The sequence below is a fragment of the Pseudomonas putida genome (genome assembly GCF_003228315.1).
Lineage (GTDB): Bacteria > Pseudomonadota > Gammaproteobacteria > Pseudomonadales > Pseudomonadaceae > Aquipseudomonas > Aquipseudomonas putida_S.
Map to the genome: position 1 here is coordinate 1,950,020 of NZ_CP029693.1, position 56,866 is coordinate 2,006,885.

General features: G+C 60.7%; 52 protein-coding genes (1 of these 52 only partly in view). 23 read left to right on the forward strand and 29 right to left on the reverse strand.

Annotated elements, in window-relative coordinates; translation table 11 throughout:
- Positions 1-86 precede the first annotated feature (86 nt).
- The 3 genes from DKY63_RS08865 (at position 87) to DKY63_RS08875 (ending at position 2,678) form a co-directional block, all read left to right on the forward strand.
- Positions 87-1,016 (forward strand): LysR family transcriptional regulator, encoded by a 930-nt coding sequence (locus DKY63_RS08865; RefSeq protein WP_110963768.1) that lies wholly within the window; start codon positions 87-89, stop codon positions 1,014-1,016.
- Between the two features lie 203 nt (positions 1,017-1,219).
- The gene (locus DKY63_RS08870; protein WP_110963769.1) at positions 1,220-1,621 is read left to right on the forward strand and encodes a MerR family transcriptional regulator; all 402 of its coding nucleotides are present in this window, start codon (positions 1,220-1,222) and stop codon (positions 1,619-1,621) included.
- Positions 1,622-1,778: 157 nt separating this feature from the next.
- On the forward strand, positions 1,779-2,678 hold the full coding sequence (locus DKY63_RS08875; RefSeq protein ID WP_110963770.1) for a hydroxymethylglutaryl-CoA lyase: 900 nt from the start codon (positions 1,779-1,781) through the stop codon (positions 2,676-2,678).
- Between the two features lie 255 nt (positions 2,679-2,933).
- Here DKY63_RS08875 and DKY63_RS32650 read toward each other — a convergent pair whose 3' ends face one another.
- Positions 2,934-3,323: a hypothetical protein gene (locus DKY63_RS32650; RefSeq protein ID WP_239499388.1), complete on the reverse strand. Its 390-nt coding sequence runs from the start codon at positions 3,321-3,323 to the stop codon at positions 2,934-2,936.
- 39 nt (positions 3,324-3,362) lie between these two features.
- Entirely contained in the window at positions 3,363-5,060 is a 1,698-nt protein-coding gene (locus DKY63_RS08885) for an AMP-binding protein (RefSeq protein WP_110963771.1), read from the reverse strand.
- Positions 5,061-5,265: 205 nt separating this feature from the next.
- Between DKY63_RS08885 and DKY63_RS08890 the strand changes: the two genes are divergently transcribed.
- The 4 genes from DKY63_RS08890 (at position 5,266) to DKY63_RS08905 (ending at position 10,956) form a co-directional block, all read left to right on the forward strand.
- Positions 5,266-6,429: an isovaleryl-CoA dehydrogenase gene (locus DKY63_RS08890; protein WP_110963772.1), complete on the forward strand. Its 1,164-nt coding sequence runs from the start codon at positions 5,266-5,268 to the stop codon at positions 6,427-6,429.
- Positions 6,430-6,441: 12 nt separating this feature from the next.
- Positions 6,442-8,049: a carboxyl transferase domain-containing protein gene (locus DKY63_RS08895; protein WP_110963773.1), complete on the forward strand. Its 1,608-nt coding sequence runs from the start codon at positions 6,442-6,444 to the stop codon at positions 8,047-8,049.
- Between the two features lie 136 nt (positions 8,050-8,185).
- Positions 8,186-9,001 (forward strand): gamma-carboxygeranoyl-CoA hydratase, encoded by an 816-nt coding sequence (locus DKY63_RS08900; RefSeq protein ID WP_110963774.1) that lies wholly within the window; start codon positions 8,186-8,188, stop codon positions 8,999-9,001.
- The gene (locus tag DKY63_RS08905; RefSeq protein ID WP_110963775.1) at positions 9,001-10,956 is read left to right on the forward strand and encodes an acetyl/propionyl/methylcrotonyl-CoA carboxylase subunit alpha; all 1,956 of its coding nucleotides are present in this window, start codon (positions 9,001-9,003) and stop codon (positions 10,954-10,956) included. Before DKY63_RS08900 ends, DKY63_RS08905 begins: the two co-directional genes overlap by 1 nt.
- Positions 10,957-10,995: 39 nt before the next feature.
- On the opposite strand, the gene DKY63_RS08910 is transcribed toward DKY63_RS08905, so the two are convergent.
- A complete protein-coding gene (locus DKY63_RS08910) occupies positions 10,996-11,634 on the reverse strand; it encodes a LexA family protein (RefSeq protein ID WP_110963776.1) in 639 nt (212 codons plus the stop codon).
- 129 nt (positions 11,635-11,763) lie between these two features.
- Here DKY63_RS08910 and DKY63_RS08915 point away from each other — a divergent pair, with 129 nt between their 5' ends.
- Positions 11,764-12,105, forward strand: a complete 342-nt coding sequence (locus DKY63_RS08915) for a DUF6124 family protein (RefSeq protein WP_110963777.1) — start codon at positions 11,764-11,766, stop codon at positions 12,103-12,105.
- Positions 12,106-12,605: 500 nt separating this feature from the next.
- On the opposite strand, the gene DKY63_RS08925 is transcribed toward DKY63_RS08915, so the two are convergent.
- The 5 genes from DKY63_RS08925 to DKY63_RS08945 all read right to left on the reverse strand — a co-directional run bounded on the left by DKY63_RS08925 (position 12,606) and on the right by DKY63_RS08945 (position 17,344).
- Entirely contained in the window at positions 12,606-14,216 is a 1,611-nt protein-coding gene (locus tag DKY63_RS08925) for a gamma-glutamyltransferase family protein (RefSeq protein ID WP_110963779.1), read from the reverse strand.
- A gap of 31 nt (positions 14,217-14,247) precedes the next feature.
- Positions 14,248-15,027, reverse strand: a complete 780-nt coding sequence (locus tag DKY63_RS08930) for an amino acid ABC transporter ATP-binding protein (protein WP_110963780.1) — start codon at positions 15,025-15,027, stop codon at positions 14,248-14,250.
- Between the two features lies 1 nt (position 15,028).
- Entirely contained in the window at positions 15,029-15,796 is a 768-nt protein-coding gene (locus DKY63_RS08935) for an amino acid ABC transporter permease (protein WP_110963781.1), read from the reverse strand.
- A gap of 11 nt (positions 15,797-15,807) precedes the next feature.
- On the reverse strand, positions 15,808-16,614 hold the full coding sequence (locus tag DKY63_RS08940) for an ABC transporter substrate-binding protein (RefSeq protein WP_110963782.1): 807 nt from the start codon (positions 16,612-16,614) through the stop codon (positions 15,808-15,810).
- A 61-nt stretch (positions 16,615-16,675) separates the two neighbouring features.
- Positions 16,676-17,344 (reverse strand): GntR family transcriptional regulator, encoded by a 669-nt coding sequence (locus DKY63_RS08945; protein ID WP_110963783.1) that lies wholly within the window; start codon positions 17,342-17,344, stop codon positions 16,676-16,678.
- Positions 17,345-17,700: 356 nt separating this feature from the next.
- On the opposite strand from DKY63_RS08945, the gene DKY63_RS08950 reads away from it, so the two are divergent.
- Positions 17,701-18,846 carry a M14 family metallopeptidase gene (locus DKY63_RS08950; protein ID WP_204354314.1) on the forward strand — a complete coding sequence of 382 codons (1,146 nt, stop codon included), beginning with the start codon at positions 17,701-17,703 and terminating at the stop codon, positions 18,844-18,846.
- Positions 18,847-18,935: 89 nt separating this feature from the next.
- On the opposite strand, the gene DKY63_RS08955 is transcribed toward DKY63_RS08950, so the two are convergent.
- The 3 genes from DKY63_RS08955 to DKY63_RS08965 all read right to left on the reverse strand — a co-directional run bounded on the left by DKY63_RS08955 (position 18,936) and on the right by DKY63_RS08965 (position 22,030).
- Positions 18,936-20,282 carry a hypothetical protein gene (locus DKY63_RS08955; RefSeq protein WP_110963784.1) on the reverse strand — a complete coding sequence of 449 codons (1,347 nt, stop codon included), beginning with the start codon at positions 20,280-20,282 and terminating at the stop codon, positions 18,936-18,938.
- A 129-nt stretch (positions 20,283-20,411) separates the two neighbouring features.
- A complete protein-coding gene (locus DKY63_RS08960; RefSeq protein ID WP_110963785.1) occupies positions 20,412-20,957 on the reverse strand; it encodes a cytochrome b in 546 nt (181 codons plus the stop codon).
- Positions 20,954-22,030: a catalase family peroxidase gene (locus tag DKY63_RS08965; RefSeq protein ID WP_110963786.1), complete on the reverse strand. Its 1,077-nt coding sequence runs from the start codon at positions 22,028-22,030 to the stop codon at positions 20,954-20,956. Before DKY63_RS08965 ends, DKY63_RS08960 begins: the two co-directional genes overlap by 4 nt.
- A 158-nt stretch (positions 22,031-22,188) precedes the next feature.
- Between DKY63_RS08965 and DKY63_RS08970 the strand changes: the two genes are divergently transcribed.
- Positions 22,189-22,695 carry a sigma-70 family RNA polymerase sigma factor gene (locus DKY63_RS08970; RefSeq protein ID WP_110963787.1) on the forward strand — a complete coding sequence of 169 codons (507 nt, stop codon included), beginning with the start codon at positions 22,189-22,191 and terminating at the stop codon, positions 22,693-22,695.
- Entirely contained in the window at positions 22,692-23,444 is a 753-nt protein-coding gene (locus tag DKY63_RS08975) for an anti-sigma factor family protein (protein WP_110963788.1), read from the forward strand. The genes DKY63_RS08970 and DKY63_RS08975 overlap by 4 nt, the downstream gene beginning before the upstream one ends.
- Before the next feature lie 146 nt (positions 23,445-23,590).
- On the opposite strand, the gene DKY63_RS08980 is transcribed toward DKY63_RS08975, so the two are convergent.
- The 7 genes from DKY63_RS08980 to DKY63_RS09010 form a co-directional block, all read right to left on the reverse strand.
- Positions 23,591-24,565: a Csu type fimbrial protein gene (locus DKY63_RS08980; RefSeq protein WP_110963789.1), complete on the reverse strand. Its 975-nt coding sequence runs from the start codon at positions 24,563-24,565 to the stop codon at positions 23,591-23,593.
- Positions 24,562-26,931, reverse strand: a complete 2,370-nt coding sequence (locus tag DKY63_RS08985; RefSeq protein ID WP_110963790.1) for a fimbria/pilus outer membrane usher protein — start codon at positions 26,929-26,931, stop codon at positions 24,562-24,564. Before DKY63_RS08985 ends, DKY63_RS08980 begins: the two co-directional genes overlap by 4 nt.
- Positions 26,932-27,108: 177 nt before the next feature.
- Positions 27,109-27,897, reverse strand: coding sequence for a fimbrial biogenesis chaperone (locus DKY63_RS08990; protein WP_110963791.1), 789 nt, complete (start codon positions 27,895-27,897; stop codon positions 27,109-27,111).
- Between the two features lie 30 nt (positions 27,898-27,927).
- Positions 27,928-28,428: a Csu type fimbrial protein gene (locus DKY63_RS08995; protein ID WP_110963792.1), complete on the reverse strand. Its 501-nt coding sequence runs from the start codon at positions 28,426-28,428 to the stop codon at positions 27,928-27,930.
- A gap of 4 nt (positions 28,429-28,432) precedes the next feature.
- Entirely contained in the window at positions 28,433-28,969 is a 537-nt protein-coding gene (locus DKY63_RS09000) for a Csu type fimbrial protein (protein WP_110963793.1), read from the reverse strand.
- 20 nt (positions 28,970-28,989) lie between these two features.
- Positions 28,990-29,523, reverse strand: coding sequence for a Csu type fimbrial protein (locus DKY63_RS09005; RefSeq protein WP_110963794.1), 534 nt, complete (start codon positions 29,521-29,523; stop codon positions 28,990-28,992).
- A gap of 103 nt (positions 29,524-29,626) precedes the next feature.
- Positions 29,627-30,124 carry a Csu type fimbrial protein gene (locus DKY63_RS09010; protein WP_110963795.1) on the reverse strand — a complete coding sequence of 166 codons (498 nt, stop codon included), beginning with the start codon at positions 30,122-30,124 and terminating at the stop codon, positions 29,627-29,629.
- Between the two features lie 338 nt (positions 30,125-30,462).
- On the opposite strand from DKY63_RS09010, the gene zapE reads away from it, so the two are divergent.
- Positions 30,463-31,593, forward strand: a complete 1,131-nt coding sequence (gene zapE, locus DKY63_RS09015) for a cell division protein ZapE (protein ID WP_110963796.1) — start codon at positions 30,463-30,465, stop codon at positions 31,591-31,593.
- 184 nt (positions 31,594-31,777) lie between these two features.
- On the forward strand, positions 31,778-33,082 hold the full coding sequence (locus DKY63_RS09020; RefSeq protein ID WP_110963797.1) for a leucine-rich repeat-containing protein kinase family protein: 1,305 nt from the start codon (positions 31,778-31,780) through the stop codon (positions 33,080-33,082).
- Between the two features lie 127 nt (positions 33,083-33,209).
- Here the strand turns inward: DKY63_RS09020 and DKY63_RS09025 are convergent, their stop codons facing one another.
- Positions 33,210-33,914, reverse strand: coding sequence for a YebC/PmpR family DNA-binding transcriptional regulator (locus tag DKY63_RS09025; protein ID WP_110963798.1), 705 nt, complete (start codon positions 33,912-33,914; stop codon positions 33,210-33,212).
- Between the two features lie 215 nt (positions 33,915-34,129).
- Here DKY63_RS09025 and DKY63_RS09030 point away from each other — a divergent pair, with 215 nt between their 5' ends.
- Positions 34,130-35,542: a type VI secretion system Vgr family protein gene (locus DKY63_RS09030; RefSeq protein WP_110963799.1), complete on the forward strand. Its 1,413-nt coding sequence runs from the start codon at positions 34,130-34,132 to the stop codon at positions 35,540-35,542.
- Between the two features lie 21 nt (positions 35,543-35,563).
- Here DKY63_RS09030 and DKY63_RS09035 read toward each other — a convergent pair whose 3' ends face one another.
- Both DKY63_RS09035 and DKY63_RS09040 read right to left on the reverse strand, forming a co-directional pair.
- A complete protein-coding gene (locus tag DKY63_RS09035) occupies positions 35,564-36,955 on the reverse strand; it encodes an FAD-dependent oxidoreductase (protein ID WP_110963800.1) in 1,392 nt (463 codons plus the stop codon).
- 69 nt (positions 36,956-37,024) lie between these two features.
- Complete coding sequence (locus DKY63_RS09040; RefSeq protein ID WP_110963801.1) at positions 37,025-38,350, reverse strand: MFS transporter; 1,326 nt, start codon at positions 38,348-38,350, stop codon at positions 37,025-37,027.
- A 268-nt stretch (positions 38,351-38,618) separates the two neighbouring features.
- On the opposite strand from DKY63_RS09040, the gene DKY63_RS09045 reads away from it, so the two are divergent.
- Positions 38,619-39,491 carry a LysR family transcriptional regulator gene (locus DKY63_RS09045; protein ID WP_110963802.1) on the forward strand — a complete coding sequence of 291 codons (873 nt, stop codon included), beginning with the start codon at positions 38,619-38,621 and terminating at the stop codon, positions 39,489-39,491.
- Positions 39,492-39,611: 120 nt separating this feature from the next.
- Here DKY63_RS09045 and DKY63_RS09050 read toward each other — a convergent pair whose 3' ends face one another.
- Complete coding sequence (locus DKY63_RS09050; RefSeq protein WP_110963803.1) at positions 39,612-40,475, reverse strand: LysR substrate-binding domain-containing protein; 864 nt, start codon at positions 40,473-40,475, stop codon at positions 39,612-39,614.
- Positions 40,476-40,584: 109 nt separating this feature from the next.
- Here DKY63_RS09050 and DKY63_RS09055 point away from each other — a divergent pair, with 109 nt between their 5' ends.
- From DKY63_RS09055 to DKY63_RS09065, 3 genes are all read left to right on the forward strand, one after another.
- The gene (locus DKY63_RS09055; protein WP_110963804.1) at positions 40,585-41,694 is read left to right on the forward strand and encodes a 2-aminoethylphosphonate--pyruvate transaminase; all 1,110 of its coding nucleotides are present in this window, start codon (positions 40,585-40,587) and stop codon (positions 41,692-41,694) included.
- A 154-nt stretch (positions 41,695-41,848) separates the two neighbouring features.
- Positions 41,849-42,676, forward strand: coding sequence for a phosphonoacetaldehyde hydrolase (gene phnX / locus DKY63_RS09060; protein WP_110963805.1), 828 nt, complete (start codon positions 41,849-41,851; stop codon positions 42,674-42,676).
- 285 nt (positions 42,677-42,961) lie between these two features.
- Positions 42,962-43,522 carry a cytochrome b gene (locus DKY63_RS09065; protein WP_110963806.1) on the forward strand — a complete coding sequence of 187 codons (561 nt, stop codon included), beginning with the start codon at positions 42,962-42,964 and terminating at the stop codon, positions 43,520-43,522.
- A 100-nt stretch (positions 43,523-43,622) separates the two neighbouring features.
- Here the strand turns inward: DKY63_RS09065 and DKY63_RS09070 are convergent, their stop codons facing one another.
- The 4 genes from DKY63_RS09070 to DKY63_RS09085 form a co-directional block, all read right to left on the reverse strand.
- Positions 43,623-44,552: a 1-aminocyclopropane-1-carboxylate deaminase/D-cysteine desulfhydrase gene (locus DKY63_RS09070; protein ID WP_110963807.1), complete on the reverse strand. Its 930-nt coding sequence runs from the start codon at positions 44,550-44,552 to the stop codon at positions 43,623-43,625.
- A gap of 150 nt (positions 44,553-44,702) precedes the next feature.
- A complete protein-coding gene (locus DKY63_RS09075) occupies positions 44,703-46,742 on the reverse strand; it encodes an NADPH-dependent 2,4-dienoyl-CoA reductase (protein WP_110963808.1) in 2,040 nt (679 codons plus the stop codon).
- Positions 46,743-47,193: 451 nt separating this feature from the next.
- Positions 47,194-48,051: a pantoate--beta-alanine ligase gene (gene panC, locus DKY63_RS09080; protein ID WP_110963809.1), complete on the reverse strand. Its 858-nt coding sequence runs from the start codon at positions 48,049-48,051 to the stop codon at positions 47,194-47,196.
- A complete protein-coding gene (locus DKY63_RS09085; RefSeq protein WP_110963810.1) occupies positions 48,051-49,040 on the reverse strand; it encodes an NADPH:quinone oxidoreductase family protein in 990 nt (329 codons plus the stop codon). Before DKY63_RS09085 ends, panC begins: the two co-directional genes overlap by 1 nt.
- 85 nt (positions 49,041-49,125) lie before the next feature.
- On the opposite strand from DKY63_RS09085, the gene DKY63_RS09090 reads away from it, so the two are divergent.
- The 4 genes from DKY63_RS09090 to DKY63_RS09105 all read left to right on the forward strand — a co-directional run bounded on the left by DKY63_RS09090 (position 49,126) and on the right by DKY63_RS09105 (position 53,619).
- Complete coding sequence (locus DKY63_RS09090) at positions 49,126-49,902, forward strand: enoyl-CoA hydratase-related protein (protein WP_110963811.1); 777 nt, start codon at positions 49,126-49,128, stop codon at positions 49,900-49,902.
- A gap of 247 nt (positions 49,903-50,149) precedes the next feature.
- Positions 50,150-50,323, forward strand: a complete 174-nt coding sequence (locus DKY63_RS09095; RefSeq protein ID WP_430523145.1) for a rubredoxin — start codon at positions 50,150-50,152, stop codon at positions 50,321-50,323.
- Positions 50,324-50,433: 110 nt separating this feature from the next.
- Positions 50,434-52,083 carry a GMC family oxidoreductase gene (locus tag DKY63_RS09100; RefSeq protein ID WP_110963812.1) on the forward strand — a complete coding sequence of 550 codons (1,650 nt, stop codon included), beginning with the start codon at positions 50,434-50,436 and terminating at the stop codon, positions 52,081-52,083.
- Positions 52,084-52,128: 45 nt separating this feature from the next.
- Entirely contained in the window at positions 52,129-53,619 is a 1,491-nt protein-coding gene (locus tag DKY63_RS09105; RefSeq protein WP_110963813.1) for an aldehyde dehydrogenase family protein, read from the forward strand.
- A 65-nt stretch (positions 53,620-53,684) separates the two neighbouring features.
- Here DKY63_RS09105 and DKY63_RS09110 read toward each other — a convergent pair whose 3' ends face one another.
- The 3 genes from DKY63_RS09110 to DKY63_RS09120 form a co-directional block, all read right to left on the reverse strand.
- A complete protein-coding gene (locus DKY63_RS09110; protein WP_110963814.1) occupies positions 53,685-54,884 on the reverse strand; it encodes a CaiB/BaiF CoA transferase family protein in 1,200 nt (399 codons plus the stop codon).
- 72 nt (positions 54,885-54,956) lie between these two features.
- On the reverse strand, positions 54,957-55,649 hold the full coding sequence (locus DKY63_RS09115) for a TetR/AcrR family transcriptional regulator (RefSeq protein WP_110963815.1): 693 nt from the start codon (positions 55,647-55,649) through the stop codon (positions 54,957-54,959).
- 14 nt (positions 55,650-55,663) lie between these two features.
- On the reverse strand, positions 55,664-56,362 hold the full coding sequence (locus tag DKY63_RS09120; RefSeq protein ID WP_096511885.1) for an SDR family oxidoreductase: 699 nt from the start codon (positions 56,360-56,362) through the stop codon (positions 55,664-55,666).
- Between the two features lie 252 nt (positions 56,363-56,614).
- On the opposite strand from DKY63_RS09120, the gene DKY63_RS09125 reads away from it, so the two are divergent.
- Positions 56,615-56,866, forward strand: the 5' portion of a protein-coding gene (locus DKY63_RS09125; RefSeq protein ID WP_090469127.1) for a Zn-ribbon domain-containing OB-fold protein. The gene runs 156 nt beyond the window's last position; 252 of the gene's 408 nt are visible here — the first part of the coding sequence; it begins with the start codon at positions 56,615-56,617; the stop codon falls past the right edge of the window.

Sequence of the window (56,866 nt, forward strand, 5' to 3'; positions counted from 1 at the left end):
ATTAACATTCATCACCGATATATGATCGGCTGATTGCCAAGACCTCCGGGTCCGATCAAAAAGCCCTAATAACAAGAGTGCAGCGCATGAATCTGAGCAAGGTCGACCTCAACCTTTTCATCGTCTTCGACGCGATCTACACCGAAGCCAACCTGACTCGCGCCGGGCAGATCGTCGGCATCACCCAGCCCGCGGTATCCAACGCTCTGGCGCGCCTGCGCGAGACCTTCAACGATCCGCTGTTCGTGCGTACCGCCCAGGGCATGGTGCCCACGCCCATGGCCCAGAACATCATTGGCCCGGTGCGCAACGCGCTGTCGCTGCTGCGGGTATCGGTACAGGAAAGCCGCATCTTCAACCCGCAGCAGGCGGTCAAGACCTACCGCATCAGCATGACCGACCTCACCGAGGCGGTGATCCTGCCACCGCTGTTCCAGCGCCTGCGCCGCCTGGCGCCCACTGTGATCATCGAGAGCTTCCTGTCCAAACGCCGCGAGACCACCAAGGAACTGGCAGCCGGTCGCCTCGATTTCGCCGTGGATGCGCCGCTCAACACCGACCCGCAAGTGCGTCACGTCAAGTTGATGGAAGACCGCTACGTGTGCGCCATGCGCAAGGGCCATCCGCTGGCGGGCAAGGAAAAGCTGACCCTCGATGAATACCTGGGGCTGACCCACATCCATATTTCCAGTCGTCGCAGCGGCCTGGGTTATGTCGACCTCGCGCTGGGCAAGATGGGCATTCAGCGCAAGATCGCCCTGCGCTCCCAGCATTACCTGATGGCCTCCCAGGTGATGCAGCAGACCGACATGGTGATGACCGTGCCGGAGCGTTTCGCCCGCCGTAACGATCTGCACGCCTTCAACCTGCCGGTCAATGATGTACCGCCGGTCGAAACCCACCTTTACTGGCACGAAAGCACCGACCAGGACCCGGCCAACCGCTGGATGCGCGAGCAGATGATCGAGTTGTGCCAGCAGGTGACTGCGCATGAGAAGAAGCTGGAGAAGGTGTAAGGCTCTAGACCGCAGCGCCTTCATCGCGAGCAGGCTCGCTCATACAGGATTTGCTGTGAACACGAAATCTGTGTACTGCATAGATCCCCTGTAGGAGCGAGCCTGCTCGCGATGAGGCCAGCAAGTCCACCGAAAAACCTGCCCCTTGACGTAAACGTCAACCTGCCTTTAGCTTAGCGCCATGACCTTTCGTGAGCGCGTCCATGAGCAGCCAGACCTACAGCATTTCCGACCTCGCCCGCGAGCTCGACATCACCACCCGGGCCATTCGCTTCTATGAAGAGCAAGGCCTGCTCAGCCCCGAGCGCCGGGGCCAGGAACGCATCTATTCGCCCCGTGACAAGGTCAGCCTGAAACTGATCCTGCGGGGCAAGCGCATCGGTTTTTCCCTGGCCGAATGCCGTGAACTGATCGAGCTCTACGACCCGTCCAGCGGTAACACCAAGCAGCTGCACAGCATGCTGGCAAAAATCAGCGAGCGTCGGGCTCAGCTGGAACAGCAGTTGCTCGACATCGAACAGATGAAACTGGAGCTTGATACTGCTGAAGAGCGCTGCGTGCAGGCGCTGGAGCAGACGCTCAAGAGCCAGGAATCTATCCAGTAGCCCACACCGCCCCTTGTAGGAGCGAGCCTGCTCGCGATGGTCGATAACGATGACCTGCGCTGCCTGGATAAACGCGGTGTCTGGAAGTCCATCGCGAGCAGAGCTCGCTCCTACAGGGTTCATCGAACATCCAGACAACCCGCACAGGTCCAACCCCATGTCCCTCCCCACCCAAGTACGCCTTGTCGAAGTCGGCCCACGCGATGGCCTGCAAAACGAAGCCCAACCCATCAGCGTCGCCGACAAGGTGCAACTGGTCGATGCGCTCACGGCTGCGGGCCTTGGCTATATAGAAGTCGGCAGTTTCGTTTCGCCCAAATGGGTGCCACAGATGGCGGGTTCGGCCGACGTCTTCGCACAGATCCAGCGCAAACCCGGCGTGACCTACGGTGCACTCGCACCCAACCTGCGCGGTTTTGAAGACGCCCTCGCCTCCGGGGTCAAGGAAGTCGCGGTGTTCGCCGCAGCGTCCGAGGCGTTTTCCCAGCGCAACATCAATTGCTCGATCAGCGAAAGCCTGGAGCGCTTCGTGCCGATCATGGACGCGGCCAAACAGCACGGCGTAACCGTGCGCGGTTACGTGTCCTGCGTGCTGGGCTGCCCCTATGAAGGTCAGGTCGCCCCCGAGCAGGTTGCCAGGGTTGCACGCGAGCTTTATGCGATGGGCTGCTACGAAGTCTCGTTGGGCGACACCATCGGCACCGGTACCGCTGGCGCCACCCGCCGGATGTTCGAGGTGGTCTCGGCCGATGTACCGCGGGAAAAGCTCGCCGGGCATTTCCACGACACCTACGGCCAGGCCATGGCCAACATCTACGCCAGCCTGCTGGAAGGCATTTCGGTGTTCGACAGCTCCATCGCCGGGCTCGGCGGCTGCCCTTACGCCAAGGGCGCGAGCGGTAATGTGGCCACTGAAGACGTGGTGTACCTGCTCAACGGCCTGGGCATCGAGACCGGTATCGACCTGGACGCCCTGATTCGCGCCGGCCAGCAAATCAGCGCCGTACTGGGTCGCCCGAGTGGTTCCCGTGTCGCCAAGGCCCGTAGCGCACATTGAGTGCAACGACACCGCCGTGTGTTACCGCGACATCGGAAACGTGGGGAAAAGCGAGTAACACGGAAACAAATTGTCAGGGTTTACCTGAGAGAAAAATCCTATAAAATATTAAGTTATTGATTTTAAAGGATTTTTAAAAGTTGGCACGGCTCCTGCTATCTCTATGGCATAACAAGAATAAAAAAATGCGACACACCTAATAAAAACAAGACGTAACGACTCTGACATAACAAAAACAACACGGCAGAGACGCAGCTAACAGATTTTTTTGGAGAAGATGTGCTTTTCAGGGTGCTTTTCGGAGTGACCCGCAACCAGGCAGAGAACAATAAAACTACCTTCAGGTAGCTCCCGAACTGGTTGGATCGCCAAGCGAGAAAGTAGATCAGCGCTCAAAAAAATACGTTTGCTCTTGATCCCGGATGGGGATCGCCAAAAACAGCGGTAAAGGGCAACGGTTGCCAAAAACAACAACAGACCGACCCTCAATAATAAAAAAAGAGCACGCGCAACGACAAAATTAAAGGGGAGCTTCGGCTCCCCTTTGTGCTGTCTGGCGTTTGTATTTTTCACCACCGCCCACTTGTAGGAGCGAGCCTGCTCGCGATAGCGGTGGATCAGTCGACATCCTTGCTGGATGTTCAATCGCCATCGCGAGCAGGCTCGCTCCTACAGGGGAATGAGTCAGGCTTTGTTAATGCACAACTCCTCGACGCTGATCTCCCGCATGCGGAACTTCTGGATCTTGCCGGTCACGGTCATCGGGAACTCATCCACGAACTTGAAGTAACGCGGTGTCTTGAAGTGCGCGATGCGCTCCTTGCACCAGGCTTGCAGCTCCTGCTCGGTGGCGCTGTGGCCGGGGTGGAACTTGATCCAGGCGACGATCTCTTCGCCGTAACGCGAGCATGGAATACCGATCACCTGCACATCAGCCACGGCCGGATGGGTAAAGAAGAACTCTTCCAGCTCCCGCGGATAAATGTTCTCGCCGCCACGGATGATCATGTCCTTGTTGCGCCCGGCGATGCACACATACCCCTCATCGTTCATGCTCGCCAGGTCACCGGTGTGCATCCAGCCCGCCTGGTCGATCGCTTCGGCGGTGCCTTCGGGGTTGTTCCAGTAACCGAGCATCACGCTGTAGCCGCGGGTGCAAAGTTCGCCGATGGTGCCACGGGGCACCGGATTACCCGCCTCGTCGATGATCTTGCTTTCAAGCTGCGGCTGGGTGCGACCCACGGTGGTCACGCGCAATTCCAGATCGTCTGCCGGGCCGGTCTGCAGCGACACCGGGCTGGTTTCCGTCATGCCGTAGGCAATCTGCACTTCACTCATGTGCATTTCATTGATGACCCGGCGCATCACCTCGATCGGGCAGGTCGCGCCGGCCATGATCCCGGTGCGCAGGCTCGACAGGTCGAATTCGGCACGCTGCGGCTGATCGAGCATGGCGATGAACATGGTCGGTACGCCGTACAGCGCCGTGGCTTTTTCCTCGGCGACGGTGTTCAGGGTCAGCAGTGGATCGAAGGCATCGTTGGGGTAAATCATGGTGCTGCCGTGGGTGATGCAACCCAGGTTGCCCATGACCATGCCGAAGCAGTGGTACAGCGGCACCGGAATCACCAGGCGATCGGCGGCGGTCAAGCCCAGGCTTTCGCCGACCATGTAACCGTTGTTGAGAATGTTGTAGTGACTGAGGGTCGCGCCCTTGGGGAAACCGGTGGTGCCGGAGGTGTACTGGATGTTCACCGCCTGATCGAAATGCAGGCTGTCCTGACGCTCACGCAATTGCTCGACCGACACACTGCCGGCCAGATCAGCCAGTTGCGACCATGGCAGGAAACCGCTTGGAGGCTGTGCATCCAGACTGATGACACCCCGCAGGTCGGGCAGGCGCTCGCTCTGCAACTTACCAATGGCGTGCTCGACCAGTTCCGGCGCCAGGCCTTGCAGCATGGCGTGATAGTTGGAGGTCTTGAAGGCGCCGGCGCACACCAGCCACTGGCAGCCGGACTGTTTCAACACGTATTCCAGTTCGGAACTGCGGTAAGCCGGGTTGATGTTGACCAGGATCACGCCGATTTTCGCGGTGGCGATCTGGGTGATACACCATTGCGCGCAATTCGGCGCCCAGATGCCCAGGCGGTCACCGGTCTGCATGCCCAGAGCCAGCATTGCCCTGGCGTGCAGGTCCGCGGCCTCCGCCAGTTGCCGCCAGGTGTAGCGCAACTGTTGATGGCGCACGACCAGCGCCTCCCCGGTCGGGTACTGCGCGACCGTGTTATCGAACGCCTGGCCGATGGTCATCGCCAGCAAGGCTTTGTCCTGGGAACCACGGGTATAGCTGCGCTGCGGATTTGCACTGGGTTGATCCATGACGACCCCTATTGTCTTTATTTATGGGCTGCTCGCGGTGCCACAATGTGGGTCCGCGTTCTATCTTGAACTGCCCCTACTGTCGCTCAAGTTGACGTTAACGTAAAGGGTGATTGACAGCCATTCGTCACAGGCTTACGTTAACGTAAAGGTGAGAGCCGGATCACTGCCCTCCCCACCCTACAAAAAAGCCAAAAGGTGCCCCATGAACTACCCATCCCTGAATTTTGCCCTCGGTGAAACCATCGACATGTTGCGCGATCAGGTTAAGTCCTTCGTCGCCAAAGAGATCGCTCCCCGCGCCGCTCAGATCGACAGCGACAACCTGTTCCCGGCCGACCTGTGGCGCAAATTCGGCGACATGGGCCTGCTGGGCATCACCGTGCCGGAAGAGTACGGCGGCGCCGGCCTGGGTTACCTGGCCCACGTCGTGGCCATGGAAGAAATCAGCCGTGGCTCGGCTTCGGTGGCCCTGTCCTACGGCGCGCACTCCAACCTCTGCGTCAACCAGATCAACCGCAACGGCAACCACGAGCAGAAAACCAAGTACCTGCCGAAGCTGATCAGCGGCGAGCACATCGGCGCCCTGGCCATGAGCGAACCGAACGCCGGCTCCGACGTGGTGTCGATGAAATTGCGCGCCGACAAGCGCGGCGACAAGTACGTTCTGAACGGCAGCAAAACCTGGATCACCAACGGTCCGGACGCCAACACCTATGTGATCTACGCCAAGACCGACCTGGAAAAGGGCCCGCACGGCATCACCGCCTTCATCGTCGAGCGCGACTGGAAAGGCTTCAGCCGCAGCAACAAGTTCGACAAGCTGGGCATGCGCGGTTCGAACACCTGCGAGCTGTTCTTCGATGACGTCGAAGTACCGGAAGAAAACATCCTCGGCACGCTCAACGGCGGCGTGAAGGTGCTGATGAGCGGCCTGGACTATGAGCGTGTGGTGCTCTCCGGCGGCCCAACCGGGATCATGCAGGCCTGCATGGACCTGATCGTGCCGTACATCCACGACCGCAAACAGTTCGGCCAAAGCATCGGCGAATTCCAACTGATCCAGGGCAAGGTCGCCGACATGTATACCCAGCTCAACGCCAGCCGCGCCTACCTGTATGCCGTCGCGGCGGCCTGCGAGCGCGGCGAAACCACCCGCAAGGACGCCGCCGGTGTGATCCTCTACAGCGCCGAGCGCGCCACGCAAATGGCCCTTGATGCGATCCAGATTCTCGGCGGCAACGGCTACATCAACGAATTCCCGGCCGGTCGTCTGCTGCGTGACGCCAAGCTGTACGAAATCGGTGCCGGTACCAGTGAGATCCGTCGCATGCTGATCGGTCGCGAACTGTTCAACGAAACCCGCTAAACGGAGCTGCCCATGGCTACCCTGCATACCCAGCTCAACCCCCGTTCAGCGGAGTTCGCCGTCAACAGCGCGGCGATGCTCAAACAGGTCGACGCCCTGCACACCCTGCTCGCCCAGGTGCAGCAGGGTGGCGGACCAAAAGCACAGGAACGCCACACCTCGCGGGGCAAGTTGCTGCCCCGCGAGCGCATCAATCGCCTGCTCGATCCGGGTTCGCCGTTTCTGGAGATGAGCCAGCTGGCGGCCTACGAGGTGTACGGCGAAGACGTCCCCGCCGCCGGTGTCATTGCCGGGATCGGCCGCGTGGAAGGCATCGAATGCATGATCGTTGCCAACGATGCCACGGTAAAAGGTGGTTCGTACTACCCGCTGACCGTGAAAAAACACCTGCGCGCCCAGACCATCGCCCAGCAGAACCGCTTGCCGTGCATCTATCTGGTGGACTCCGGTGGCGCCAACCTGCCGCGTCAGGATGAAGTGTTTCCGGACCGCGAGCACTTTGGCCGGATCTTCTTCAACCAGGCCAACATGAGCGCCATGGGCATCCCGCAGATCGCCGTGGTCATGGGTTCCTGCACCGCCGGCGGCGCTTATGTGCCAGCGATGGCCGATGAAACCATCATGGTCCGCGAGCAAGCGACGATTTTCCTCGCCGGCCCGCCGCTGGTGAAAGCCGCGACCGGTGAAGTGGTCAGCGCCGAAGATCTGGGTGGCGCCGATGTGCACTGCAAGATTTCCGGGGTCGCCGACCACTATGCCGAGAGCGATGAACACGCCCTCGCCCTGGCCCGTCGCAGCGTCGCCAACCTCAATTGGCAGAAACTCGGCCAGGTACAGCAACGCACGCCCATCGCCCCGCTCTACAGCAGCGACGAGCTGTACGGCGTGGTGCCGGCCGATGCCAAGCAACCGTTCGACGTGCGCGAAGTGATCGCGCGACTGGTGGATGGTTCGGTGTTCGACGAGTTCAAGGCCTTGTTCGGCACCACCCTGGTGTGTGGCTTTGCGTACCTGCACGGCTACCCGATCGCGATCCTCGCCAACAACGGCATCCTCTTCGCCGAAGCTGCGCAGAAAGGCGCGCATTTCATCGAACTGGCCTGCCAGCGCGGCATCCCGTTGCTGTTCCTGCAAAACATCACCGGCTTCATGGTCGGTCAGAAGTACGAGGCCGGCGGCATCGCCAAGCACGGCGCGAAACTGGTGACCGCCGTGGCCTGCGCCAAGGTGCCTAAATTCACCGTGATCATCGGCGGCAGCTTCGGTGCCGGTAACTACGGGATGTGCGGCCGGGCCTACGATCCGCGCTTCCTGTGGATGTGGCCGAATGCGCGCATCGGCGTGATGGGGGCCGAACAGGCCGCCGGCGTGCTGGTACAGGTCAAGCGCGAGCAGGCCGAACGCAGCGGCCAGGGTTTCAGCGCCGAGCAGGAAGCCCAGATCAAGCAACCGATCCTCGACCAGTACGAAGAGCAGGGCCACCCCTACTATTCCAGCGCTCGCTTGTGGGACGACGGCGTCATTGACCCGGCGCAAACCCGCGATGTCCTGGGGCTGGCCTTGTCGGCGTCGCTGAACGCGCCAATCGAACCGAGCCGCTTCGGCGTGTTCCGGATGTGACCCGACCCTGTAGGAGCGAGCCTGCTCGCGATGGTCGTCAACGAAAACGCGGGGCATCTGGTAGCCAGCGTTGTTTGAGCGTCAATCGCGAGCAGGCTCGCTCCTACAGAAGAACAGAGTTGTGGAGACGGACAATATGAGCGACTTCAACACCCTCGAACTGCTGACCGACCCAAGGGGCTTTGCCACCTTGTGGCTCAGCCGCGAAGAAAAGAACAACGCGTTCAACGCCGAAATGATCCGTGAACTGATCCTGGCCCTGGACCAGGTCGCCAGCGATCCAAACCTGCGCTTTTTGCTGGTGCGCGGTCGCGGCAAGCATTTCAGTGCAGGCGCTGACCTGGCCTGGATGCAGCAATCGGCCGAACTCGATTACCAGACCAACCTCGACGACGCCCGGGAACTGGCCGAGTTGATGTACAACCTGGCCAAACTGAAGATCCCGACCCTGGCCGTGGTGCAAGGTGCGGCCTTCGGCGGCGCGGTGGGCCTGATCAGTTGCTGCGACATGGCCATCGGTGCCGATGACGCGCAATTGTGCCTGTCGGAAGTGCGCATCGGCCTGGCGCCGGCGGTGATCAGCCCGTTCGTGGTGCAAGCCATGGGCGAGCGCGCCACCCGCCGCTATGCCTTGACCGCCGAACGTTTCAGCGGGCAACGGGCCCGTGAACTGGGCCTGCTGTCGGAGAGCTATCCGCTGGCCGACCTGGAGCAGAAGGTCGAGCAATGGATCGACAATCTGCTGCTCAACAGCCCGGCGGCCATGCGCGTCAGCAAGGACTTGCTGCGTGAAGTCGGCGACGGCTCGTTGCTTCCAGCCCTGCGCCGTTACACCGAAAACGCCATCGCCCGGATCCGCGTCAGCCCCGAAGGTCAGGAAGGTCTGCGTGCCTTCCTGCAAAAACGTCCGCCAAGCTGGCAAGCCAACACCACCACCAAGGAGTCGCGTTGATGAGCGCCCCCGTCCTCACTACCCTGCTGGTGGCCAACCGCGGCGAAATCGCTTGCCGCGTGATGCGTACCGCCAAGTCCCTGGGCATGACCACCGTGGCCGTGCACAGTGCCACCGACCGTGATGCCCGCCACAGTCGCGAAGCCGACATCCGCGTTGACCTCGGCGGCAGCAAGGCGGCCGACAGCTATTTGCAGATCGATAAACTGATTGCCGCCGCCAAGGCCAGCGGCGCCCAGGCGATCCACCCCGGTTATGGCTTCCTTTCGGAAAACGCCGGCTTCGCCCGCGCAATCGAAGCCGCCGGTTTGATCTTCCTCGGCCCGCCTGCCTCGGCCATCGACGCCATGGGCAGCAAATCCGCGGCCAAGGCCCTGATGGAAACCGCTGGCGTGCCGCTGGTGCCCGGTTACCACGGCGAGGCTCAGGACCTCGACACCTTCCGAGACGCCTGTGAACGCATCGGTTACCCGGTGCTGCTCAAGGCCACCGCCGGTGGCGGCGGCAAAGGCATGAAAGTGGTCGAAGACGTCAGCCAGCTCGCCGAAGCCCTGGCCTCGGCCCAGCGTGAAGCCCTGTCGTCGTTCGGCGATTCGCGGATGCTGGTGGAGAAGTACCTGCTCAAGCCCCGCCACGTGGAAATCCAGGTGTTCGCCGACCAGCACGGCAACTGCCTGTATCTCAATGAACGCGACTGCTCGATTCAGCGCCGGCACCAGAAAGTCGTCGAAGAAGCACCCGCCCCCGGCCTGAGCCCGGAGCTGCGCCGGGCCATGGGCGAAGCCGCCGTGCGTTCGGCACAGGCCATCGGCTATGTCGGTGCCGGCACCGTGGAGTTCCTGCTGGACGCCCGAGGCGAGTTCTTCTTCATGGAGATGAACACCCGCCTGCAGGTCGAACACCCGGTCACCGAAGCCATCACCGGCCTCGACCTAGTGGCCTGGCAGATCCGCGTGGCCCGCGGCGAAGCGCTGCCGATGACCCAGGATCAGGTGCCGCTGGTTGGCCATGCCATCGAAGTACGGCTGTATGCCGAAGATCCGGGCAATGATTTCCTGCCGGCCACCGGTCGCCTGGAGTTGTATCGCGAATCCGCGCCGGGCGCCGGTCGCCGGGTGGACAGCGGTGTCGAGGAAGGCGACGAGATTTCACCGTTCTACGACCCGATGCTCGGCAAGCTGATTGCCTGGGGCGAGGATCGTGAACAGGCACGTCTGCGCCTGCTGAGCATGCTCGACGAATTTGCCATTGGCGGTCTGAAGACCAACATCAACTTCCTGCGCCGCATCATTGCGCACCCGGCGTTCGCCGCCGCCGAACTGGACACCGGTTTCATCCCGCGCTTCCAGGATCAGTTGCTGCCGGCTCCTGCCGCACTCAGCGACGAATTCTGGCAAGCCGCCGCCCAGGCTTTTGCCCAGAGCCAGCACAAGACGCCACGCCGCGATGACCAGAGCTCGCCGTGGGCGATCGGCAATGGTTTCCGCGCCGGCCTGCCCGCGCAAATCACCCTGCACTTGAGCTGTGAAGGCCAGGACCGCGCCTTGACCCTGGGCGCGCCTGCTGCCCACATCGGGCAACTCAAGGGCGAGCAGTTGCTGACCGAGCACGACGGCGTGCGCCGCCAGCACCGGGTGATTCGTCGCGGTGATTTCGTGTACCTGCAATGGGACGGTGAACTGCGCCGCATCGAGTCCTACGACCCGATCAGCGCCGTTGAAGCCAGTCACAGCCATCACGGCGGGCTGACCGCACCGATGAACGGCAGCATCGTGCGGGTGCTGGTTGAGGCCGGGCAATCGGTCGAAGCCGGGGCGCAACTGGTGGTGCTGGAAGCGATGAAGATGGAACACAGCATCCGCGCGCCCCAGGCCGGGGTGATCAAGGCGCTGTATTGCCAGGAAGGCGAGATGGTCAGCGAAGGCAGTGCGCTGGTCGAGTTTGAAGAGGCCTGAAAAGAAGATCGGTCCTACGCGCTGCGTGGACCGATCTGATCAGAATTTCGCAGTTGCCTGAACCACCACGCCGATGATTCGGCATTCCTCGGTGAACAGGGCTTTCGGATACGTCGGATTGAGCGGGAACAGGTAACGCTGCCCGCCCTCTTCGATCAACTTGCGAAACACTGCCTCGCTGCTATTCGGCCATTGGGCGATCACCAGTTTTCCAGGTTCGGCTTCAATATCCGGATCCACCAGGATCAACATGCCCTCGGCAATGCTGGGGCCGCTGGGTGCGGTCATGGCATCACCTGTGACCGTCAGCCAGAAGGCTGCGCCCCGGGCGTGATAGTCAGACAGCTCGTAACGGTACACCCCTCGCTCGCCATCACGCACTTCCCCGGTTTCCCGCCAGTCGCTGACCGGGTAGCGAAAGTACGGGTTGTACTTTTGCGTCAGGGAAATCCCGTCATCCGGCGCGCTCGAAGGTTCGCGAATCACCAGGGCCACTTCGAGAAAGTCCATGCCCAGGGCCTTCAACACCCGGTTCATGTCCTCCAGACCCGGCTCGCGGCGTTTATTGAGCCAGTGGCCGACGCCACCCTGGGACATCCCGAGGCGGTCAGCGAGTACTTCCTGAGTGATTTTGAGTTCACTCATCTTGGCCTTGACCAATTCAATCCATTTATCCATGCGCGGCACCATACGGGGTCGGCCCATGCCAACAAAACACAAAATGTAGTATTTCAAACATGGTCACAAATACATATCGTACTAATATGAGTTCACGGATCTGAATCTATCACGGAGCTTGCCATCACCATGACCCATCCCGCCGACCATTTACCTGACATCCAGATTGACACTTCCCTGACCTCTCCCCAGGGCTGCGCCGCCGCCCAGCGCGCGCTGGACTACTACCTCAAACCGGCCGTTGCAGAAGAAGCAGGCGAAGTACGTTTCTTTGATGTGAACCGCAATGTCAGCGGCGAAGAGGCGCTGGTGCATGCCACGGACCTGATGCGCTGCGCTGCCGCCACGGCCTGTGAAACCGCCAGGCAATTGCAGGGCACAAATCGGGACCTGGCCTGTTCGGTTGTGCACATGATCGACATGGCCAGAGCCATGGTGGATCGGGCACTTGAGAGGTATCAGAACGTTTGAGACGAAAGGGAGGAAAACAGAGGACTGGAAAGAATTTTCCAATCGCGCAGATAAAAACGTTTGACTTGCAAACGAGAATGATTATTACTGCAACAACTGGTCGCGAGATCAGTGATGGACCAAGGGACCTTAGGTCGGACTCTTGGACTATCTCCTCATCAGGCTAATCACGGTTTTTGACCCGGCTTTTTGCCGGGTCTTTTTTTGCCAGTTTTCTGGCTTATAGCTTCAGGCTAATGAAGTCTTTGGGTGCCGCAAATTCGATGGCGCGGATCATATCAAAAGATTTTTTGTTGGCAAGACAGGCCTCGAAACGCGGAGGCAAAGTAATGGTAGATAGCACTTGAGAATCAATCGCATACACTCTAAGCTGCGTCGGCGTCAGGGAGGACGCCCCCCCCTTTTGCCTGCTTGCGATGAACCCCTGATTAACGCCACGGGGCACCAGGCACCCAGCGTTATCGTTAGCGACCATCGCGAGCAGGCTCGCTCCTACATGTTCAATACACCGCAATATGCGAATCCGTCCGCGGCTCCGTCCCGCCACACAGCACGCCGGTTTCAGGATCACGCAGGATGATCTGCCCACGCCCGTAACTGGTGAGATCACACACAACCTCCACCCCGTGCCCACGACGCGCGAGCGCCGCGGCCATGTCGCGTGAGGCGTCCTGTTCGATACCGACCTTCAACCCACCCAGCCATTGCCAGCGCGGCGCATCCAGGGCCGCTTGCGGGTTGAGCCCGAAATCCACCAGGTTCATCACCATCTGCACGTGCCCCTGCGGTTGCATGTAGCCGCCCATCACGCCAAAAGGCCCCATCGCTACACCGTCCTTGCTGAGGAACCCCGGAATGATGGTGTGAAAGGTCTTCTTGCCCGGCGCCAGGCAATTGGAATGCCCGGGATCAAGGCTGAATTCCTCACCCCGGTTTTGCAAAGCGATACCGCTGTCAGGCAAGACCACCCCGGAACCGAAACCGTGATAGTTGCTCTGGATGAAGGACACCATGTTGCCTTCGGCGTCGGCGGTGGCCAGGTAGACAGTGCCACTGGCGTGGGGATCGCCCGGCTGCGGCGCCACCGCTTGCTCACCGATCTGCGCCCGGCGATGGTCGGCGTAGTGGTCACTGAGCAAGTCTTCGACGGCAACGCGCATATGCTGCGGATCGGTGATGTAGTGCAAGCCATCGCTGTACGCGAGCTTCATGGCCTCAAGCTGACGGTGCCAGGTCTGCTGGCTGTCACGATGATCGAAGTCGAAACCTTCAAGGATCTTCAACGCCATCAGCGCCACCAGCCCCTGGCCGCTCGGAGGAATCTCCCAGACATCGACGCCACGGTAGTTGACCTTGATCGGCTCGACCCATTGCGCGCGGTAATCCTGCAAATCGCTGGCGCGCAGATAACCACCAGTGGCGCGCGAGTGCGCATCCAGGCGCTGCGCCAGATCGCCACGGTACAAACTTTCACAGGCGGTGGCTGCCAGTTCACTCAGGGTTCGCGCCTGGGCCGGGTTGCGGAACAGATCACCGGCGCGGGGCGCGCGGCCCTCGATCAGGAAGGTGTCGAACCAGCTCTCAAGCACCTCGTCGCGATCGGGCGTGAAATCCTCCAGCGCGGTTTGCCATTGCAAGGCAACCACCGGCGACACGGGAAAACCATCCCGCGCCAGACTGATCGCCGGTTGCAGCAAGTCGGCAAACGGCAGCCGACCGAAACGCCTGGACAACTCCGCCCACGCCGACGGGCAACCCGGAACGGTCACCGGCGTCCAGCCATGCAACGGCATCTTTTCATGGCCAGCGGCTTTCACCGCCTCGATGCTCAAAGCCTGCGGTGCGGCACCGTTGGCGCTCAAACCGTGCAGTTTGTTTTGCGTCCAGACCAGCGCGAAGGCGTCGCCGCCAATACCGCAACCGGTGGGCTCAACCACGGTCAGCGCTGCGGCCGTGGCGATGGCCGCGTCGATGGCATTGCCGCCGCGACGCATGATTTCGATCCCGGCCTCGGCCGCCAACGGCTGTGAGGCAGCGACCATGCCGCGCCTGGCGAAGACACTTTGACGTTGTGAGGCGTAGGGGTACTCATGGGCAGAAAATTTGAACATGGCAGGCTCACACAAAAGTTTTTTGACGGGTTCATAACACGCGGCTGAGAAACGCCCGGGTACGGGCATGGCTGGGCTGGCTGAAGATCTGCTCCGGCGGGCCCTGCTCGATCAGTTCGCCCTGATCGAGCACCACCACCCGGTCGGCCACTTCCCGGGCAAAGCCCATTTCGTGGGTGACCACGACCATGGTCATGCCCTCCTCGGCCAGCTCCTTCATGACTTGCAGCACTTCGCCCACCGTCTCCGGATCCAGGGCGCTGGTGGGTTCATCGAACAACATCGCCTGGGGTTTCATGGCCAATGCCCGGGCGATCGCCACCCGTTGTTGCTGGCCACCGGACAACATCGACGGGTAGTGATCAGCCTTCTCCGCCAGCCCGACCCGCTTGAGCAAGGCCCGCGCCTGTTCCACCGCCGCCGCACGCGCCACACCCAGCACATGGATCGGCGCCTCGATGATGTTTTCCAGCGCGGTCATGTGCGGGAACAGATTGAAGCGCTGGAAGACCATGCCGATGTCCCGACGCTGACGAGCAATGTTGCGCTCCGAATCCCGCGCCAGGCTGCCGTCGGCGCGGGTGCGATAGCCCATCGGCTGACCGGCGACGCGGATCTGCCCGGACTGAATCTCCTCCAGCAGGTTGATGCAGCGGATGAAGGTGGTCTTGCCGGAGCCGGATGCACCGATCAGCACCACCACTTCACCGCGTCGTACTTGCAGGGAAATGCCCTTGAGAATCTGCAGGTCGCCGAACGACTTGTGAATGTCCAGCGCTTCGATGACCAGTTCTTCGCTCATGTGCGCCATCTCAACGCCCCCTCAACAGTTTCATGGTGTTGCGCCCGAACATCCGATTGGCTGCCGGGGCCGGACGATCCGACTGGCCGAAGCGCGATTCGAGCCAGCGCTGGAAGAAGCCCCAGAGTGTGGTCAGGGCGAGGAAGTAGATGGCGACCACCAGGTACAACTCGAACACCCGGAAGGTCGCCGAGGTGACCATTTGCGTACTGAGCAGCAGTTCCTGGACCCCGATGACGCTGACCAGCGTGGTGTTTTTCAGCATCACGTTGAACTCGTTGCCCAGCGGCGGCACGATCACCCGGAAGGCCTGGGGCAAAACGATTCGCCGCATCAACTTGGCAAAGGTCATGCCCAGGGAACGTCCGGCTTCGTACTGGCCCTTGTCCACCGCACCGATGCCGGCACGGATGATCTCGGCCATGTACGCGCCTTCATTGAGCCCCAGGGCGATGATTGCTGCCTGGATATTGCCGGGCACAACGATCCAGCCAAGGTCCAGGTCTTCGAAGCGGAAAATCCCGCCCGCCGCCAACGCCGTGTACAAAAACACGATCTGCACCAGCAGCGGCGTGCCACGCATCAGCCAGACATAAAAGCGCACCGGGTATTGCAGCAACGGGTTACTCGACAGCTTCATCAGGGCCGCGATCAACCCCAACACGCAACCAAGCAGCATCGCCGACACGCTGATCAGGCACGTCAGCCACAGCCCCGTCAGGTACACATCGCTGGGCTGCAACAGGTATTGCCAGAACACATCCCAATTGAAATTCATTCGCTTGGTCCTCAGTCCAGTTTGTCGCTGTCGACATGCCATTTACTGAGGAGCGCGGTGTAACTGCCATCGGCGCGCATGCCCTGCAGGACTTCGGTCAGCGCCACCGTCAGCTGTGGATCGCTCTTGCGCACGCCGAAACCGGTGAGGATGCGATTGAACGCCGGCACCGCCGACTGGAACAGGTCCGGGGCCAGATTCTGATAGTGGCCCGCGGATTCGACCGTGGTGCCGAAGGCGTCCACCTGATTGATGCGCAAGGCCTGGAAGGCATCGGCGTCGACGTTGTACACCACCAGTTTCATCGGCGCCTTGCCGGCCGCTTCGAGTTTTTCGTTTTCCTTGCCCAGCAGCACCCGGATGGTCGAACCGTTACTGACCGCCACCTTGAGCCCGGACAGATCCTCCAGGGTGTTCACCGCTTTCGGATTGCCCTTGGGCACTACGATGGACTGGCTGGAGTACATGAAGTTGACGATATCGATCACCTCACGGCGTTCGGGTTTGTCGAACAACTGGTCGACGATCATGTCGCACTGTTGCGCCAGCAGCGCCGGGATCAATCCGGCGAAGGGCGAGATGCGCCATTCGACCTTCTTGTCCCCCAGGCGCTTGGCAATCGCCTCCCCCATGTCGACCTGCAGCCCGACCGGTTTCTGCTTGGTGTCAAACGACACCAGCGGTGGCGAATCCATGCCCGAGCAATAAACGATTTTCTCGCTCTTGCTCAGCCGCTCGGGTAACTCGGGGGCGGCCAGCGCCCATTGCGAACACAGACTCAGGGTGAACACGGCAACTAACGCGCAAGGCTTGTGCATGGTGCATGACTCCAGTTGGCTGGTTGTTCTTCTATTGATGGGCTTTGTATTGATGAGCTCTTTATTGGTGAGCTTCGAGAAACTGAATGAGCCGCGGGATGGTGCCCTCGATGTGCTCGCACACCACCGCCGCCGCTTTTTCCGGGTCGCCGCTGCGTAACGCTTCGACAATCGAAGCGTGTTCATCCCGGGCACTGCGGGGTTTGTCGGCGTGTTGCAGCCACAGGCGCATGTGCGGCTCGATCACCGAATACAGCGCCGAAATCTGCCGCATCAGGCGCGGGCGTTCGCTCAGGCTGCACAGGTATTCATGAAAGGCGCGGTGCCGGCTGACCCACTCGGCGCCGTCTTCGCGGTAGTCGTCCATCTCGTCGAGCAGGCGCTCCAGATGACTGAAATGGCGCTCGGTCATCTTCGTCACGGCGACGCGGATGGCCAGTCCTTCCAGGGCGCTGCGCATCTCGAACACTTCACGCATTTCATCGACATTCAGGCCACGGACGATGGCGCCGCGATTGGGCCGCAGCGTCACCAGGCCATCGGCATCCAGACGCCGGAACGCCTCGCGCACCGGCATGCGGCTCATGCCGATTTCTCCGGCGATGTCCTCGGCGATCAATCGCTCACCGGTGCGGTAACGGCCCTTGCAAATGGCTTCCAGCAAAAAGTTGTAGGCCTCTTCCTCGGCGGTCACCGGTTGGCGCTCGGTATAGGCAGGAGCGAATTTCATCAGATGCACATTTTGTATTTTTGTATCCAATTATCCATAAAGCCAAACCAGCACTTTGCATGCCAGATTTCAATCACGGCGCGCAGGTATTTGATTGGATTGACTTAATCGAGAATCGGGCCGCTTTGCCCAGGCAACATGCGTCAGGCAGTCGCGGGTTGAAATGCCCCATGCTGTCACCCGTCCGCCACAAAAGGGTGCGAGGGGTAACACCGCCAGTGGCTATGCTGTGACATGAACTTTGCGGCAAGAGTCGGGTGGCGGGGCCAGTTCGCCTCAGGCAGGTGAACCGTTTTTTCTCCCCTTCCCTAACGTGTAAAGTAGCCGCCATAAAAATCCAATCAGGAACCCCAACCGTGGCCAAATCCTCCCTTGATATCACTGCCAACTTCGACAGCGGCAACATCCAGGTCATCGACCTCAGCGACCCGCTCAAGCCACTGCTGGCGATCCGTCCCGATACCAAGAGTAACCATTTCCAGTGGTTCCACTTCAAGGCCAGCGGCCTGCACGTTGGCCAGGAGCACTGGTTTCGCCTGAACAACGCCAGCCAGTCCTCCTACAACAAAGCCTGGACGGGCTATCAAGCCCGAGCTTCCTACGATCACGTCAACTGGTTCCAGGTCCCGACCATTTTCGAAGGCGACTGCCTGCGTTTCTGCCTCGAAGCCGAACAGACCCACGCCTGGTTCGCCTACTTCGAACCCTACAGCCGTGGCCGCCACGACTGGCTGATCGAGCAGGCGCAAACCAAGGCCGGCGCCGAACTGCTGGCCACCGGCAAGAGCGTCGAAGGTCGTGATATTCAATTGCTGCGCAAAGGCACCGGCGCCGAAGGCCAGCGCAAAATCTGGATCATTGCCCAGCAACATCCGGGCGAGCACATGGCCGAGTGGTTCATGGAAGGCGTGATCGAACGCCTGGAACACCGCGACGACCCGGTGCTCAATAAATTGCTGGCCAGTGCCGACCTGTACCTGGTGCCGAACATGAATCCCGATGGCGCTTTCCACGGTCATCTGCGCACCAACGCCATGGGCCAGGACCTGAACCGCGCCTGGCAGAACGCCAACCCGGAGACCAGCCCGGAAGTCTTTTTTGTCCAGCAGCAGATGGAAAAATACGGCGTGGACCTGTTCATCGACGCCCACGGCGACGAGGAAATCCCCCACGTCTTCACTGCCGCCTGCGAAGGCAACCCGGGCTACACGCCGCGGATCGCCAAACTCGAAGAACAGTTCCGCAACCACCTCAAGCACACCACCAAGGACTTCCAGACCAAGCATGGCTACACCCGCGACGAGCCGGGCAAGGCCAACATGACTTTGGCCTGCAACGCAGTTGGCGAGAAGTACGACTGCCTGTCCCTGACCCTGGAAATGCCGTTCAAGGATCATGACGATCACCCGAACCCGGAGACCGGTTGGTCGGGCAAGCGGTCGAAGCAGTTGGGCAAGGATGTGTTGACGACAATGGCAGAGATGGTTGATAGCCTGCGTTGACTTCGAGACTGCAACCAACATGACTTTGATGGTCATGTTGGTTGCATTACAGGTCGACTTTCACTGAATGGGTAAGTTGGCTATTAAAATTACTTTAGCGCTTGAAATGGCTTTGCATAAACAACATTACTTTTCGGCGACGTAGTTCCGTCCGCATAAACCGCCAGTACATAATAAGGACGTGTTCCACTGGGAACATTCGATAACGTCACGTTAAGCGAATCACTTTCACCGAGTTTTTTATACGGCAACAATACACTGTCCCGCCCCCACACCTCATATTTTACCGCGCGCGGTGATTGGCCCCACTCAAACCGAATTACACCGGGGCTTGCAGGAGTATCGCGAAAACCTGTAGGTGCTTTAGGTAGAAAAACTGCATAACTGGACAACCTTTCGGCATTTTCGCGCCAGTATCTGGCCATATTGGCAGTGGCTGAGTCACCTCGCGGTAGACCATGTTCATCTCGCAGGTCCGGATTGGAATAATAAGGGGTGTTATCACCACATAAAGCGGTGCCGTTTCTTCCATTGTTAAAACCGTAGTTGTAACTGCCCCCTTCTTCGTGACAATGACCACCTCCAACGTTATGCCCAAATTCATGTAAAAACACCCAAGGCATATTTGCCGACCCAATCGCCATATCTCCGTGTGAATACGCTGTGCCGTATATAGGCTCTCCTTTATAAACAAAAATCCCATAAATCATATCCGGTTCAAAACGCTTAATGCCTTCATAAAAAATAGTCCGAAATTGAGACATTGTTTCACCTGACACCGGATAGTCTGTATCAACTACTTGAACACCGACCAATTGCAACGAAACACTAGTAACCAAGGAGTTACGAAGAACCAAATTCATAAATTCGATTAATGCCAACGCATTGGCCGTAGCATCACCGCCTTCAGCTAAAACTGCCGCCTTTGAATAACCGATTAGCATGTCCACGACTTTAGGCTCAGACTCATCCGAACGCGGAGACATTTTCACCTTTTCATTAATACGGGGCAAAACATCATCAATTTTTCCGTCAATAGCTCTTTGAGGATTAAAAACAGCAACTCCCTTGCTATCAATATGTAATTCCCCTCCCGAATGACGACCTCCGCCAACTAACGCGGTCAACCCTCCATCTATCGACCTAACCGTAACCAATGATCCCACAGACATGTCCGGCATCCGCAGGTTCCCGCTTTCAACGGTATACCCATTAATCACCTTCGAGCTCGATCGTTCAAACACCCCCGGCTTAATCACATCCGCATAGAGTTCCGCCGTCGATTTACTCGCAACATTCTCCACCACCCAACTTTTCGGCTCACTGAGGCCCACTGTCGGTGGATGCGTACAAGCTCCCAGCAACGCAACCAGCGACACAATCGACAGCGCAGAAAAAACACGCCACATGAAACGTACACCTGCAGTTTTGAACATGGTTCGTCTCCCTGAATGACACGATCAGTGCTGTTCGACTGGCCTCGTCCGGGACCACTGCAGTCTGTGAGCATTGAACGTGCTTTTTCAGGGAACCGATACTGTCAAAGTTGACAGGTGTACCAACTTTTACCCGCGATCCTTCCCGTGCAACATACTCTCCAGCACCCCATCACGGCGCACCCAACCATGGAACAGCGCCGCCGCCAAATGCAGCAACACCGTCAAAAACAACAGATACGCCAGATATCCATGGGCCTTGCGCAGGAACGCAAACACCTGAGCGTTCGCCGGCACAATCGATGGCAGTTGCAGCGAGCTACTGATCATCACCGGCTCACCGGACGCGGAAATCATCGCCCAGCCCAGCAACGGCAGTATCAGCATCAAGGCATACAGCAAGATGTGGGAAGCCTTGGCCGCCAGCACTTGCCAACCCGGCAAGTCGGCCGGCAACGGCGGCTGTTGGGTGGAGAAGCGCACAAACAGACGCACGATCACCAACAACAGGATCGCCACGCCCAAAGGCTTGTGCAGGTGGATCAGCCATTCATGGCGTTCTGAGACCGAGGCGACCATGCCCGCGCCGATAAACAGCATGGCGATGATCATCAACGCCATCAGCCAGTGCAGCAGGCGCGCGAGCGGAGCGAAATGATTCGGATGGGCGCTCATTGCTTGGCCTCCTGTTTGGCGGCGGGTAACTGGCTGACTTCGCTGGTGCGACGCAGGTAGGAGGTGGCATAGGCGGCCGAACGCGCGGCCAGCAGCGGATCGTCGGAGCCCTCGATGCCGGCGGGCAACACCAGCGGGTCATAGTTGATGTCGCGGCACTCGCCGCTGAGTTGCGGCTGCACGCTCTCCAGTACCAGGGTACCGGCGTTCAGCACCTTGCGCCCTTCGGGCCAGACCTTGCTCGCGTCGTTCACCGGATCGCCGGGATTGGCCAGGGTGATCATCAACTGCCAGCGCAACGGGCCGGCGCCGATACGTTGCACCAAATCTTTTTCTAGGAAGTCTGCCCCTTCTGGTGCGGTCGCACCCGGTGCATCCATCGCCTGGGGCACCATGTTCCAGCGCACCGCCTGTTTTTGCCCGGCGGCGTTGACCAGGTAAAACGCGTTGACGCTGTTGTAGGTTTCCGTCACGTAACTGGCCGAAGGCTTCGCGGTTTTGACCCAGGCCAGGAACGGCCCGGCTTCGGGGTGCGAACCAAAGAACGCCGGCACCGCCGCCGGGTCCGGCTTGCCGGTCGAGGGCAGCGGCGACTGCGCCTGCTGCAACTGATAAAACGCCTCGGGCGTGCCCACCGGGAACACCGGCATGCTGTTCATCCCGGTTCGCCACTGTTGGCCGTTGGCCTGGGTAAAACGCAGCGCCATGCTGCGGATCGGTATGGCGTTGTCCGGCGCGTAGGGATTACCCGGCGGCAAAGCCAGGCGGCCAACCACCGGCGTGCGCGCCTCGTTGAAGACCTGCGCGGTGGAATAACTGCGCGCCTCGCCACTGCTCTCGAAATGGCCGATCACGCAGACGCCCTTGGCGTGGTTGCGGCGGAATCCGGGGTGCACGCCGTTGTTGGTTTCCAGCACGTTGACCAGTTTTTTCGGGGTCAGGCGCTGTGGGTCAAAGGTGCCATTGACGTAGGCAAACGCCCCCGCGACGACAGCGACAACCACGGCAATGCCCGCCAGACGCAACGCGATGCTGGCGGCACTCAAGGGTGGCGGTGATGATCGATCTACCATGAAAGACTCCAGGGCCATCGGCCACAAGTGAGAAGAATCAGGCAGACGAACCCCACGGCGGTTTATTCCATCGTCCGGTATTTATTTTTCCGGACGTGGAATAACCTCGAATGCCGGGCGTCTTCCTGGTTCATAGCGTAGTAACTGGCCAGACATTCATGAACGATATCGACGAACAACTGAGAGAAATCATTCCCAGATTGCGCCGCTTCGCCGTATCCCTGACGCGCAACTCCAGCAGCGCCGACGATCTGGTGCAGTCGAGCCTGGAGCGCGCGCTGTCGAGTTGGAGCGACAAACGTCCCGAAGGCGACTTGCGCGCCTGGCTGTTCGCGATTCTGTATCGACAGTTTCTCGACGCGCACCGCCGCTCCCGGCGCTATGCGCGGATGCTCGAATTCTTTACCGGGCGCGAGGATGCGCAGCCTTCGGTGGAGCGCACCGTCATCGCCCAATCGACCCTCAATGCCTTCGACCAGTTGCCCACCGAACAGCGCGCGCTGCTGCTGTGGGTGTCGGTGGAAGGCCTGAGCTACAAAGAGGTCGCCGAGATACTCAACATCCCCACCGGCACCGTGATGTCCCGCCTGTCCCGGGCCCGCCAGGCCCTTCGTCAGCTCAGCGATGGCGAAATCACCCGCCCTGCCCTGCGGAGACTCAAATGATCAGCATCCCCCCAAGCGAACGCGACCTGCACGCTTACGTCGACCATCAACTCAGCGATGCCGACCGGCAACTCGTGGAAACCTTTCTCGCCAGCAATCCGGACACGGCGGCGCAGGTACGGGCCTGGCAACAGGACGCCCAGCAACTACGCGCGGCCCTGAGCGGCGCCTTGCAGCAGCCAGCCAATCCGGATCTCGATCCGGCGCAGATTCGCCAGCGCATGAAGCGCCAGTCCCGACGCCACCTGGCCAGCGCCGCCGTGTTGCTGATTGCCGTCGGCATCGGCGGAATCAGCGGCTGGCAGGCCCGGGAAATGACCCTGCTCAGCGCCGCTCAACCGATGGCCGATGCCATGCAGGCCTACCGCCTGATTGCCGAGCAAGGGATCTTGCCCGCCGACTACAAGGCCGGCGAAGACGGCGACATGCAGGGCTGGCTCGACCGTTATTTCACCCAGGCCAATCGCTTGCCGGACCTGACCGGCGCCGGGTTCAAACCGGTGAGCGGCCGCCTGCTCAGCACCGAACAGGGGCCGGCGGCGATGGTGGTGTACGAGAACCAGGGCGGCAACAAGATCAGCTTCTACGTGCGCCCACCGGGACCGAAGAACTTCATGCTGCCCCGGGGCAGTCGCAGCGATGGCGGGTTGCAGGCCGAGTACTGGTCGGGGGGCGGCTACAACTATGCAATGGTCAGCCCGACGGATACGCCGGCGGCGCGGATGCTCCGGCAGACCGTGAATTTCTGACTGCACCACCAATCCCCTGTAGGAGCGAGCCTGCTCGCGATGGACGTCAACGATAACGCGCCCTATCTGAATGAACGCGTTGCCCGGGCGTTTTTCGCGAGCAGGCTCGCTCCTACAGGGAATCAAGACATTCAAGCTGTCTGAAATCAAAACCCCACATCCAGCACCACATTGTCCAGATACGTCCCCGCCGGCGGCGTGGTCTGGTCGGTGTAGATCTTCGCGTTGTAATTGAAGATCTGGCTCCCCGTCCCCAAGCCGTTCCCCGGATTGATCTCGGCATCGGAGCTTGCCCGACGGGCACTGCCGACACTGCCCCAGCGGGTGGTTCCGGCGCTCTTGAAGATGTCGTAGGCCAGGTAGTTGCCGCCGGAGATCATCCGTCGCCGCCCGCCGACACTGACGGCGTTCTGGCCGTCGCTCAAGCCCACGGTATAGGCGCTGCCCTTGGTGCAGGCCAGGTTGATGGTCTGCCCGGTCACTGGCGCGAAGGCGCTGACCACCGGTGCGCTGCCGAAGGCGATGTTCGGCGCAGTGATCGTGCAGTCGTTGGCCACGGTCAGGTTGACCGTCAGGGTCGTGGTGCCGCTGGCGATGTCGCGTCCCAGGCAAAGGCCGCCCACGCCGATGCCCGAGCAATAGTTCCAGTTCCAGAAAATGCTCAGGGTCTCGGTGTAGACCCCGGCGGCGACATTGCTGCCAATCGTCGTGCCGAGATACAGCGGCACGGTTTTCGGTACCGTGCCGTTGAGCAAGCCCAGCAGATCGATGATGCCGTTGCGCGCGAAGTCGAAGGCGGTGCCGCGGGTCAGCGGGTAGCTGGTGCTGTTGTTGGCGTAGATCGTGTAGCCGATGACGTCGCCGGTGGGCCCGAGCAAACCGCTTTGCGTCGAGGTGACGGTGGCCCAGAAGTGATCATTGTTGGCCAGCAACGACAGCAGCGAGCCGGTGCAGCTCAAGCCGCCATTGAGCGTGGAGCCGGGTTGCGACGTGGTGCGCACGGCAATCGAGCTGAGGCTGCCGAAGCCCACCGGCGTTGTGGTGACCACCGAGCACAGCGCCCACGCCGGGCCCGGCAGGCAAAGCGCTAACGGCATCAGCCATTTCATCGAACGCTTCATTTGCACACCAACGGCCCGATCAGGGGAACCTGGTCCTGCTTGAGGTCGGCCGTGAACTGCACATGACAGGTGTTGCCATCGGCCAGTGTCACCTTCAGATCGTTCTGTTGTTGCAGGTTCTCCAGATACACCAGGCCGTCCCAGCCCACCACCGTCTGCGTGCCGCTCTGCTCATGCAGCACGCCGCTGCCCAGGGGCAAGTCCTGCTGCCGGGCATCCACCAGCACGATGCTCGCGGCGATCACCCGGCTCAAAGGAAACTCCAGCAAGTAACCGCTGCCGCGCCGGACCGCGATGCGTTGCTCGACATTCGGGCTGCGCACGTTGGCCGGCAGGTTCAGCGGGTCGATTTCGTATTTGCCGCGATAGTAGGCACTGCTCCAGGGCACCAGCAGGTGGCCGTTTTTATCGGTCTGGCCAACCAATTGGTTTTCGTAGCGCACCGGCACGTCGGCGTAGCCATCGGTGCTGACCACCACGAACGCATCGTCGATACGGTTGGCGGCGAACAGCTGACGATCCATCCACACCAGCGAGCCGCTGGCATCGGCCCAACGGGTTTCGGCGTCACTGGTGCCATAGACCCCGGCCTGCAACTGCACCGATTGCAGGCGCCAGGTCAGGTCGGCCTGGCGATAATCCGGTCCGTCGCCCTTGGCGTAGCCGAGGTTGAAGCCCACCCCGCCCTCGGTCGGTACGGCGCGACTGTAGTTGACCCGTTGCTGGCTCTGCCCGGTTTTGCTGCGCTCGCTGCTGATGGCCAGGCTGCCGTGCAAATCGAACGGAATCACCAGTTGTGCCTGCACCGCCCAGTTGCTGTCGCCGATCTCGCGGTTGGCCGACAGGTAAAAACTGGTGCTGCGCCACAGGGGTTTGCTCCACGTCAGGTTGAGCAGGCGGGTGCGCGAATCGTCCGCCGCGCGCACGTCGAAATAGCCCGCGCCGAGGCTGCCCCATTCATTGAGATTGACGCTCAGGGTCGCCTGTTCACTGCGCTTGCTCAAGGTCATGTAGGGCGTGTCGACCAGCGTCAGGTCCGCGTATTGATCGCGCCGTTGCAGGCGCTGCCAGGAGAAGCTGTAGCGCTGGCTGCTGTACTGATAGCCGAGGCTCAGTTGCTGCCCGGTCTCACCTTCGAAACGGCTTTGGCTGACGGCGCTGTTGAGCACGCCGAAATTGCCCAGGCGCATGTTGCCGCCGACACCGCCGAGGGTCAGGGAGTCGGAGGCTTCGGCGTGGCTTTCCAGGGTGAAGTCATCACTCAGGCCATAGCGCAGGCTGCCGGAGGTGGCACCGGGGCCGTAACTGAAATCCCGCAGACCGTAGTCCTGGCGCAGGGTGCCGGCGGCCACGGAAAAGTCCGACAGGCCCTTTTGCAGCAAGCTGCTGGTGACGTAGAACGGCACGGTGGTGGAAACCTGGCGCCCCAGTGCATCGGTGGTCACCACCACGGCTTCGCCGGCACCGTTGATGAACGGAATGTTGGTCAGGGTGTAGGGACCGGGCTGCAAATCGGCGCTGCTGGATTTGTAGCCGTTGATGAACAGGTCCACCGAGGACGGCACGGCGGCTTCCCCGGCGAATTGCGGCAAAGGGTAGGTCACCAGGTCCGGACGCACGCCGAAATCCCGCGACAACTGCACCCCGCCCAGGCGTACCGAGCTGCTCCAGGGCAAGGCGCCGCTGACCAGATCGCCCGCTTCGTAGGTGAGCATGCGATCGTCGTCGGAGTAACGCCAGGTGGTGTCATAGCGCAGATAGCGGTTGTTCAGGGTGTCCAGTTCATCCCCGGACAAGGTGCGACGGTATTGCCCGGTATTGGACAGCGTGCCCCAGCTGTCGAACAGCCGGACCTCGTTCCATGCCGCCAGGTAAGTGCCGGCATCGTCGGTGTCGTTGAGGTACAGGTCATAGTTGAGCAAGGCGCCGAAACTGCTCAGGGCCGGGGTGCGTGGATAGGCTTCGCGCCGACCGATGAACTGCTCGGGCAGCCAGTCCGGCGGGACGTCGAGCAGCAGCCTTTGCGCGTTGCTGTCGTACTCGCTGTGCAGGCCCGGCAGCTGGTCGAGGCCGATTTCCGCGCCTGAATGTGTATCAGTGCCCGGCGGCAGTTTCATGCCGGTGTCACGCAACGCACTGGCAGGCACGAAGAACTGCCCGTTGCGCTGTTCCACCGCCACGACCCGTCCGGTGTTCATCTGGTTGACCACCAGTTCCAGGAATAACTGCGCATCGGCAACCGCCTCCATACCGCTGGGCGGAGGCGGCAGGTCGCCGGCCTCTGCGTGATGAACGAATGCCAGGCAACCGACACAGCCAACGACCCACCACGGACGCCGCACACTGCGAGCCCTACCCTGGCTCATTACCGCTGTTTGTCCGTCAATGGACCTTGTCCTCCTTGTCAGCCCGCGCGGTCTGCAGGAGCGAGCCTGCTCGCGAAAAACGTCCAGACAAGGCGGTCATTCAGACAGCACTCGTTAGCGTCAACGACCATCGCGAGCAGGCTCGCGCCTACAGACCAGGCGCAGGCTGCTACAGGTTCATTTGGCCGGGGCGATGCTCTGCACCTGCGCCGCCCCATTGACCCGCACCTGCAACCCCGACTCACCCACCACCGGACCGGGCGCGGGCCAGCGCATGACGGCGCCGGGCAACACATAGCCCAGCAGCCCTTCCACCAGCGGTTTGCTCTGATTGCCCTGCTTGAGCGCCACATCGGTCAGCCGCGCATGCACTGCGCCTTGATTACGCACCTCGACATAAGGCCGCCCGTCCACCGCCACCGTGCGCCAGCTCAGGTCCGGCAGGCCGATGCCCTTGGGATCGCGCGGGCGCGTGGTGTCTTCCTTGCTCCACAGGCCCGCGCCATAGGCAAACAGCGGCACCGAATAGCGCATCTGGAAACGAATCGCCGCGGAGGTCTTGCCGTCGTCCGCCGCTGGCGGCTTCGCCGAAGGGATTTCATCGATGATGATGCGATAGGCCAGTTCCTGCCCCGGGGGAATGTCTTTGGTACGGGTCAGGCGCACCAGTTGCTTCTGCCCCGGCTCGATCTTCGCCACCGGCGGGCTGCCGATCACGTCGCGCTTGTTCTGGTACTGATCGCTGAAGCCGCTCTGGCTCCAGGCAAACACGCGGATCTGCAGGTTGGCGGTCTCGTTGCCACGATTCTCCAGCCACAGGGCGCTGGCCTGTTGATCGGCTTCCAGCACCGGATCGATCGGCCAGATCAGCACCGAGCTGGCCGCCTGTGCCTTTGCCGCCAGCAGCCACAGCAACGCCAGCAATCCATGACGCACGAGGGTCGCTCGCCGCGAAGGTGAAACCATGTGCCATCTCCTTATGATCGGGTCATCCCGTCACCACGACAGCTGCACCTGCAGCACATCGCTGTATGTCCCCCCGGGTTGATTGCCCGGTAACTGCACCTGGCCGTAGATCGGCAGGCTGATGTTGTTCGCATCGCTGTAGGCCACCGCCACGCTTTGGCCGATTCCCAAGGTTTGGCTGAACGCCGCATCGCGAAACAGCTGGTACGCCACCCGGTTGCTGCCGGTGGTGAGCTGCATGTGCCGCCCACCGTTGTTGTACTGGCCGCCATCGACACTCATGTTCAGGGTCACCCCCGGTGTGCATTGCAGTTGCACGCCACCGGTCAGCGCCACTTGCACGGTGCCGGTCGCCAAGGCCGAACGGCTGCCGAAATTCAGGCTGCCGTAGCTGGACACCCCGCCGACCACCAGGCACCCCGGCGTGACAGTGGCACTGACCTGGAAGCTTTGGCTGGTGGCCGCCGACAAGGGCGCCGGTGCGCTGCCGGCACACATCAGCACCAGCAGCGCACAGCCATGTCGATACATGGCCCTAGAACGTCAGTTCGACGGAAATGGTGTCGGTGTAGGTACCCGCCGGCAGCCCCGCCTTGCCCAGCGCCTGGCCGTAGATGTTCACGGTCTGCGCCACGCCGGTGCTGGGGGCAAGGTTGATCACCCCATCAATGGCCAGCAATTGCGAGTGGCCGGCGTCGGTGTACAGGTCATAGGGCACGTAGTTGGCGACCCCGTCGTACAGCGCCCGAGTCCCGCCCGCCGACTGTCCGTCATGGGCGCCGGCGCGCACCTTGACCGTCGGCGTGGTGCCGGCCGAACAGAGTATCGACAGTGCCCCGCCGCCACCACCGAGCACTTGGCCGGTGGCGGTGGTGAACAGGCTGTTGGCGGTGCCGAAGTTCAAGGCACCGAAGTTCAGGTTGGTGGAGCCACCGCCGCCGTTGACCTGGCAACTGCTGATCAGGATCAGGCTGGAGGTGATCTGGCCGGTGACCGTGGTGGCCGCCTGCACGCCGCCGGCCAGTGTCAGGCCGAGCAACGGCAAACCTATCCTTGATGCAAACGTACGCATGCTGTCCTTCCTCCATGGGCTTACCAGTCCAGCGTCACCGTCAGGGTGTCGGTGTAGACCCCGGCCGGTAGCGCGCGGGTGTTCGCCACCACCGAGCCGAATACCGGAATCGGTATCTGCGCCCCGCTGGTGACGGCGAAATTGTGGTGTTGGCCGATGCTGTAGCTCTGGCTGCCGGAGGCATCGAGGAACAATTGGTAGGGAATGGTCTGCCGGCCATTGCTCAAGCGCCGGGTGGTGCCGTCGCCGTGGGTGCCGCCGTCGATGGAGACGGTGAAGCCGGTGACCGAGGGGTTGCAGGCCACGTTCAGCTTGCCGCTGGCTTCATCTTCGAGGCTGGCCTTGATCGGGGCGCTCCATGTCGGCCCCTGCTGACCGAAATCCAGGGTGCCGAGGGCGCTGACCGGGCTGTCGCTGCCGCTGCCGGCATTGGTCACTTCGCAGCCGGCGATGAGTGTCAGCCGCGCGTGGATCTGCCCGCTGACCGCCGCTTGCGCGGAACCGGTCAGCAGCGCCAGCGCGCTTGCGGCAAACACCTTGCACAATCTCGTCATCACGCCAATCCCGTCTCCTTCAGGATCAATGAAGTGGCGTTCGCAAACGCCCCTTCCCTGCACAACCCGAGTCCGTCGGGCTGTCTTTACCAACTGGCTGTCACTACCAACTGACAGTCACTTTCACCATGTCCGAATAACCGCCAGCCCGGGGTATCTGCGCCAGCGGTTCGATGCGCCCATACAACGGCAAATCCACGGAACCGGTGTCCGGCACCCGCCCACTCACCGGCACATCCACCGCCAGCGGAATGCGCCGCGCCGGGTCCTGGTAGAGCCGATAAGGGATGGGTTTGACGTGTTCGGCGTTGCCCGCCATGTAACGCACGTCGCCGACGCCACCGTGCAGGCCGCCGTCGACGCGTAATTGATAGGGGGTGTCGGGGTTGCATTCCAGCCGTGGCAGGCGCCCGTTGGTCAATGCCGCGCCCAGCGGTCCGCCAGGATTGTCCAGGCGCGCAGTGCTGCCGAAGTCCAGCACGCCCAGTTGCTCGATGCCGGCCTCGCGTTGTTGGCCGACCAATTGACAGCCACGCTGCACGTCGACCCGCACCTGAACCTGGAGTTCGGTGGCCGACACGGTTGTAGCCAGCAGCAACATCGCTGCGCTGAGCCTTGGGCCCAAGACTGCCAATACCACACGTCCTTTCACGTCCCCATTCCTTTTTGCGGGGTGTCCTGTAGGACTGAGGTTAGCAACGCGTCGGAAAATCGCCAGTGATGAGGGGGGAAATTGGATCCATAGCCAAACAGGAACTTCGTTGGGTCAACTCGTGAAAGCCTCGCGGTAGCGACGGGCAAAAAACTGTACACACCGCAGTTTTTTGTCGAATACCGCCCGGGATCCATCGACACAACTGGAAGCACATTCCCCCCACCAGTTAAACTACGCCGCCGCAGCTCAGGGAGCCTGCTTGAAGAAACCGGGGTGACATCACAGTGCCTTCACGACCGTCCAACCGTTCGCGACTCACCGCGCGCTGGCCATCGTTGCGCCGCCTTTTTGGCAAGGCGTCGACAGGGCCTGCCACCAGTGCCGCGAGTGGTCGGGTCATCCATGATTACTTTCACCGCAAGGCCAATTCCCAGGGCTACACCCTCAGCCACAGCCAGCAACGGGTGATCGACTGCATGGCCCAGCACGCCACGACGCTGCTGGGTGCCGGGGCGAAGACCCTGCCCGGCCTTTATCTGCATGGCGCGGTGGGCCGTGGTAAAAGCTGGCTGCTGGACGGATTCTTCCAGGCCATTCCCCTGGCGGAAAAACAGCGCCTGCACTTCCACGAGTTTTTTGCCCGGCTGCATCAGGGCATGTTCGATCATCGCGATCAGCCGGACGCCCTGGCGACCACCCTCGACGATCTGCTGCACGATTGCCGGGTGCTGTGTTTCGACGAATTCCACGTCCATGACATCGGCGATGCGATGTTGATCACGCGGCTGTTCAAGGCCTTGTTCCGCCGCGGCATCCTGCTGCTGGTCACCTCCAATTACCCACCGGAAGGCCTGCTGCCCAACCCGCTGTACCACGCGCGCTTCAAACCGGTGATCGACCTGATCAATGCGCGCATGCAGGTGATGGAAGTCGGCGGCCCCCATGACTACCGCAGCCAGGCCAGGACCCACGCCCAACAGCTGTTCACCCAGGGCCAATACGTCTGGCCCGCGACGGCGGCACAGCGCCACGCCTGGAACCTGCCGGCGATCGATACCCCGGCCATCGCCCTGGCGGTCGGCACGCGCCAGCTGCCGGCCCGTTACTGCGAAGGACGCACCATCGGTTTCAACTTCAGCGACCTGTGCGACCAACCCACGGCGGTGATGGACTACCTGGAACTGTGCCGGCGCTTCGATCACTGGATCATCGACGAACTGCCCAACCTGGCCGACTGTTCAGTGGCCGCCCAGCAGCGTTTCATCAACCTGGTGGACGTGTTGTACGACCAGGACAAGCACCTGATCCTGCTCGGCCGGCGTTCGCTGCGCGAAAGCCTGGGGGGCGAGGCGATTGATCTGGCGCGTACGCGCAGCCGATTGGGGCAGTTGGTGGAAGTTCGGGAAGTGGATTGATCGATTGCCTTCGGTGTGGCTGCCGGCCCCATCGCGAGCAAGCTCGCTCCCACAGTTAATCGCATTGTATGAACGAACACGGTCCAATGTGGGAGCGAGCTTGCTCGCGATGGCGGCCTGACAGACACACAGGCTTTCCCGCTATCATGCCGCCCATTCACTCGACCAACAGCGAACCCTCTTCATGCACACCCTTGCACAACTGCGCGCCGGCTCGCTGGCGGGTATCACGCGTCTGGATCTCAGTTGCGGCCTGACCGAATTCCCCCGGGAGATCTTCGACCTGGCGGACTCCCTGGAAGTGCTCAACCTCACCGGCAATGCCTTGAGCCGCCTGCCGGATGACCTGCATCGCCTGAGCCGTTTGCGTATTTTGTTCTGCTCGGACAACCAGTTCACCGAACTGCCGGCCTGCATCGGTCAATGCGCGGCACTGACCATGATCGGCTTCAAGGCCAACCGTATCGAGCATGTTCCGGGTGCAGCGCTACCACCGTTGTTGCGCTGGCTGATCCTGACCGACAACTGCATTGAGTCCCTGCCCAACGAGCTGGGTGAACGCCCCTATCTGCAAAAACTCATGCTCGCGGGCAACCGCCTGCGCCAGCTGCCCGAAAGCCTGCGTCATTGCCATCGGCTCGAATTGCTGCGCATCGCCGCCAACCAATTGACCGAATTGCCCCGATGGCTGCTGTCCCTGCCGAGCCTGAGCTGGCTGGCCTACGCCGGTAATCCGCTGGAAACCGAAGCCGCGCTGCAGGCCACGACGCCAATCCCCTGGGCGCAATTGCAGCTGGAGCAGCAGTTGGGTCAGGGTGCCTCGGGCGTGATCCATCGCGCGACCTGGGCAAGACCGGGCCAACCGGCCACATCCGTTGCCGTGAAACTCTACAAGGGCGAAATGACCAGCGACGGCTCGCCCCTGCACGAAATGAACGCCTGCATCAGCGCAGGCCTGCATCCCAACCTGATTCGCATTGAAGGGCAGATCATCGATCACCCGCAGCAAACGGCAGGGCTGGTGATGCAACTGATCGAGCCCGCGTTTGGCAACCTGGCCGCGCTGCCGAGCCTGGCGTCCTGCAGCCGGGACGTCTACGCCGAGGGCACCCGCTTCAGTGCCGATGTTGCATTGCGCATGGCCCGTGGCATTGCCTCGGTGGCCGGGCACTTGCACGCGCAAGGCATCACCCATGGCGACCTGTATGGCCACAACATCCTGTGGAACGCGCAAGGCGATTGCCTGCTGGGCGACTTTGGCGCGGCGTCTTTCCATGCCACGACCGACAGTCTTGAAAGCCGGGCATTGCAACGGATCGAAGTACGGGCGTTCGGGATTTTGCTGGGGGAATTGCTGGAGCGGATTGATTCCGGGCTGACCGATGAGGGTCGGGGGGAGCTGGAAGGGTTGGTGCAGCGTTGCTGTCAGCCGGACGTGCTGGCTCGGCCGGGGTTCGAGGAGATTGTTCGGGCGTTGAATGGGAAGTGACCGCTTCGCGGTCAATCGCGAGCAGGCTCGCTCCTACAGGGGACCGCGTCGTACACATTGATGGTGATCGACACAAAACCTGTGGGAGCGAGCCTGCTCGCGATGGCGGTGTTACTGAAAAAACAGATTAACCAGCCAGACCAACGAACATTTCTTGCACGTCATCATGGTTGTCGAGGCCTTCCAGGAACGCCTCGACTTCAGCCATCTGCTCGTCGCTCAGACCGCTGACCGGGTTTTTCGGCTGGTAGCCCAGTTTGGCCGACAGCACGGTGAAACCTTGCTCAGGCAGGGCTTTCTGCACAGCATCCAGGTCCGTAGGGTCGGTCAGGAACAGGGTCGCGCCCTCTTCGCCCGGTTCGAAATCCTGGGCGCCGGCTTCGATGGCGGCCATTTCCGGATCGGCGTCCGGGGTGTCTGGCGAGGCTTCGATCATGCCGACGTGGTTGAAGTCCCAGGCCACCGAACCGGAAGCGCCCAACTGGCCCTTGCGGAAGGCCACGCGGATTTCAGCGACGGTGCGGTTGATGTTGTCGGTCACGCACTCAATGATCACCGGCACCTGATGCGGGGCAAAGCCTTCATAGGTCACGCGATGGTATTGCACGGTCTCGCCCAAGAGACCTGCGCCTTTCTTGATGGCACGGTCCAGGGTTTCCTTGGGCATCGAAGCTTTCTTGGCCTGTTCAACCACCAGGCGCAGGTGTGCGTTGGTGGCGACATCAGCGCCGTTGCGCGCAGCAATGGTGATTTCTTTCACCAATTTGCCGAAGATCTTGCCCTTGGCATTGGCTGCCGCTTCTTTGTGTTTAACCTTCCACTGTGCGCCCATTACTCACTCTCTTGTCTGTGGCGCCGAAACATCTATTGGCCGACGCATGGCGCCAAGTTTATACGGCCTAAAGTTGGCAATCGACCAAAATTCTCGCGTCCTGTCGACAACTTCTACAAGCCTTGTAGGGCAATTCTGAATCTTCGATTTGCGGTGACGACAACCCGCCAGGGTTTCGTACCCTCTTCGCCCGTCCTCAGAAGCAGAAGCACCCGATGCATAACGACAAGGAAAGTCCTTTCACCCTGACCCTCCCAGGCAGTGACTTGCGTTTGCAGGTCCTGGAGTTCAGCGGCCACGAAGCCCTCAATCAACCCTACCGTTTCGAAATCGAAGTGCTCGGGCCGATACCGGCCATGCCCCCGGCAACCTTGATGCAACGACCGGCCTACCTGGACTTGGGCCATAGCGCCGGTTTTCACGGTGTGCTGCTTAGCGTCAGCCATGAACTTCGCGGGACGCATCAGGTGGCTTACAAACTGGTGTTGGTGCCCCAATTGCTGAACCTGAACCGACACCGCGCCCGGCGGGTCTTCGAGCGCCTCAGCGTGCCGATGATCCTGCGCCAGTTGCTCAAGGAACAGGCGCTACCCGACAGCAGCTTCCGCTTTGAACTGTCGACCGGGCACTACCCGCTGCGCCCGTTCTGCATCCAGTACGAGGAAACCGACCTGGCGCTGCTACAACGGTTGTGCGCGGAAGAAGGCATTCACTATCACTTCGAACATCATCGCGACGCTCATGTGCTGGTGTTCGCCGACGACTGCCTGAGCTTCCCCCAGGAACCGCTGCTGATGCCGTTCGATAACGCCAGGCCCAAAGCCGGCAGCCCGCCAGTCATCAATGAACTGTTCCAGCGCCATGATGCGCCGACTCTGTCACCGCACCAGAAGTCCCGCGAACAGGGCGCCGCAACCTGTGATGACAGCGCGGCCAATCACCCCCTTGATCAAACGCCACCGATGCCGCGCCCCGGCATCGAACAGCGTCACCACGATCAACTGGCTCGCCGGCAGCTGGAGCGCCTGCGTTGCCGGCAGGTGCAGATCCATGGCCAAAGCAATCATGGGCAGCTGCGCAGTGGTCATATCGTGCAGGTGGCCGAACATCCATTGCCGCTATTCAACGATCAGTGGCTGGTGACCGAAGCTCGGCATCAGGGATCGAGCCCGGTGGCGGATGAACCTGACTTTCCGCCGGGTAACCGCAATCATTTCACCGTCATCCCCTGGTCAACCGTGTTCCGTCCCGAACCCGTTCAGTGCAGGCCGAGCATCCCCGGTTATCAGCCCGCCCGCGTGTGTGGCGTGGTCGGTGAGCCAACGGTGATGGATGATCGAGGTCGAATACAGGTCTGTTTATGGCCCGCGCCGAATCACGATCCGCAGACAGGCGGTGGGCTCTGGATGCCAGTCGCCCTGGCAGCGATGGACAACCTTGTCGATCCATCGCAACTGCCACTGGCCGGCAGCGACGGGCTCGTCAGCTTCCTCGATGGCGACCCCGACCGACCGGTGTTCTGCGCCAGCCTGGCGCAACGCCAGCCACCTCGGCCGGTTCGCGCCCCGGAGCCACGCAACGACACCCGCCTGCTGCTCGACTGGCTGACCCGACGCCCGGAGGCCTGAACCCCTCGCTTGCAGCTGCTCCTACCCTTTATCCGCCTTGCCCGCCGCCGCCGCGAACTTCGCCAGGCGCACGTCCAGATGCCGTGGCCGGCGCCCATGATCCTCGGCGCGTTCCTTGCGGCGGATGGCATTGCGCACCATCAACGAGCCGAGGTAGCGAATCGGTTCCGGCGGGAAAAAGCCCAGCGGCCCGTTCACCAATGGCGAACGGGTCCACGGGTTGTCCAGGCCCTGAACCATCGACGCCAGAATCTGCCCGCCCATGTGGCACGGCCCGACGCCGCTGCCCGAGTAGCCAAAACCGTAAAACACGTTGCCGCTGGCACTCATCTGGCCGAAGAACGGCAGCCCCGTGACCGATCGATCGGACGGTCCGTTCCAGGTCGCCTCGATCTTGACGTCGGCAAAGGCCGGGAAGAAATCCGTCAGGCTGTTGCGCAGCAGGCCGGCGTAAGGCGACGGCTGATCGAACACCGGCAGCATGCGACCGCCGTAGGCAAAGGTATTGCCGCCCTTGCCGAGCATGATCCGGCCGTCCGGGGTGTTGTGGTAGTAGTGCACGAAGATCCGTGAATCGAGCACCGTCACGCCGCTGGTCAAGCCGATTTCATTGAGCAGATCGGGTCGAGGTTCGGTGATCGCCATGTCGCTGGAAACGATCGCCACGCTGCGTTCGAACTGCGGGAAGGCGCGGGCCATCCAGGCGTTCATCGCCAGCACTACCCGGTCCGCACGAACAGTGCCATTGGCGGTTTGAATGCCCGCCGGCTTGCCTTCTTCGAGCCCGGTCATGGCTGTGTTTTCGTGAATCTTCACCCCCAGTTGCAGGGCCACCCGGCGCAGGCCGCGCACCAGTTTGCCCGGTTGCACGCTGGCGGCCGCCGGGGAAAACCAGCCTTCCAGGTGTTTGCTGGAGCCGGCCATGCGCTGCACGTCGGCCAGCGGCCTTTGGGTGAAGGAGTTGATGCCCTGGCGCTCCAACGCCGCGATCACCGCATCGGTCGAGCCGACCTGGGCACGATTGGTCGCGGTGTAGAGGGTGCCGTCGAGGCGGTAGTCGGCATCCACCCCGTACTGCTCGCAGAAGGCGCCGATGGCGTGGATGCTGCGCTCGGATTCCTTGACCAGACGCACCGCTTCCTCAACACCGAACAGCCGCTCCAGGGTGAAATACTTGGCCGACCACGACAGCGCGCAACCACCGTTGCGCCCACTGGCGCCGGCACCGCAGATGTCCGCTTCGATCAGCAATACATCCAGTTCGGGGTTCTGCTCCTTGAGCATGATCGCGGTCCACAACCCGGTGTAGCCGCCGCCGACAATGCACACATCGGCGCGGGCGTCGCCTTGCAGTGGCGGACAGGTGTCGGACGTTTCAGCCTTCAGGGCCTGGTCCAGCCAAAAGGGTCTCATGGATCAATCTCCGGTCAGATCGCCACACGCCAGCCTGCCGCACGCGCAGCAGGCCGCGAGGGACAGGGTTCAGGTACGCAGGGGTTTGATGTCCATCGGCCGGTTAGGCACGAACGGATAGTTGGTTTTCAGGCCACCGGGGCGGCTGTTCCAGTGCGGGATCAACACCAGCGCGGAGAACATCGCGCAGCCGGCGAAAACGATGAACACGGTGACGGAGTCGAAATAACCCGGCAGCAAGCCACCGAGGACCGCCCCGACCGAGCCGCAACCGTTGACGAAACCCGCCGCCGTGGCGCCGGCCTTGGCGGTGCCGAAGTCGATGGCGGCCGCGCCGCTGATCATCGAGTCCGGTCCGTAAAGGGTCAGGCCCATGACAAACAACAGCGCCACCACCAGCGCCACGCTACCGGTGTGCAGCGCGCCCATGAAGAAGGCCAGCGACACGGTCAGCGCCAACAGGCTGATCACGCAGGCCGGCATGCGCCGGGCGCCAAACAGCTTGTCCGAGGCCAGCCCGATCAGGATCGGCCCCAGCAACCCGGCCAGTTCGAACGCGGTAGGAATGATCGCCGCGCCCACCTTGCCCACCGAAGGCATCTGCTCGAACACGATCACCGGGCCCCACAGCAGAATCGCGTAGCGCGCCGGTTTCAACATGAAATAAGCCAGGCCGAGAATCAGCACGGTGCGGTTGCGCAGGATTTCCTTCAGCGGCTCCAGCACGCTGATCTTGCTTTGGGCGTGCGCCTCTTCGGCGGTCAGCTCAGGTTCCGGCTCCACCGCAGGCAAGCCCACGTCTTCGGGTTTGTTGCGCTGGAAAATAAAAAACAGCACGGCGACCAGCCCAACCACCGCCGCACTGGAAATGAACGCTGCATGCCAGGAACCGATCAGCGTATAGGCCCACCATCCGGCGAACGGCGACGCCACCAGACCGCCGAATGCGTAGCAGGAACTCCACAGGCCCAATACTCGCCCACGTTGCTGGGCGGGAAAGAAACTGCCGAGGTTCTTGCACAGGCCCGACCAGCCCGTGGACTGCGCCAACCCTTGAATCAGCATGCAGGTGGCGAAGATCGGCAAGGTCGCGAAACTGCCCATCACCAGGGCGGCGGCCGCGGAAATCAGCAAACCACCGAGGACGACGACTCGCGGGCCGAAACGGTCGGCGAGCATGCCCCAGGTGAATTGGCCAATGGCGTAAGCGGTCAGGTAGATGGCGTCGAGGTTGGCCATGGCCATTTTGTCGAGCATGAAGGTCGGGTCTTCGCCGATCCCCAGTTTTGCGACGGAAAATGCTTTGCGGGTGAAGTAGAAAGCGGCGTAGGCGAGCCAGGTGATCGCGAAGATCTGCACGCGCCAACGCTTGATGGTGCCGATGTGCTTGTTCATTGTGGTTCTGACCTCAGGGTGTGAGTGTGCCGGCAGAATTGGAAGAAAACGCCTGTGTTTTTATTGTTGAGCACTGCGATATCGCCCTGTCCCTATGGCGGATACCGGTCAGATGAGTCCTGTAATTGCACGCCCAGGCTCATGGCTCCCGAGACCGTTCGACTGACCAGTCAGCGGGGGCTGGAGCGGATCAAAACAATTACTGATTAATAAGTGAAATCGATTTATCGTATTTCACAAATAAGCCCTGCTTGTTACTGGAGGTTCGATGTCGGTTTCCCACGCTCAGCTCAAGGCTTTCCACGCCGTGGCCGTCTACGGAAGCTTCACCAAAGCCGCCGAACGGCTGTTCCTCACGCAACCGGCGATTTCCGATCAGGTGCGCAAACTCGAAGAACGCTACGGGGTGCTGCTGTTCCACCGCAACAAACGTTCGGTGCGCCTGACGGATCTGGGTGAGCGGCTGCTGGGTGTCACCCAGAAACTGTTCGTGATCGAAGCCGAGGCCCAGGAACTGTTGCAGGACTCCCAGGCCTTGCAAACCGGCAGCCTGATTCTGGCGGTGGACGCCCCGGTGCACGTGTTGCCGCAGATCGCCCGGTTCTGCGAGCGTTACCCCGGCATCAGCGTGAAGATCGAAACCGGCAACACCGATGAATCGCTGTTCCGCCTGTTCAACTACCAGGCCGATCTGGCGCTGCTGGGCCGCGACGTCAGCGATGAACGTCTGATCTCCTTGCCGCTGCGCAATGACCCGATGGTGGCGTTCGTGTCACGCAACCACCCCTGGGCCGACCGCGAATCCATCTGCCTGGCGGACCTCGACGACACGCCGCTGGTGCTGCGGGAGATCGGCTCGGTGACCCGCCAGACCCTGGAAGAAGAAATGGCCGGCGCGGGGTTTCGCATTCGTCCGGCGATTCAGGTGGAAGGTCGCGAAGCGGCGCGTGAGGCGGTGGTGGTGGGGATTGGTGTCGGTGTGGTGTCCGCCGCCGAGTTTGGCTCGGACTCCAGGGTGTGCGCGTTGCCGATTACCGATTGCAAACGGCGCTTGACCGAGACACTGGTGTGCTTGCGTGAGCAGAGTTCGCGGCGGATTGTGGCGACGTTTCTGGAGATGGTGCGCGAGAGCCTGGTGTAAGCAGGGCCGGCCTCATCGCGAGCAAGCTTTGCTCCCACAGGGATTGAGGCTTGCCACCTGATTTGTGTACGGCGCAAAACCTGTGGGAGCAAGGCTTGCCCGCGATGGCCGCACCTCGGTTTACCTGACCGGCACCAAGCCGAAAAACGCCTGTATCAAACGCAAATCCCGCCGCCGCTCCATGCACCCCATCATGTGCCGGTTCACCAGCCCCTCGCCAATGATCGGCACCGCTGCCACTCGTGGGTCATGGCTGACTTCCACCGACGACACCACCCCCACCCCCAACTCCGCCGCCACCGCCTCGGTCACCGCTTCGCGGCTATCGAGTTCCAGCAGCACCCTCGGGTTCACCTTGGCCTGTGCGCAAGCCTCATCGAAGGTGCGCCGGGTGATCGAACTCGGTTCACGCAACACCATGATGACTTGGTCCAGTTCCTTCAAAGGCACACCCTTGGCCCGCGACACCCACGGATGACCGTCCGGCACCAGCGCACAAATGCGTGACTCGCTCAGCGCTTGCAGGTGCAGCCCCTTGCGCGGCTCGACCTCGGTCAGCACCGCCACGTCGGCATGCTCGGACAACAGCGCCGCGAGGGTTTCCTGAGCGTTGCCCAAACGCAGGTTCACGGTGATCCCCGGATAACGCGCACGCAGGCTCGCCAGCATCGGCATGACCATGTGCGGTCCGTCCGCCGCGACTTCCAGGCGCCCCGTGAGCAACTGTCGATTGGCCTCCAGCATCACCTGCGCTTCTTCGGCCAGGCCGAACATCGCCCGAGTGATGGCCGCCAGTTTGGTGCCCTCTTCCGTCAATTCCACCCGGCGCGCGGTGCGACGCAACAGGGTGATCTGGTAGTGCTCCTCCAGCGCCTTGATGTGCCCGGTCACCGCCGGCTGGCTGATGAACAGGCGCGCGGCGGCGCGGGTGAAGCTGCCCTCTCGGGCCACGGCATCGAAGGCGCGCAGCTGAAACAGGTTCATGAATAAGTCCTACTGATGGCTGGCATAACAACAAACAATTTGATTGATAACTCGGCAAATTGCAATTTAAGCCCCGTAGCTTCATCCCATCGATTGCGAGGACACGAGAATGAGTATTGCCGCACCCATCCTGCTCACCCCCGGCCCGTTGACCACGTCCGCCCGCACCCGCCAGGCGATGATGGTTGACTGGGGTTCATGGGATGACCGCTTCAACCAACTGACCGCCAGCCTGTGCGAACAACTGCTGGCGATCATCAACGGCGCCGCCAGCCACCACTGCGTGCCCCTGCAGGGCAGCGGCACCTTCGCCGTGGAAGCGGCGATCGGCACCCTGGTGCCTCGCGACGGCAAAGTCCTGGTGCTGATCAATGGCGCCTACGGCAAGCGCCTGGCGAAAATCTGCGAAGTGCTCGGTCGCTCTTTCAGCACCTTCGAAACCGCCGAAGACGAACCGACCACCGCCGCCGACGTCGACCGCCTGCTGCGCGCCGACAGCGGTATCACCCACGTTGCGCTGATTCACTGCGAAACCAGCACCGGTATCCTCAACCCGCTGCCGGAAATCGCCCAGGTGGTGCAGCAGCACGGCAAGCGTCTGATCATCGATGCCATGAGTTCCTTCGGTGCCCTGCCGGTCGATGCGCAGCAGATTCCGTTCGACGCGTTGATCGCCGCGTCCGGCAAATGCCTGGAAGGCGTACCGGGCATGGGTTTCGTGTTTGCCAATAAAGAGTCCCTGGCCGCAGCCGCCGGCAACTCGCATTCGCTGGCGATGGACCTGTTCGATCAGCACACCTACATGCAGAAAACCGGACAATGGCGCTTCACCCCGCCAACCCACGTGGTCGCCGCGCTGCACGAAGCCCTGCTGCAATACAACGAAGAAGGTGGCCTGCCGGCACGGCATGCGCGTTATGCCGCCAACTGCCAGGCACTGATGGAAGAGATGGGCAAACTGGGCCTGCGCAGCTTCCTGCCGGCCGCCATCCAGGCACCGATCATCGCCACCTTCCACGCACCGAAAGACCCGCGCTACCAGTTCAAGGCGTTCTACGAGCGGGTCAAGGCCAAGGGTTACATCCTCTACCCCGGCAAGCTGACCCAGGTCGAAACCTTCCGTGTGGGCTGCATCGGCCATGTCCAGCCCGCCGAAATGCGCGAAGCGGTGGCCGCCATCGGCGAAGTACTGCGCGAGATGGAAGTGCTCGATATCTGAACCAACCCGCATTCCCCTGTAGGAGCGAGCCTGCTCGCGATCGCGGTCTGACATTCACCATTGATGTCGACTGACCGGGCCTCATCGCGAGCAGGCTCGCTCCTACAAAAAGCTGCTCCTTATCAGCCAGTTTTTTCTCAGGAATTTAGAAACCATGAACTACACCAACCCAACCCAACTGCAAGCCGCCATCCTCGACTGGGCCGGCACCGTCGTCGACTTCGGCTCTTTCGCCCCCACCCAGATCTTTGTCGAGGCCTTTGCCGAGTTCGACGTGCAGGTGTCCATCGAAGAAGCCCGTGGCCCGATGGGCATGGGCAAGTGGGACCACATCCGCACCCTGTGCGACTTGCCGGAAGTCGCCGAGCGTTACCGCAAGGTGTTTGGCCGCACGCCGACCGATGATGACGTCACCGCCATCTACCAGCGCTTCATGCCACTGCAGATCGAAAAAATCGCTGAGCACTCGGCGCTGATTCCAGGCGCGCTGGACACCATCGCCAACCTGCGCCAGCAAGGCATCAAGATCGGTTCCTGCTCCGGCTACCCGAAACAGGTCATGGACAAGGTCGTGGAACTGGCCGCCACCAACGGCTACGTGGCCGACCACGTGGTCGCCACCGATGAAGTGCCGAACGGCCGCCCGTGGCCGGCCCAGGCCCTGGCCAACGTGATTGCCCTGGGCATCGACGACGTCGCCGCTTGCGTGAAGATCGACGACACCGTGCCGGGCATTCTCGAAGGTCGCCGCGCCGGCATGTGGACCGTGGCGCTGATCTGCTCCGGCAACGCACTGGGTCTGGACTACGAAGGCTACCGCGCACTGGACAGCGCCACGCTGGACAGCGAGCGCAAGCGCATTCACACGCTGTTCGAAAGCTCGCGCCCGCACTACATGATCGACACCATCACCGACCTGCCAGCGGTGATCGCCGACATCAACCAGCGCCTGGCCCGTGGTGAAGTGCCACAAGCCAGCTGATCCACCGCTGAACGATCAGACACCCACCACTGTAGGAGCGAGCCTGCTCGCGATGGACGTCAACGATAACGCTGGCTACCTGATGCCCCGCGTTGTCCTTTCGGCCATCGCGAGCAGGCTCGCTCCTACAGGGTCGACACCGGGTTAATGCTTCTTTCTGTCAATTACCTGAACAGAGCCATCAGCGTTAAACAGCCCGAGGCAAAGCCGTTGAAACAGGATTACAGTTAATGCACACCGTCGGACAGGAACGGTGGCTTGACCTGACCTGTGAGGAAACGCGAAATGCCATGGAAAAACTCCGAATCACGCTACAGCACCGTATCGATCGCGCTGCACTGGTTGATGCTGGTCCTGCTGGCGCTGGTTTACGCCTGCATCGAACTGCGCGGCATGTTCCCCAAGGGCAGTGGTGGCCGGACGCTGATCGTGGAGTCGCACTTCATGCTCGGCCTGACAGTGTTTGTCCTGGTCTGGCTGCGGTTGTTCGCCCGTACTTTCGGCCCGGCGCCACAGATTTTCCCGGCATCGCCGCAATGGCAGACGGCACTGGCCAAGCTGATGCACTGGGCGCTGTACCTGTTCATGATCGCCACGCCAATCCTCGGCTGGCTGACCACCAGCGCCAAAGGCAATCAAGTGATGTTCTACGGCGTCGACCTGCCGCTGCTGGTGGCCGAGGACAAGGCGTTTGCCAAACAGCTGCAGGAATGGCACGAACTCGCCGGCACCATCGGCTACTGGCTGATCGGCCTGCATGCCGTGGCTGCGCTGTATCACCATTATGTGGTGGGGGATAACACCCTGTTGCGGATGATGCCCAAGCGGGTGAATCGCAATACCTGATTTCGGAGAATTCCAACTGTAGGAGCGAGCCTGCTCGCGATGGCGGTTTGTCTGACACATCAACATTGGATGTGCCACCGCATCGCGAGCAGGCTCGCTCCTACAGTTTTTTGGGGGTTAACCCCCGCCGTCCCTGCAAGCCGCCGGTATGCACGAATATCAGCCGCGTCCCTCGGGCAAACTTCCCCGCCTCGATTTGCTGCCTGAGCGCTATTAACGCCTTGCCGGTGTACAGCGGTTCCAATGGAATGCCGCTGAGCATTTCTGCCTGCTCAATGAACTCAAGCAATGGCGGATCGACCTTGGCAAAGCCCCCACGACTGGCATCGAGCAGCTCATAAGCCGAATGAGCCACACCCGCCTCCTGCACAATTCGCCCGACCTGCTGCGCCACCCCATGATCGCCCGGCACCGCCATCGCGCCATAAACCGGATGATCGCCGGCCTCGGCCAGCACCAGGCCGGCCAGGGTGGTGCCGGTTCCGCAGGCCAGCCACCAAGCGTCGTAGTCAGCCCACCCCAGCACCTTCAACTGATCGCTAACTATTGCCTTCAACTGCATGCAGCCCTTCGCACCCGGTAAACCACCGCCACCTTCCGCGACCGGAAAAAGATCGGGATATTGCGCCAGCCATGGCTCCCAGAACCCCGCTTCATGCCGCGCCCGATAACCGCCATAACCCAACCAATGCAGCTGCATGCCGAACGCCTGCAAATCCAAGACCGTTGGGGTTTGTTGAGGGTGCCCGCGCAACAGGCCCACCGTGGCGAAACCGAAGCGTTTGCCGGCCGCGGCCAGTGCATGCAGGTGGTTGGAATGCGCACCACCGAGGCTGATGATGCCTGCGGCGCCAGCGCGATCGGCAGCCTTGAGGTGTTCGATCAACTTGAACCATTTATTGCCGCTGATCAGCGGGTCGATGAGGTCCAGGCGCAGGATCGCGACTTCGATGCCGGCGGTTTTTAACCAGTCGAGAGGGAGGGGTTCGAGGGGGGCCTGAGGGAGCCAGTCGGAGGGAGGGAGAAGCATTGATGCCGGCTCTGGGTTTGGAGCCGGCATCTTAGCAGCCTTGAGGACGCCATCGCGGGCAAGCCTTGCTCCCACAGGATTTTTGCACAACACAAAACCCGTGGGAGCAAAGCTTGCTCGCGATAGCCATTGGTACGCTTGGCCTGCGTATTACAACCCGGCCGCCAACCGCGAACCCTGATTAATCGCCCGCTTGGCATCCAGCTCCGCCGCGACATCCGCGCCGCCGATCAGGTGCACGTTCTGCCCCGCCGCCACCAGGCCTTCCTGCAACTCGCGCAGCGGGTCCTGCCCGGCGCAGATCACGATGTTGTCCACCGGCAGCACCTGAGGTTCGCCGGCTTCGCCGATGCGGATGTGCAGGCCGTCGTCATCGATCTTCAGGTATTCGACACTGTTGAGCATCTGCACCTGCTTGTTCTTGAGACCGGTGCGGTGAATCCAGCCGGTGGTCTTGCCCAGGCCGTCGCCGACCTTGGATTTCTTGCGTTGCAGCAGGAACACTTCGCGCGCAGGTGCATGGGGCGCCGCCTTGATCCCGGCCACACCGCCGCGTGCTTCCAGATGGGTATCGATGCCCCACTCCTTCCAGAACTCATCGCGGTTCAGGCTGGTGGCCTGGCCCTGATGAACGAGGAATTCCGAGACGTCGAAACCGATACCGCCCGCGCCGATCACCGCCACGCGCTTGCCCACCGGCTTGCGTTCCAGCAGCACGTCCAGGTAGCTCAGCACCTTGGCATGCTCGACGCCGGGAATGGCCGGCACACGCGGCGCAATGCCGGTGGCGAGGATGATTTCGTCGTAGCCGCCTTCGACCAGCGAGGCCACATCCACACGGGTGTTCAGGCACACCTCGACATTAGTGGTCTGCAGCTTACGGCCGAAATAACGCAGGGTTTCGTAGAACTCTTCCTTGCCCGGCACGCGCTTGGCGACGTTGAACTGGCCACCGATTTCGCTGGCCGAATCGAACAATGTCACCTGATGACCACGTTCGGCGGCCACGGTTGCAGCGGACAAACCGGCGGGACCGGCACCGACCACGGCGATCTTCTTGAGTTGCTGCACGGGCAAGTAGTTGAGTTCGGTTTCATGGCAGGCCCGCGGGTTCACCAGGCAGCTGGTCAGCTTTCCGCCGAAGGTGTGGTCCAGGCACGCCTGGTTGCAGCCGATGCAGGTGTTGATTTCGTCGGCGCGGCCTTCGGCCGCCTTGTTGACGAAATCCGGATCGGCCAGGAACGGTCGCGCCATGGACACCATGTCGGCATCGCCTTCGGCCAGGATCTGCTCGGCAACTTCCGGGGTGTTGATGCGGTTGGTGGTGATCAACGGGATGCTCACTTCGCCGCGCAGCTTGGCCGTGACCTTGCTGAACGCCGCGCGCGGAACCTTGGTGGCGATGGTCGGAATCCGTGCTTCGTGCCAGCCGATGCCGGTGTTGATGATGGTCGCCCCGGCCTGCTCGATGGCCTTGGCCAACTGCACGATTTCGTCCCAGGTGCTGCCGCCTTCCACCAGGTCAAGCATCGACAGGCGGAAAATGATGATGAAGTTCGGGCCGACCGCTTCACGCACGCGACGGACGATTTCCACCGGCAGGCGCATACGGTTTTCGTAGCTGCCGCCCCAGCGGTCGGTGCGGTGGTTGGTGTGGGCGGCGAGGAACTGGTTAATGAAATAACCTTCCGATCCCATGATTTCCACGCCGTCGTACTCGGCCTGTTGCGCCAGGGTCGAGCAGGTGACGAAATCGCGGATCTGCTTCTCGATGCCTTCCTCGTCCAGCTCCTTGGGCTTGAATGGGTTGATCGGCGCCTGGATGGCGCTAGGCGCGACCTGTTTCGGGCTGTAGGCATAACGACCGGCGTGAAGGATCTGCATGCAGATCTTGCCGCCCGCCTCGTGCACTGCCCGGGTCACGATCTGGTGCTTGAGCGCTTCTTCCTCGGTGGTCAGCTTCGCCGCGCCGGAGTACACGCCACCCTCGTCGTTCGGGCCGATACCGCCGGTGACCATCAGGCCAACACCGCCACGGGCACGCTCGGCGAAATACGCCGCCATGCGTTCGAAACCGCCGGGCTTTTCTTCAAGGCCGGTGTGCATCGAACCCATCAGGGTGCGGTTGCGCAGCGTGGTGAAACCCAGGTCCAGCGGGGCCAGCAGGTGCGGGTAATGAGCGGCGGTCATTGGAAGCTCCACAAACAGCGATCACGGAAAAATGTGGGCGCTCTGCGGCGCCCCTCGGTCATGTGTTACAGACTATGAGCAGTCCGGGGCGGCCTCAATGACCGAAACTGACAAGTTAATGATCCAATTGTGCAGCTGGCTGTCGGGCAACCGCGCAGGCGCAGTGAGTGGCGCCGGTAAATTCGTCATGAGTTTTCACTACGATTGGAATTCTTTTCATTAAGGATGGAATCAGTCAACCATCTAATGCCAACGTTATTGGCCTGGATGCGCGCCGTGCGTGAAATGCTTTATGTCGAGATGTCGGGCCAGTGCTAGAAGATGTTCTGCGGTGCGGCATTGAACAGCCGCACTGCGAGGTGCACCTCCAGCTTGGCGACCCTCTTGGCTCCACCGTTGATGCTCAAGCCTAGGGGGCGTTTGCGAGTAGCCGGCACGGCTCGGCAGTTCGTTATAAACCGCTCACGCTGACCACAACATTATCAATAAGCCGCGTCTTCCCTAGACGCGCCGCGACGAGAATAACCAGATGACCGGACGTTTCCGACGTTAGGCTCAAATCATGCGCGTTCCTTATTTCCAGGTACTCCAACTGAAACCCAGAGGAGGTTATGCGCTTACATTGCTCATCTAGAAGTTGTTCAATGTCCAGACATCCGCGCTGTAAAGATATGGCAACGTCCTTGAGGCATTGATAAAGGATCGGAGCAGCGGTGCGCTCCTGCTCATTGAGGTATCCATTACGGGACGAGAGCGCCAGACCATCAGAGGCCCGGACGGTAGGCGCACCCAAAATTTTGATCGGGATATTCAGGTTTCTGACCATCGACCTTATGACGGCCAACTGCTGATAATCCTTCTCCCCAAATACAGCTATATCTGGCTGAACCACGTTGAACATCTTATTGACGATCGTCGCCATTCCATTGAAATGTCCCGGCCGAGCCGCACCACAAAGACCTTCTGATACTCTCGGAACGCTGACAATTGGTTGAGCTTCAAATCCTTCTGTATACATTTCAGCCACATCGGGTAAGAACAACAAATCGCAGCCAGCTTCCTTTAACTTGGCCTGGTCTGCGTCGGGCGTCCGAGGATACTTTTCCAAATCCTCTGAAGGTCCGAATTGAAGAGGATTTACAAAGATAGTCGCCACCACGAAATCAGCGTGTTGTTTAGCTACATCTATCAATGCGATGTGGCCCTCATGCAAGTTACCCATCGTAGCGACGAGCGCGACTTTCTTGTTTTCGCTCCGCGCGCGGCCCACAATTTTGCGAAGCGCGAGAACCGTTTCCACTATAACCATCAGCTACTCCCCTTTCGTATTTCGACCACGAGTTTGCCCACCGCCTTGCGCAGGCGAAGTGCTTCGAGCGCGTCGCCTGCGCGAGCCAATGCATATTGCTGTGAAATCAATGGGCGCAACTTGCCTTCGGCGTGCCAGGCAAACAGTTGCCGGTAGTTGGCTTGGTTTTCTTGCGGCTGGCGCTGGGTGAAAGCTCCCCAAAACACACCCAGGACTGCCGCACCTTTGAGCAGGGTAAGGTTGACCGGCAATTGTGGTATGCGCCCGCTGGCAAAACCGATCACCAACAAGCGGCCATTCCAGGCAATAGCTCGAATCGCCTGATCGAATAAATCGCCCCCCACCGGATCGAAGATCACATCGGCACCACGGCCTTCGGTCAGTGCATTGACCTGCTCCTTGAGACTGCCGTTGCCATAGCAAATCAGCTCGTGGGCACCTGCTGCCCGAGCCACTTCCAGCTTCTGCTTGCTGCTGGCGGCCGCAATGACGTGTGCCCCCATCACCCTGCCGATCTCAACGGCAGCGAGGCCCACCCCACCAGAAGCGCCCAGTACCAACAAGGTTTCTCCCTTTTGCAGCCTGGCACGCTGACACAAAGCATGCATCGACGTGCCATAGGTCACACCGAAAGCTGCTGCGCCAGCAAAATCCATGCGGGTCGGCATCAACGTGACCTGGCTTGCCCGTACCACTACCTGCTCGGCGAAACTGCCCCAGCCGGTCAATGCCATGACTTTGTCACCCGGCTGCAAATGACTGACCCCCGCCCCCACCGCAGCCACTATCCCGGCCGCCTCGCCTCCTGGCGCAAATGGAAATGCCGGCTTGATCTGGTACTTGCCTTCGATCAGCAAGGTATCGGGAAAGTTAACGCCGGCCATATGCACATCGATAAGGACTTCGTCGCTCCCGGGCACAGGGCTCGGGATATCTTCCAGAACCAGGCTATCGGCGGTACCGAATGCTTTGCACAGCAGCGCTTTCATAAGTATTCCGCGTCAGTAGTGGGTACCAGCCTGGCAATAACTGTCATACCATCAGTTATACTCACCTCCGACACTGGACGCAAACATGACCGAAGAAGTCATTTATCAGGACCTGCAGAACGGTATTGCGCTGATCACTCTCAATCGCCCGAATAAGCGCAATGCAATCAACGTCAGCGCTTCACGCACCCTTGCCCGCCTGGTGGAAAAAACTGAAGCCAACCCTGACATTCGGGTCGTGGTCTTGACAGGGACTGGGCCTCTGGCGTTTTGCGCAGGTGCCGACCTCGACGACATCGCTGCCGGTATCGGCGAACAGATCGCCGTCAACCAATCCGGCATGTGTGGCCTGATTCATGCCGAGCGACGCAAACCCTGGATTGCTGCCGTACGCGGCGCGGCGCTTGGCGGCGGCACTGAGCTGGCGCTGGCCTGTGACCTGATCATTGCGGGCAACAATGCCAGCTTCACCTTGCCCGAGGTCAAGCGTGGATTGATCGCTGGCGCAGGTGGTATCTATCGACTGATCCGACGCATTGCACCGGCCATCGCGATGGAGTTGCTGCTGACCGGCAATCGACTTGAAGCCGAACGCGCAAAAACACTCGGCCTGATCAATCAGTCAGTCGACGATGAACACGTGCTGGAGACTGCCCTTCAACTGGCTCGACAAATCGCAGCCAATGCACCACTGGCCGTTCAGGAGACTCTGATGGTAGCCCGCCAGGCTCTGGCGCTCGGAGAGTCGCAACTACGCCTTGACGTCGAAGCCGCGGGTTTGCGGTTACAGGCATCTGAGGACGTGCAGATCGGTGTACGTGCATTTCAGGAAAAACGTACGCCCGAATGGAAAGGCAGATAATCATCGCTGGCAAATCGGCACAGGGCTGCCACCACGTGATAACTGACCACATGATAGTTAGTCAGAAGCCCCGTCCCCCCGGATTACCCCGGAAAAAAGCATCGGCGTCATTGGCAGTCCATGAAAACCGAGGTTATATTACTCAAAAGTAACGTATGAGGATCATCCCACCTTTCACTCAAGGTGAAAAACTGAGCAACAGTCAATAACCCTTGTTCCGCCACGCCCAAAACATAACAAGAGGCTGATGGAAATGAAGAAATGGCAGTGCTTCTTCTGTGGCTTTACCTACGACGAAAACCTGGGCTTACCTGAGGAAGGCATCTTGCCCGGGACGTTGTGGCACGACATCCCCGAGACATGGATCTGCCCGAAGTGCGGGGCAGCCAAGCAAGACTTCGCGATGATCGAAGCAAGCTGAAACGGCTCATGTCAGCCATAACCCCACCGATTATCGACCCCTGCACCTGACCCCGTTGGTGCGCCAGCTCCCAAACAGCAAAAAAATAAAACTACCCCTGGGACAGCAAAATGAATAAGCGATACGACTACATCATTGTGGGGGCCGGTTCCGCAGGCTGCGTCTTGGCGAATCGCCTCTCGTCCCGGCACTCCGTGTCCGTGCTGCTGATTGAAAGCGGCCCGGATGACAGCAACGCATTGATTGCCATGCCCCGCGGCATAGGCAAATTGCTGACTCCGGGTAACCCGCATGTTTGGGATTACAAGGTTTCGCGAGGCCCCCAACAAGCTGAAGACATCTGGCTCAAAGGTCGCGCCATCGGTGGGTCCAGCTCGATCAATGGCATGGTCTATGTGCGTGGCGCACCCGAGGACTATGACGCGTGGGAAGCCGCCGGTTGCACCGGTTGGGGCTGGGACAACATAGGACGGCATTTCGTCGAGCTCGAGGACCATGCACTGGGAGCCACACCAGAGCGAGGTATCGGAGGGCCGCTCAAAATTTCAGTCCAATCTTCAGGCGACCCACTCTGCGAAGCCGTACTGACTGCGGGCGTGCAAGCGGGAACACCTCGAGTGGATGATATCAACCTGGCCAACACCGCCGGGCCTGGCGGGCTGGGTTACCAAACCCAGAACATCTGGAATGGCCAGCGCTACAGTGCCGCGAAAGCCTTTCTTGATCCAGTTCGCAACCGCCCGAACCTGGACGTCCTGACACAAACCGACGTCCTCTGGATCAACTTTGAAGACCAACGTGCAACCAGCGTGACCGTGCGCGACAGCCGCGGCGAACGCGCAATAGACGCGGGTAAGGAGATCATCGTCTGTGCCGGTGCCATTCAGTCACCCAAATTGCTGCAGCTCTCCGGCGTAGGGCCTGCCGCGCTGCTCGAGTCCCATGGCATTGCCGTGGTCAAGGATGCTCCCCAAGTGGGTCGTAACTTGCGCGAGCACTTCTTCCTTGCCATGCAGTACCGCGTGAAAAGCCACAGCCTGAATCATCGTTTTTTTGGCCTGGGCCTGCTGCGCTCCGTGTGGCAGTACTACACCGGCAGAAAGGGTCCGCTCACCCATAGCGCACATGAAATTGGCGGTTTCGTCAAAACTCGCCCCGAACTCGACCGTCCCGACGCACAAATCGGTATCAGCCTGTACTCGCTGACTTACGGAGAAGATGAAGTCGTCCCCGAAAAGCAACCCGGTCTGACCTTGGGCGGCTATTTCATGCGCCCGCAAAGCCAGGGTGAGGTGTCGATTCGCTCTGCCAACCCCGATGTGCCGCCTTACATCTGCGCCAACTATCTGGATTCGGTAACCGATCGTGCGGCTGCCATTTCCATGTACCGCTGGATCCGCCAGCTTGCCTCACAACCGGCCTTGGCCCCCTTCATCGTCGGCGCGACCACCCCGAGTGCCGATGCCCAAAGCGATGAAGAAATCCTGGAAGCCTTCAAACAGTGGGGAGGCACCGCCTATCACGTGTCTGGCACCTGCCGCATGGGCAGTGATGCCGAATCGGTATTGGACCCAAGCCTGAAGGTTCGCGGGGTGTCGGGGCTCAGGGTGGTGGACACATCGATCATGCCGTCTTTGATCTCAGGCAATACCAACGCCCCTGCCATGGCGATCGCTTTGCGCGCTGCCGAAATCATCGCCGCGGAGCTTGCCAATCCGAAAACCGCGCCATCGGGGCACCTTACCGGGGTCGCAAACTAAATACAGCCGCCTTCCATTGCACAACAAATAGAAAGGATGACTGCAATGCCGACGCCCTTCACCGACATAAAAAAGTTTTACATCGACGGCCAATGGGTTTCCCCTTCCGAGGGGTACGAAACCATTTGCAATCCAGCGACCGAAGAAATCATTGGCCAGGCCCCGGTGGGTGGTAAACCCGAAGTCGACCTTGCCATTGCTGCTGCCCGCAATGCTTACGATAACGGCCCCTGGTCAACCCTGCATATGGCCGAGCGCATCGAGGCCATCAAACGTTTTCGCGCGGCCATAATCAGCCGTCAGGACCTGATCAAACAGTTATTGATCGAAGAAGTCGGCGCCGTGCACATGCTGATGAACAGTGCTCAGTTCAACGGCGCTATAGAAGCCATCGACTACGCGATCTCACTGGCGCAAAAGATCGAGCCGGAACCGATAGCCATAGAATCAAAACCTAACCCCTTCGACCCTTCGGCACCCGATCTGCTGGGGGCTGGCGTCACCCTGTTCGAGCCCTACGGTGTGGTGGTCGGTATCACCCCGTACAACTACCCATTTTTGCTCAACATCGTCAAAGCCGTACCGGCGTTGCTTACCGGCAACACGGTGGTGATCAAACCCTCGCAATTCACGCCCTTCTCTGGCTTGCTGCTGGCCGAAATCATCATCGAAGCGCAACTGCCCAGCGGCGTACTGAGTGTTGTTACCGGCGGCCCGGAAGTCGGGGCGATGCTGACCGAAGATCCGCGCGTTGACCTCATCAGCTTTACCGGTTCCGATGCCGTCGGCTCGGCCATTTTGCGTCAGTCGGCCAGCACCTTGAAGAAGGTTCACCTGGAGCTGGGCGGTAAATCGGCAATGATCGTCAGACATGACGCCGATGTGGTCAAAGCCGCGAGCCTGGCAGCCTTCAGTATTTCGCTACACGCCGGCCAGGGTTGCGCCCTCCTCACCCGCTTTCTGGTGCACAACTCCATTCGACCGGCATTCGCCGAAACCATGAAAGCAGTTCTGGCCCAGTTGAAGATCGGTGATCCACAAGACCCCAGCGTGATCGTCGGTCCACTCATTCGCGAAAGTGCCCGCGCCAAGACCGAATACTATGTACAACTGGGGTTGGAGAGCGGTGCAACCCTGATCGCCGGTGGCAAGCGACCAGCCCATATTGATAAAGGCTTTTTCTACGAGCCGACCGTTTTTGACAACGTGGACAATGCATCTCGACTGGCGCAAGAGGAAGTCTTCGGGCCAATCGGCGTGATCATCGGTTTCGACACCGATGAACAGGCGATACACATAGCTAACGATTCAAAATTTGGTCTCAGTGGTGCCGTGATGTCAGCTGATCGTTCCGCTGCCTTTCGCATTGCGCAAAAACTAAGATCAGGCGGAGTTGCCATCAACGGTGGTACCGGAGACCTTTACGTCAAGGCCCCCTTTGGTGGCTACAAACACTCGGGTATCGGACGGGAGTTCGGCCCGCACTGGCTCAAAGAGTATCTGCTGGAAAAGGCTATTACCTATCCGATCGGTTAATAGCCTGAATTCGACTGCCCCCGCACCACGCTTAGCGCGTCGATGCGGGGCATTCACATTGTTCGCTAGCGAATGGCGCCTGAATCGCGCAGAGCCCTCAACTGGGCATCGGTCAAACCGATCTCGCGTAGCACTTCATCGGTGTGTTCGCCGAATCCAGGGCCAGCCATGAGTCTTCCGATCGGTTGCTCGTCGAATTGTGCCGGCGATACGCCCACCTGGTACTGGCTGTGTTCATCGATATCTACCGAACTGATGAAGCCATTTTCCAACGCCTGTGGATCGGCCAGTACTTCAGCGGGGCTCTGTATCGGGGACCAGACACCTTCCAACGTCTTGAAGCGTTCGCACCACTCCGCGTAATTACGGGTGGCGAACACTTCGTTGAGTTCGCCCACCAGCGCGCGGGAATTGGCATGCCGTGAGGCCGCATCCTTGAAACGCGGGTCGCTGAGCAGTGCTGGACGATCGATATGAGCGACGAAGTCAGGCCACCACTTCTCCATCAACAGACAGATGGTCAACCAGCGACCGTCGCGTGTGCGGTAATTGTTGGCCAAGGCAAACGAACTGTCTTTCTGCCGCTCGATGGGAATCGTCGGTACGCCAATGCTGGTGGCCAGCAGAGACTGTGACATCAAATACGTACCGACCATGTACAGCGCGTTGTCGACCACGGCGCCCTTGCCGGTGCGCTCGCGGCGAAACAGGGCTGCGGCAATGGCCCCCGCCAGGGTGACGCCCCCGGTCAGGTCGCCGATGGAGCCAGGTTGTTTGGGTGGAGGTTCATCCGGCAGCGTCTGATTGAACGCCGCACCGGCCCGGCACCAAGCCGTGGGGTAGTCGAACCCGCCATCGTTGGCCATGGCACCGTGCAAACCGTAGCCAGTACCGCGTGCGTAGATCAAACGCGGATTGCGCTTGAGCAAGTCCTGCGGCTCTATACCCAGCTTTGCCCGCGCATCGGCACGCAAGTTGGTGAGGAACACGTCGGCACCTTCGATCAATCGATACAGCTGCTCTCGACCCGCTTCCTGGGTCAGGTCCAGGGCGATGCCGCGTTTACCGCGGTTGCCCGTTTCAAAGAATGGATTGACCCGCCCGTCCGCGCCCGGCAGGCGCATATGCCGCGAAGCGTCTCCACCTTGCGCGCGCTCAACCTTGATGACATCCGCGCCCCAGTCCGCCAGCACCATCGCTGCGGCTGGCACATAGGTGTGTTCCGCAACTTCGATTACACGTACACCGTTCATGACATCGTACATAGCCTCTCCCGTTGGTCACTGGCACTCATGATCACGTATGCCCCACGCACAGTGCGAAGACGCGGTGGCTGCTTACTGCGGACGCGGTGCGTAGCCCGCAAGAAAAAAACGCACGATTTCTCTCAAGTGAGGTTCCACCTGTTCCTGCGCCAGCTGCACGCCCATTAGTCGTTCATGGGTGCGGCCCGCAAGGGTCAAAAAGATAATCGCGGCGTCGAGTGTGTTCGGTATTTGCACCACACCTTTCGCGTTGAGTTGGTCGAGCCAGCCTGTCAGCTGTGCCATGAAACCGTTCATCACTTCTTCACGAAAATGGATGATCAGCTGAGGAAATCTGACGCTCTCATGCGCACCTAACCGAGACATGGCCATGACACGCGGGGTACCGAGTTTGTCGTAAAACAGCTGGGCCAACTCGTAGAGCAATTGTGCGACTGGTCGATCAACCCGCAAAAAACTTAAATCGAGTTCGAAATCCCTGGAGATGTGCTCGAGCACAGCCTCAAACAACAATTCCTTGCTGGGGAAACGCCTATACAGTGCCGGCTTTGTTGTCTGCCCGGCCTCAGCGATGCGGCCGAGATTAGCATCGGTGTAGCCGAACTCCAGAAACTCGTTGGCGGCTGCCTGGAGCAGCGCCTCGTCCAATTCACGACGAGGCCTCCCCTTGGGTTTTACTGACATGAAAGTCCTTCCACCATTTTGCTGTTCACCTACCCGATCAGTACCGGGCAGGTCGTTGTGCGGCGCAAGGAAACTTAACATATCAGTCGTCTGTATCAGGACAGGCCTACCACTGGAATAACGGCGCCATTGAGCGCACTGGCAGCATCACTGGCCAGGAAATGGAAAACTGCTGCCAACTGCTGCGGCGAGACCCAAAGGCTCGGATCTACATCTGGCATCGCGGCACGGTTCGCAGCGCTGTCGATGATGCTCGGGGCGACGGCGTTGACGTTAATGCCATGGCCACGCAGCTCCTGGGCCATGGATTCGGTGATCCGCGCCACGCTGCTCTTGGCGGCGCAATAGGCGCCCATCGAACCCTTGCCCGTGATGGCGGAAGCGGCCGATACGTTGATGATTTTGCCTGTGCCGGCTGCCAGCATCCCCGGCACGCTAGCGCGACAGGTGTTGAGCACGGTCGCGACGTTCAGGTCCATCATTTGCTGCCAGACAGTGCCGTCAGCATCATGCACGTCGCTCCCCATGGCAAAGCCACCGGCAATGTTGCACAGCACGCCCGCCGGCCCTTTCGCCTGGAATACCTTGCCCAGGGCGGTCTGAGTCGCTGCGGTGTCGGTCAGGTCCACGACCACAAAATGCTTGTCGCCAGAGACACCCTCATAAACCGATTGCAGCGCTTGCTCACTGCAATCGACCAACACAACCGGGCGGCCCTGCGCCAGAAAGGTTTGCGCGACAACACGGCCCAGTGCACCCGCAGCCCCGGTGACCACTACTAATGCGTCCGACATTTAGACTCTCCTCTTTTCTTGTTAATAACTGACCATGTATCAGCTTATACAATAGAAAAAGCGTGTTCGGCAACATCCTTAGGCCACAGATCGACGACGAACAAACATCTTGTAGGCGGCCTATTGCATCTTTGTTTGAGATGCTCTAAAAATAACAACATGTTAGTTTTAAGCGATGAATGACTAGCGGTGGTAGCACTGTGCGAGCTCAAGCATGATGTTCACTTCCCCCCGTCAACGCTGGAGATTCTTATGAGCACTGCCTACAAACGCGTATTGCCACAGCTGGATGATCTCAACCGGTTTTTCTGGACCAGTGGCGCCGACGGCCAATTGCGCTTTCTGCGCTGCAACGACTGCGACCATTGGCTGCATCCGCCGGGAATCATCTGCCCGCAGTGCCTGAGCCGAAACCTCGCGCCGCAGGCGGTTTCGGGCCTGGGCACCATCGAGGCACTGACGATCAATCATCAGCCGTGGTCGCCTGACCAGCCTGTGCCTTAT

Excerpts from the sequence above, each read along its gene's own strand:
- DKY63_RS08865 (WP_110963768.1), top strand. The coding sequence starts at position 87 with ATGAATCTGAGCAAGGTCGACCTCAACCTTTTCATCGTCTTCGACGCG.
- DKY63_RS08870 (WP_110963769.1), top strand. The coding sequence starts at position 1,220 with ATGAGCAGCCAGACCTACAGCATTTCCGACCTCGCCCGCGAGCTCGAC.
- DKY63_RS08875 (WP_110963770.1), top strand. The coding sequence starts at position 1,779 with ATGTCCCTCCCCACCCAAGTACGCCTTGTCGAAGTCGGCCCACGCGAT.
- DKY63_RS08885 (WP_110963771.1), bottom strand. The coding sequence starts at position 5,060 with ATGGATCAACCCAGTGCAAATCCGCAGCGCAGCTATACCCGTGGTTCC.
- DKY63_RS08890 (WP_110963772.1), top strand. The coding sequence starts at position 5,266 with ATGAACTACCCATCCCTGAATTTTGCCCTCGGTGAAACCATCGACATG.
- DKY63_RS08895 (WP_110963773.1), top strand. The coding sequence starts at position 6,442 with ATGGCTACCCTGCATACCCAGCTCAACCCCCGTTCAGCGGAGTTCGCC.
- DKY63_RS08900 (WP_110963774.1), top strand. The coding sequence starts at position 8,186 with ATGAGCGACTTCAACACCCTCGAACTGCTGACCGACCCAAGGGGCTTT.
- DKY63_RS08905 (WP_110963775.1), top strand. The coding sequence starts at position 9,001 with ATGAGCGCCCCCGTCCTCACTACCCTGCTGGTGGCCAACCGCGGCGAA.
- DKY63_RS08910 (WP_110963776.1), bottom strand. The coding sequence starts at position 11,634 with ATGGATAAATGGATTGAATTGGTCAAGGCCAAGATGAGTGAACTCAAA.
- DKY63_RS08915 (WP_110963777.1), top strand. The coding sequence starts at position 11,764 with ATGACCCATCCCGCCGACCATTTACCTGACATCCAGATTGACACTTCC.
- DKY63_RS08925 (WP_110963779.1), bottom strand. The coding sequence starts at position 14,216 with ATGTTCAAATTTTCTGCCCATGAGTACCCCTACGCCTCACAACGTCAA.
- DKY63_RS08930 (WP_110963780.1), bottom strand. The coding sequence starts at position 15,027 with ATGGCGCACATGAGCGAAGAACTGGTCATCGAAGCGCTGGACATTCAC.
- DKY63_RS08935 (WP_110963781.1), bottom strand. The coding sequence starts at position 15,796 with ATGAATTTCAATTGGGATGTGTTCTGGCAATACCTGTTGCAGCCCAGC.
- DKY63_RS08940 (WP_110963782.1), bottom strand. The coding sequence starts at position 16,614 with ATGCACAAGCCTTGCGCGTTAGTTGCCGTGTTCACCCTGAGTCTGTGT.
- DKY63_RS08945 (WP_110963783.1), bottom strand. The coding sequence starts at position 17,344 with ATGAAATTCGCTCCTGCCTATACCGAGCGCCAACCGGTGACCGCCGAG.
- DKY63_RS08955 (WP_110963784.1), bottom strand. The coding sequence starts at position 20,282 with ATGTTCAAAACTGCAGGTGTACGTTTCATGTGGCGTGTTTTTTCTGCG.
- DKY63_RS08960 (WP_110963785.1), bottom strand. The coding sequence starts at position 20,957 with ATGAGCGCCCATCCGAATCATTTCGCTCCGCTCGCGCGCCTGCTGCAC.
- DKY63_RS08965 (WP_110963786.1), bottom strand. The coding sequence starts at position 22,030 with ATGGTAGATCGATCATCACCGCCACCCTTGAGTGCCGCCAGCATCGCG.
- DKY63_RS08970 (WP_110963787.1), top strand. The coding sequence starts at position 22,189 with ATGAACGATATCGACGAACAACTGAGAGAAATCATTCCCAGATTGCGC.
- DKY63_RS08975 (WP_110963788.1), top strand. The coding sequence starts at position 22,692 with ATGATCAGCATCCCCCCAAGCGAACGCGACCTGCACGCTTACGTCGAC.
- DKY63_RS08980 (WP_110963789.1), bottom strand. The coding sequence starts at position 24,565 with ATGAAGCGTTCGATGAAATGGCTGATGCCGTTAGCGCTTTGCCTGCCG.
- DKY63_RS08985 (WP_110963790.1), bottom strand. The coding sequence starts at position 26,931 with ATGAGCCAGGGTAGGGCTCGCAGTGTGCGGCGTCCGTGGTGGGTCGTT.
- DKY63_RS08990 (WP_110963791.1), bottom strand. The coding sequence starts at position 27,897 with ATGGTTTCACCTTCGCGGCGAGCGACCCTCGTGCGTCATGGATTGCTG.
- DKY63_RS08995 (WP_110963792.1), bottom strand. The coding sequence starts at position 28,428 with ATGTATCGACATGGCTGTGCGCTGCTGGTGCTGATGTGTGCCGGCAGC.
- DKY63_RS09000 (WP_110963793.1), bottom strand. The coding sequence starts at position 28,969 with ATGCGTACGTTTGCATCAAGGATAGGTTTGCCGTTGCTCGGCCTGACA.
- DKY63_RS09005 (WP_110963794.1), bottom strand. The coding sequence starts at position 29,523 with ATGACGAGATTGTGCAAGGTGTTTGCCGCAAGCGCGCTGGCGCTGCTG.
- DKY63_RS09010 (WP_110963795.1), bottom strand. The coding sequence starts at position 30,124 with ATGTTGCTGCTGGCTACAACCGTGTCGGCCACCGAACTCCAGGTTCAG.
- DKY63_RS09020 (WP_110963797.1), top strand. The coding sequence starts at position 31,778 with ATGCACACCCTTGCACAACTGCGCGCCGGCTCGCTGGCGGGTATCACG.
- DKY63_RS09025 (WP_110963798.1), bottom strand. The coding sequence starts at position 33,914 with ATGGGCGCACAGTGGAAGGTTAAACACAAAGAAGCGGCAGCCAATGCC.
- DKY63_RS09030 (WP_110963799.1), top strand. The coding sequence starts at position 34,130 with ATGCATAACGACAAGGAAAGTCCTTTCACCCTGACCCTCCCAGGCAGT.
- DKY63_RS09035 (WP_110963800.1), bottom strand. The coding sequence starts at position 36,955 with ATGAGACCCTTTTGGCTGGACCAGGCCCTGAAGGCTGAAACGTCCGAC.
- DKY63_RS09040 (WP_110963801.1), bottom strand. The coding sequence starts at position 38,350 with ATGAACAAGCACATCGGCACCATCAAGCGTTGGCGCGTGCAGATCTTC.
- DKY63_RS09045 (WP_110963802.1), top strand. The coding sequence starts at position 38,619 with ATGTCGGTTTCCCACGCTCAGCTCAAGGCTTTCCACGCCGTGGCCGTC.
- DKY63_RS09050 (WP_110963803.1), bottom strand. The coding sequence starts at position 40,475 with ATGAACCTGTTTCAGCTGCGCGCCTTCGATGCCGTGGCCCGAGAGGGC.
- DKY63_RS09055 (WP_110963804.1), top strand. The coding sequence starts at position 40,585 with ATGAGTATTGCCGCACCCATCCTGCTCACCCCCGGCCCGTTGACCACG.
- phnX (WP_110963805.1), top strand. The coding sequence starts at position 41,849 with ATGAACTACACCAACCCAACCCAACTGCAAGCCGCCATCCTCGACTGG.
- DKY63_RS09065 (WP_110963806.1), top strand. The coding sequence starts at position 42,962 with ATGCCATGGAAAAACTCCGAATCACGCTACAGCACCGTATCGATCGCG.
- DKY63_RS09070 (WP_110963807.1), bottom strand. The coding sequence starts at position 44,552 with ATGCTTCTCCCTCCCTCCGACTGGCTCCCTCAGGCCCCCCTCGAACCC.
- DKY63_RS09075 (WP_110963808.1), bottom strand. The coding sequence starts at position 46,742 with ATGACCGCCGCTCATTACCCGCACCTGCTGGCCCCGCTGGACCTGGGT.
- panC (WP_110963809.1), bottom strand. The coding sequence starts at position 48,051 with ATGGTTATAGTGGAAACGGTTCTCGCGCTTCGCAAAATTGTGGGCCGC.
- DKY63_RS09085 (WP_110963810.1), bottom strand. The coding sequence starts at position 49,040 with ATGAAAGCGCTGCTGTGCAAAGCATTCGGTACCGCCGATAGCCTGGTT.
- DKY63_RS09090 (WP_110963811.1), top strand. The coding sequence starts at position 49,126 with ATGACCGAAGAAGTCATTTATCAGGACCTGCAGAACGGTATTGCGCTG.
- DKY63_RS09095 (WP_430523145.1), top strand. The coding sequence starts at position 50,150 with ATGGAAATGAAGAAATGGCAGTGCTTCTTCTGTGGCTTTACCTACGAC.
- DKY63_RS09100 (WP_110963812.1), top strand. The coding sequence starts at position 50,434 with ATGAATAAGCGATACGACTACATCATTGTGGGGGCCGGTTCCGCAGGC.
- DKY63_RS09105 (WP_110963813.1), top strand. The coding sequence starts at position 52,129 with ATGCCGACGCCCTTCACCGACATAAAAAAGTTTTACATCGACGGCCAA.
- DKY63_RS09110 (WP_110963814.1), bottom strand. The coding sequence starts at position 54,884 with ATGTACGATGTCATGAACGGTGTACGTGTAATCGAAGTTGCGGAACAC.
- DKY63_RS09115 (WP_110963815.1), bottom strand. The coding sequence starts at position 55,649 with ATGTTAAGTTTCCTTGCGCCGCACAACGACCTGCCCGGTACTGATCGG.
- DKY63_RS09120 (WP_096511885.1), bottom strand. The coding sequence starts at position 56,362 with ATGTCGGACGCATTAGTAGTGGTCACCGGGGCTGCGGGTGCACTGGGC.